Below are 56,863 nucleotides of genomic sequence, written 5' to 3' on the forward strand. Positions count from 1 at the left end.
TGGTCGTCTTTCTGGCTGGCATGATTTCAACGATAACTGGCGCGTCGGCGGTTCGGCGGAGCGTCTTTCGCGTAATACGCCCCTACGCGCATTGCGTAGCGGCGTGTACGCCAACGGTGGAGATATGTTTGTCCGCTGGTATCAAAACGAACGACGAGAGTATCAGTTGTCGTTTGCCGCATCACATTTCTCGGATGGTAACGATCGCATCGAGTACGGGCTGAGTGGAAAAGAGCGCCTGTGGACGACGCCGCGCTTTACGCTGGACTTCACGCCGGGCATCGGCGGCAGTACCAACACCAAAGAAAATGTGCCGTATTACAACCCCAAAAGCGATTTCTCTGTGGTACCCGGCTTGAGCGCGGAGCAGGTCCTTTACCGACACTATGACACGGTCTGGACCCAGCAAGGCGTGGGCGGTGTGGGTAACTACTGGCAGCAAGGCGAAGATGGCGGTGCGATAGTTCAGTTAGGTTACGGACAGCGGCTTAAATGGAATAACGTCGTGGATGGCGGGGTGATGCTGATGTGGGATAAACGCCCCTACGACGGTAAACGTGAGCGGAATATCTCCCTCGCTTTCGATTTGAATGTTAGGTTTTAAGGATAGAACATGCTGAAAAGATGCCTGTGGCTTGGCGCACTCATCGCTGGCTGGTTGATGATCACCGCGTGTAGTAGCGCGCACAATACGACACCTCGCTATGTTCCTCCAGGAGAGAGAACCGAGCTGACGGCGGACCATCCGTGGCCAAAAAATAGTTTCCTGGTGTTGGGTTATCACGATGTTGAGGATGGCGCAGCGGATCAACGCTATCTTTCTGTACGTACCAGTGCGCTGAGCGATCAGATCGGCTGGCTGCGTGACAACGGCTATAACCCGATCAGCGTGCAGCAAATTCTCGATGCCCATGACGGCAAAATCGTGCTGCCTGAAAAAGCCGTCTTACTTACCTTTGATGACGGCTATAGCAGCTTTTATACCCGCGTCTGGCCGCTGCTAAAAGCCTACAACTGGCCTGCGCTATGGGCGCCGGTGGGAAGCTGGGTGGATGCCCCTGCCAACAAAAAAGTGGATTTTGGTGGCCTGATGACGGCCCGAGACAAGTTCGCTACCTGGAAAATGGTTGAGGAAATGGGCAAATCGCCGCTGGTGGAAGTCGGTGCGCATACCTGGAACTCACACTTCGGCGCAGAGGCGAACCCGCAGGGCAGTAAAGAACCGGCGGTGGCGAACCGTCTGTATGACAAGAAAACCGGTACGTATGAAACGGATGAGCAGTACACTCGCCGCATTAATACCGATATCTCGTTGATCACCAACAAAATTAAGTCTGTAACCGGGAAATCGCCTCGCGCGTGGGTGTGGCCGTACGGCGCTGCTAACGGTACGACGTTGAATTTGGCCAAAGAGCACGGCTATAAAATGGCGTTTACGCTCAACGAAGGGTTGGCGAATGCGGCGTTCCTTGATGATATTCCGCGTGTACTGATCTCAGATAACCCTTCTCTTAAGCGTTTTGCCAGTCAGGTCGCTCAGGTACGTGAACCGCAGACCATGCGCGTGATGCATGTCGATCTGGATTACGTGTATGACAAGGATCCTGCCCAGCAGAAGAGAAACATCGATAAGTTGATCCAGCGTGTTTACGACATGCGCATTTCACATGTCTTCCTGCAGGCGTATGCCGACCCCAAAGGCGACGGGAATATTCGCGAACTCTATTTCCCTAACCGTTGGCTGCCGATGCGTGCCGATCTCTTTAACTACATCTCCTGGCAATTACAAACGCGTGCTGGCGTGACGGTTTATGCCTGGATGCCGGTGCTGGCGTTCGATCTCGATGCGTCTATTCCGCGTGTCACCGCATGGGATCCGAAAACCGGACGCAGTGCGATTAACCACGAACAGTATGTGCGTCTGTCTCCCTGGAGTAGCGAAGCGCGTCAGCGCATTACCGAGATCTATGAAGACCTGGCGAAGCACGCCAGCTTCAAAGGCATATTGTTCCATGATGATGCATTCCTGACGGACTTCGAAGATGCCTCGCCGGATGCGTTAGCCGCCTACCGCGCTGCGGGCCTTCCGGACAGCATTGAGAAAATCCGTAACGATCCGCAGGCGTTTGAGCGCTGGACTCGCCTGAAAAGTAAGATGCTGATCGACTTTACCCAGCAACTGACACGTTCGGTGCGTAATATTCGCGGCCCGCAGGTACAAACGGCGCGCAATATTTACGCCATGCCGGTACTGGAGCCAGAAAGTGAAGCCTGGTTTGCACAAAACCTGAATGACTTCCTCAATACCTATGACTGGACTGCACCGATGGCGATGCCATTGATGGAGAATATTCCAGCCAATGATGCCAATGCCTGGCTCGACAGATTGGTGAATGCCGTTGCGCAGACCCCAGGCGCGCTGGATAAGACCGTGTTTGAGCTGCAGGCACGCGACTGGCGTAAATCCGGCGAACAGGCCGAAATCAGCGGTAAACAGATAGCCGAATGGATGCGCCAGCTTAAATTAAGCGGTGCAGGTAACTACGGTTATTACCCGGATGATTTCATCAGCGACAAACCCGAGATGTCAGAGATTCGCTCGACGTTCTCATCATATTGGTACCCGCAAAAATGACCGATCGCATTATTGCTTTCCTGATACTTTGCCTGATGTTCAGCCTGCCGTTTGGCGTGGCTGTCATCTTTACGGGTGAAGTGATGCTGAACTTTGTCTTCTTCTGGCCCTTGTTCATGTCTGCTTTGTGGATAAGCGGTGGGGTGTACTTCTGGTTTTACCGTGAGCGCCACTGGAAATGGGGAGACGATACACCGCCACCGACGCTGGAAGGAAATCCGCTGGTTTCGATTTTGATCCCCTGCTTTAACGAAGGGATCAACGCCCGCGAAACCATCAGTGCCGCGATGGCTCAGCGCTATAAGAACATTGAAGTTATTGCCATTAACGACGGTTCAACGGACGACACGCACGACGTGCTGGAACAGTTGGCAATTGAGTACCCGAGCCTGCGGGTGATTCATTTAGCTGAAAACCAGGGTAAAGCGCTGGCGCTCAAGACCGGTGCAGCCGCTGCGCGTAGCGATTATCTGGTGTGCATCGACGGTGATGCGCTACTGGATCGCGATGCGGTGGCCTATATTGTGGCCCCGCTGATCCAGTTCCCGCGTGTGGGGGCGGTAACCGGGAACCCGCGTATCCGTACCCGTTCCACGTTGATCGGCCGCGTGCAGGTCGGCGAGTTTTCGTCAATCATTGGTCTTATCAAGCGTACCCAGCGAGTCTATGGGCAGATCTTTACCGTCTCCGGCGTAATTGCGGCGTTTCGCCGTCGTGCGCTGGCTGAGGTGGGATACTGGAGCCCCGACATGATCACCGAAGATATCGACATCAGTTGGAAGCTGCAGTTGCGCCACTGGTCGGTATTCTTTGAACCGCGGGCGCTGTGCTGGATCCTGATGCCTGAAACCTTAAAAGGGTTGTGGAAACAGCGTCTGCGCTGGGCGCAGGGTGGGGCTGAGGTGTTTATTGTTAACATGCGCCGCCTGTGGTCGTGGGAATTCCGCCGCATGTGGCCGCTGTTCCTCGAGTTCTGTTTTTCGACCGCCTGGTCGTTTGCCTATGCGGTCAGCATCCTGTTGTTCGTGTTAGGGCTGATCATGCCGATGCCTGACTCGTTATATGTGCAGCATCTGTTCCCGCCAGCCTTTACCGGACTCATCCTCGGCGTGGTCTGTTTACTGCAGTTTGCCGTGAGCCTGATGATCGAACGACGCTATGAAAAAGGAATTGGCGCCTCGTTGTTCTGGATTATCTGGTTCCCGGTGGTGTACTGGATGCTGAGCCTGTTTACCACGCTGGTGGCGTTCCCCAAAGTGATGCTCAAACGCAAACGCGGGCGCGCGCGCTGGGTGAGCCCTGACCGTGGAATAGGGAGGATCGAACCATGAACCAGCCACTGATCTTTACCGAGCGGCGTCTCCTGCCACGCATAATTGACGTGCTGTTGACGCTGATTGCCTGGGTTGGGTTTCTGTACCTGATTTATAAAGGGCTGATTACCGCGCTGGCGCACTCACCATATATGGGCGTGCGGCCGTTTTTCACCACCCTGGATACGGTGACTTTTTACATGCTGGTCGCCTTAATCAACGGACTGGTGCTGATTGGCTGGGCGAAGTACAACCAGTACCGTTTTCGGGTGGAACGACGCAACCGCAGACCTGGGCTTGAACATCATGAGCTGGCAGAAAGCATGCGTATTACCCCGGAACTGGTAACAGAGCTCAACAAAGCCAGGGTGCTGACGGTGCATCACCATGAGAATGGTGAAATCAGTCACGTCGATGTGGACAAGCACATTGCCGATAACCGGTTGCCACCGCCCACGCCGGCCATGCTGACGATGCTGCCGGAAAGAACGCTCGAGTCTGAAGACGCAAAATAATGACCCTCAGGCGGCATGAGACAATTTGTGCCGCCTGTTACATCCTTCAACCCTGCATCGGACTATGATTAGACTCGGTACAATAAAAATAACTGAGGCAATGTCATGGATAAGGAACTACTGGATGCAGGCTACCGGGCCTATACCGGTGAGAAGATCGACGTCTATTTCAATACGACAATGTGCCAGCACTCGGGGAACTGTGTGCGCGGCAGCGCGAAGCTGTTCAACCTCAAGCGTAAACCGTGGATTATTCCTGATGAAGTTGATGTTGCCACGGTTATCAGGGTTATCGATACCTGCCCAAGCGGTGCGCTGAAATACCGTCAGAAATAAGTGAGGAAACCATGGAAATTCTTGCAGGCCATAACAAATTTTATGTGAATGATGCGCAGGGCAACCAGGTCGCTGAAATCGTCTTTGTGCCGACTGGCGAGCATCTGAGCATTATTGAACATACTGATGTCGACCCGAGTCTGAAAGGTCAGGGCGTGGGTAAACTGCTGGTGGCAAAGGTGGTGGAGAAAATGCGCGCCGAAAACCGCAAGGTTATTCCACTGTGTCCATTTGCCAAACATGAGTTTGATAAAACCCGCGAGTATGACGATATCCGCGCCTGATATGCGCAGTTGTAGGCCGGATCGGCGCCGCCGTCATCCGGCATCTCATTCCCGATGCAGCAGATCCTGATAAATCCCCGTCAGAACCCCGTGTGGGCCAAACTCCTTTTTAATCCACTGAGTGACCCGGCCGGTTGCCGAGTGCTGGGTTGCCAGCAGCATGCGTGAATCCTGACGCGGGTTATGGATCTGACGCGTCACCAGCAGCGACTTCTCCATTGCCTCACGCACCATGTAGTCCGGCAAAAAGCCAATACCTTCGCCGAGGATCTGGCACTGACATTTAGTATTAAAATCGGGGACCAGAATGGACTCCTGCCCGTGCAGCAGCCAGCCGACCTTCTTGTTAATGGTATGCGCGGTGTCTTCGACCATGATGTTTGGGTACAACCGTAGCTGACTTTCTGAAATAGGTTCAGGCATAAACGCCAGCGGGTGATCCGGGGCAATGGCAAACGACCAACGGATCGCCCCTATCTCGGTGTAATCAATTCCGCCGCCGTCCAGTAATGTGTCCGGCGCGCCAATGGCGATGTTGGCCTGGTTATTAATTATGGAATCCCAGACGCCGTTATACACTTCGGTGGTCACGGTTATCTGGCAGGTTGGAAACTGCTTTTTGAGGGCCTGCAACAGCCGCGCGGTATGCTGCGGGGTGTAGAGCAACTGGTTAATGCAGATGCGCACCCGCGCCTCAATACCCTGAGCGATGGTATCAATACTGCGCTTGATGGCGTGGAAGTCGTTTAGCAGGTCGGTCGCCTTGCGGAAGAAATAACGCCCGGACTCGGTTAGTTCAATGCTGCGGGTATTGCGGGTAAACAGCACCACGTCGAGCCCCGTTTCCATTCGCTTGATGGTGTAGCTGATGGCGGAGGTGGTTAAACCCAGCTCTTCGGCGGCCTTGCTAAAACTGCTGTAGCGCGCAGCCATGGTGAACGCCAGCAGGTTCTCCTCGGTAAAAATTGAATTCATCCTCTCTCTCCCCTCGGGCTCGTCTACCCCCTGCCATACGATGATTGTTGAATGTATTTGTAATCCTTATGCAGAGCAACCAGTTTTGAACGGAATTTAACACTAGGTTCACATTTGATTTGAAGGCAATCACACTTCTGTCTTTTAGTTGCAGGCCGCTATCCGTGCAGCATCCCGCTTTATTTCCCGGATGACTGAATAATGTCTAAAAGAGCAGCGGTCATAAGAGAAAGATTGCACTACAGCACGTTTTTGCTCTCATTATTAAATACTATTCAATAATCGACTCACTAACGATGAATGAAATTTAAGCGGATGTTATTCCCCTCTCTCTGTTGCTATTCTCAGGTTATCGGAATTTTAAAAAGCCTTAAAAACTGCAGGAGAATGATTATGTCAGAGAAAGAACTTATTACTGAATTTCTGCTGGCGGCAGAGCAGGGTAATGCGCAGGGATTAACATCCTGTCTGGCAAAAAGTGTGGATATTAATGCGACCAATCGCCAGGGACGTACCGCCATCATTATTGCCAGCCTGAATAAACATTATGACTGCGTGTCTTTATTGATTGAGGCCGGCGCCGATATTAATAAACAAGATCAAACCTGTTTTAATCCCTTCCTGATTAGCTGCCTGACCAATGATTTAACGCTGCTGCGTTTGGTGTTACCGGTTAACCCTGATCTCAATGTTCTCAGCCGTTTTGGCGGCGTTGGCATTACGCCTGCCAGCGAAAAAGGCCACGTGGAGATCGTGCGTGAGTTGCTGCTGCGTACCGACATCAACGTTAACCACACCAACTTTGTCGGCTGGACGCCGCTGCTGGAAGCCATCGTACTCAACGACGGCGGCGCAAAGCAGCAGGAAATCGTCAAGCTGCTGCTCGACAATGGTGCGAATCCGCACATGACGGACAAGTACGGCAAAACCCCGCTGGAACTGGCGCGGGATAAAGGGTATCACCAAATTGCCGAGCTGCTGATTGCTGCCGGAGCTTGACCGAGGAGCGCCACTATCGCCACGCCATCACGGCGATGCGTAACGGCGCTAACCGCCGACGACGCGTTTCTTGAATTTCGGGGAACGGGGCGTGTAGAACAGGTTTTTTCCCGCGCGGTAAACCTGTTCATACCCGAGCTGCAGCGATTGTTCACCTTACTGAGCGAGAGCGGCGATAACGCGCCTAACAGCTGTCGGCTGGCGCTGACGCATTGTAAAGATCTGTTTCATCCCGGCGAGCCGGTGAGTTTTACCGAGACGGGGATAGCCGTTGGCACGGATAAATGGATAGCAACCTCCGGGTGTCAGACCTGGCAAATGCCGAGTTGGTCGCCAGATGCAGACCGCTTCGCAGCAATTTCCTGGCGTTGCTGGGCAGAGGTTATCCGCCAACAGCTGAATCACCGCGACACATTATTTTTGTACCAGGGTGATAACCCGTTTTATCAGGAAATCGCCCGTGAATTACAGAACCGCCGCCGGGCATTAATCGCCGCCCTGAATAATGGCGAAAATATTTCTTTCGCAGTTGGCCAGTTAATCGGTCTGGGAATTGGCTTAACGCCATCATCCGATGATTATTTAGTTGGTCTGAGTACGGTTTTATTTATTAACGGTCACCCGTTAAAAAAATATCAGCACGATTTTTTAGCAGCATTACGGATTGCCGGGAATAACACGACGCTGCTCAGTAAAATAACGCTGGAAGAGGCTTTTCATCAGCGTTATCGGGAAAGCGTTGCACGACTGGTAACCCATATTATTACGCGGCAACACCACGTTGCTACGCCATTTATTACTGACATTAAAAATATCGGCTCAAGTTCTGGCTGCGACATGCTGTATGGCATGGCGGACGCCTGCACCCTGAGCCATCGGTCCGGAGGGAATTATGTCGATCAGGATAGTTGTTAAAAAGAACACGTATTTTGATTCTGTGTCACTGATGTCTATCTCAACGCGCGCTAACAAGCTCGATGGCGTGGAGCAGGCGTTTGTGGCGATGGCAACGGAAATGAACAAAGGCGTGCTGAAGAATCTCGGCCTGCTGACGCCTGAACTGGAAGAGGCGAAGAGTGGCGATCTGATGATTGTCATCAAGGGTGCGAGCGAGGCGGCGAACGCGCAAACGCTGGTGGCTATCGATGAGCTGTTCACGCACAAGGAGCAGGGCGGCCAGCACGAAGCACGCTATGCCACGCTTGCCAGTGCGAAGAAGCATGTTCCCGACAGCAACCTGGCGGTGATTTCGGTCAACGGCCTGTTCGCGGTCCGTGAAGCGCGTCAGGCGCTGCAAAATAACCTCAACGTGATGTTGTTCTCTGACAACGTGTCCCTCGACGATGAGCTGGCGCTGAAACAGCTGGCGCACGAAAAAGGGCTGTTGATGATGGGGCCGGACTGCGGAACCGCCATTATTAACGGTGCGGCGCTGTGTTTTGGTAACGCAGTGCGTCGCGGCAATATCGGCATTGTCGGCGCATCCGGCACCGGTAGCCAGGAACTCAGCGTACGTATTCATGAATTTGGCGGCGGTATTTCCCAGCTGATTGGCACCGGTGGACGTGACCTGAGCGAAAAGATTGGCGGCCTGATGATGCTCGACGCGATTGCCATGCTGGAGGCCGATCCGCAAACCGAGATTATTGCGCTGATCTCCAAACCGCCTGCGCCTGCGGTGGCCCGAAAAGTGCTGGATCGCGCGCGCGCTTGTCACAAACCGGTGGTGGTGTGCTTCCTCGGACGTGACGCCGCGCTGGCGGATGAAGACGGATTGCAGTTCGCCCGAGGCACCAAAGATGCGGCGCTGCGCGCGGTCCTGCTCAGCGGCGTGAAAAAAGAGAGCCTGGATCTGCATCCGCTCAACTGGCCGCTGATTGAAGAAGTGCGCGCCCGTCTGACACCGCAGCAAAAATATATCCGTGGGCTGTTCTGTGGCGGCACGCTGTGCGATGAGGCGATGTTTGCCGCGATGGAAAAACATGCCGAGGTGTACAGCAACATTCACCCGGACCCGGCGTTCCGCCTGCCGGATATTAACCGCAGCGTGGCGCATACCTTCCTCGATTTTGGTGATGACGACTTCACCAACGGCAAGCCGCACCCGATGATCGACCCGACCAACCGCATCAGCCGTTTATTGCAGGAAGCGCGGGATCCTGAAGTCGGCGTGATCGTGATGGATTTCGTCCTCGGCTTTGGATCGCATGAAGATCCGGTGGGCGTGATGATCGAGGCGATCGCTGAGGCGAAAGCGATCGCTGCCGCAGACGGACGTCCTCTGGAGATCCTCGGTTATGTACTGGGAACCGACCAGGATACGCCATCACTGGAAAAACAGTGCCAGATGCTGACCGATGCCGGGGTTATCTGGGCGAGCAGCAGCACCAACACCGGATTGCTGGCGCGTGAATTTATCTGTAAAGGGGAGGAAGCCTGATGAGCCAGACGCTGTTTACCCAGCCGCTGAACGTGATTAACGTCGGCATCGCGATGTTCAGTGATGACCTGAAAAAGCAAAATGTACCGGTGACCCAGCTCGACTGGACGCCGCCGGGCCAGGGCAATATGCAGGTGGTTGCCGCGCTGGATGAGATTGCCGATTCGCCGCTGGCAGACAAAATTGCTGCCGCAAATCAGCAGGCGCTGGAACGTATTATCCAGTCGCACCCGGTGCTGATTGGTTTTGATCAGGCCATCAACGTGGTACCGGGCATGACCCGCAACACCATCCTGCACGCTGGGCCGCCGACCCGTTGGCAAAACATGTGCGGCGCGATGAAAGGGGCCGTGACCGGGGCGCTGGTGTTTGAAGGACTGGCGAAAGACCTCGATGCCGCCGCCGAGCTTGCCGCCTCCGGTGAAATCATCTTCTCGCCGTGCCACGAGCACGACTGCGTCGGATCGATGGCGGGCGTCACGTCGGCCTCAATGTTCATGCACATTGTGGAAAACAAAACCTACGGCAACCGCGCATATACCAATATGAGCGAGCAAATGGCGAAGATCCTGCGTATGGGGGCGAACGATCAGAGCGTTATCGATCGCCTGAACTGGATGCGCGACGTGCTGGGACCGATGCTGCGCGACGCCATGAAGTTGGCGGGGGAAATTGATCTGCGCTTGATGCTGGCGCAGGCGCTGCATATGGGCGATGAATGCCACAACCGCAATAATGCCGGGACGGCGCTGCTGATTCAGGCGCTGACCCCATGGATTATCCAGACCGGCTATCCGGTGGCGCAGCAGCGCGAGGTCTTTGAGTTTGTCCTTAGCAGCGACTATTTCTCCGGACCGACGTGGATGGCGATGTGCAAAGCCGCGATGGATGCTGCGCACGGTATTGAATACAGCACCGTGGTGACAACGATGGCGCGCAACGGCGTTGAGTTTGGTCTGCGCGTCAGTGGGTTACCAGGCCAGTGGTTTACCGGCCCGGCTCAGCAGGTGATTGGCCCGATGTTTGCGGGCTATAAGCCGGAAGATTCCGGGCGTGATATCGGCGACAGTGCGATTACCGAAACCTACGGCATTGGCGGTTTTGCCATGGCGACGGCGCCAGCCATTGTGGCGCTGGTCGGCGGTACGGTTGAGGAAGCGGTCGACTTCTCTCGCCAGATGCGTGAAATCACCCTTGGCGAAAACCCGAACGTCACTATTCCGCTGCTCGGTTTTATGGGCGTACCTACCGCTATCGACATTACGCGTGTCGGCAGCACCGGCATTCTGCCGGTCATCAACACCGCGATTGCCCACAAAGATGCGGGGATCGGCATGATCGGCGCGGGAATTGTCCATCCGCCGTTTGCTTGCTTTGAAAAGGCAATTCTCAGCTGGCGCGATCGCTACTGCCAATAACGATAACCAGGGGCTAATGCCGTTAGCCCCTGGTCATGAAGCGAATAACGTTGCTTACCTGCAGGGCTGGGCGATCCCCGCGATCGCAAACGATGCTTAACCTGTAAAGGATATTCCATGAACAGCACAAAACTAGAATGGAAACGGGGTGACTGGGCGGCTTACTTTGGGCTGATGACCAACAACCTGACTAACCTGCTGACAATGATGGGGTTGCTCATCTTTGTCGTCGGGATCCCTACCGAAATTGTCTACGGCCGTATTGCGCCTGCCTTTGGTCTGGCGGTGCTGGTGGCCAGCGTCTGCTACGCCTGGTTTGGCCTGCAGATGGCAAAACAGACCGGACGTAAAGACGTGACGGCGCTGCCTTCCGGGCCGAGCGCCCCGTCAATTTTCACCGTCACCTTCCTGGTGCTGATGCCGGTGTATCAGCAAACCAAAGATGCCAACTTTGCTATCCAAATCGCGCTGGTGTGGTGTTTTGTCGAAGCGTTGATCCTGGTTGGTGGCTCGTTCCTTGGTGAGACCATCCGCAAGATGATCCCACGCACGGTGCTGCTCTCTTGTTTATCCGGCCTGGGTCTGCTGCTGCTGGCGATGAACCCGATGCTGCAGGCGTTTGAAGCGCCAACCGTATCGTTCATCGTGCTGCTGCTGATCTTCATTAACTGGTTCGGTAAGAAGCCGATTTTTGCCCGTATCCCTACCGGCCTGCTGCTGCTGATCGCCGGTACGGCATTGGCGTGGATCTCCGGCCTACAAAGCCCGGAAGCGATCAAAGCGTCGATGTCTTCCTTTGGCTTCAACCCGCCGGAAATTCACGTCGACAGCTTCCTGCAAGGCTTGCCGCACGCGCTGCCGTATCTGGCTTCTGCGGTTCCTCTGGGACTGGCGAACTACATTTTTGACCTTGAGAACATTGAAAGTGCGCACGCCGCAGGCGATGAGTACAACACCCGTAAAGTCATGATGGCGAACGGCTTTGCATCAATGCTGGGCTGCATGTTGGGTAATCCGTTCCCGGTTACCGTGTATGTCGGACACGCGGGCTGGAAAGCGATGGGGGCCAGTATCGGCTATACCCTCGCGTCGGGGATCACCATGTTCCTGGTGCCGCTGTTCGGTCTGGGGGCGTTTATGCTCGCCATTATTCCGATGACCGCGATCGTGCCGATACTGGTGTTTATCGGCGTGGTAACCGCTAACCAGGTGGTGCGAGAAACGCCCAAAGTTGAGGTGCCCGTCATCTTCATCTGTCTGTTCCCGTGGATTGCCAACTGGGCGTTAACCATTGTGAACAGCGTGATGGGGGCGGCGGGAACGTCAGCGGCTAAACTCGGAACCGACCTGCTGCACAGTAAAGGTGTGTACTACGACGGGCTGGTGCACCTCGGTAGCGGCGCGCCGCTGGCCAGTATGCTGTGGGGCTGTATCGCCATCTTCGCCATTATCAACAAACCATTACGTGGGGCGATTGCCGCCGCCGGTGGGGCGCTGCTGTCGCTGTTTGGCGTGATCCACTCCCCGGCCGTTGGGTTTGCTGAAGGCAGTTCGCTGATGTTTGTCATGGCCTACCTGATGATGGGCGGGATGTTCGTGATAAAGCATGTGCTCGACAGCCGTGAAGCGGTGACTGCCCTTGAGCAGCAACCGACCAAAACCTCCTGAATCGCTTTGCTGTGGAAGATGACGCTATGAAAGAACTTGTGGTCGTTGCCATTGGCGGCAACAGCATTATCAAAGATAACGCCAGCCAGTCGATTGAGCACCAGGCTGAAGCCGTAAAAGCCGTTGCCGATACGGTGCTGGAGATGTTGGCATCGGACTACAACATTGTGCTGACGCACGGCAACGGGCCGCAGGTGGGACTCGATCTGCGGCGCGCAGAGATTGCCCACGAGCGTGAAGGCTTGCCGCTGACGCCGCTGGCAAACTGCGTCGCCGATACCCAGGGTGGCATTGGTTATCTGATCCAACAGGCGCTGAATAACCGTCTGGCGCGGCGTGGCGAACAGAAGGCGGTCACTGTGGTCACGCAGGTGGAGGTCGACAAAAACGATCCGGGATTTGCCAACCCCACCAAACCGATCGGCGCGTTTTTTAGCGACGCTCAGCGTGATGCGCTACAGCTGGCCAATCCGGGCTGGCGCTTTGTTGAGGATTCCGGGCGCGGCTACCGTCGGGTCGTCGCTTCGCCGGAGCCGAAGCGCATCGTCGAAGCCGAGGCGATTAAAGCACTGACCCAGCAAGGCTTTGTGGTGATTGGCGCGGGCGGCGGTGGGATCCCGGTGGTACGTAGCGATCAGGGGGATTACCAGAGCGTAGATGCGGTGATTGATAAAGATCTCTCCACCGCGCTGCTGGCGCAGGAGATCCGCGCCGACGTGCTGGTGATCACCACCGGCGTTGAGAAAGTGTGTATTCATTTTGGCAAGCCTGAGCAGCAGGCGCTGGACACCGTGGATATTGCAACAATGACCCGCTACATGCAGGAAGGGCATTTCCCGCCGGGCAGCATGTTACCCAAAATCGTTGCCAGCCTGACGTTTCTCGCCCGTGGCGGCAAACGGGTGATCATCACCACGCCGGAATGCCTGCCCGCCGCGCTGCGCGGTGAAACAGGCACCCATATTGTCCATTCCTGAAAGGAGATGCGAATGAAGGAAAGTAACAGCCGCCGTGAGTTTTTAAGCCAGAGCGGAAAAATGGTCACCGCTGCCGCGCTATTTGGCGCGGTCGCTCCGGTCGCGTATGCTGCGGATCCTGTCGGGACAACCCGTTGCGCGAAGAACACGATGACGATTAACGATAAACACTACTACCTGGATAACGTCCTGCTGGAAGCGGGATTTGATTACGAAAACGCCGTGGTGGTGCATACCCGTACCGCGCTGCAAACCGTAGAGATTAAGGACGGGAAAATTGTTGCGCTGCGTGAGAATAAGCAGCATCCGGATGTCACGCTGCCGCACTACGATGCAGGCGGAAAGCTGATGCTGCCCGCCATGCGCGACATGCACATCCATCTGGATAAAACCTTTTATGGCGGTCCATGGCGCTCACTCAACCGCCCGGCGGGCACCACTATTCAGGATATGATTCGCCTGGAGCAAAAGCTGCTGCCTGAACTGCAGCCGTATACGCAAGAGCGTGCGGAAAAGCTTATCGACCTGCTGCAATCAAAAGGTACCTCGATTGCCCGCAGCCACTGCAATATTGAGCCGGTTTCCGGGCTGAAAAATCTGGAGAATCTACAGGCGGTGCTGGCGCGTCGTCAGCCGGGTTTTGCCTGTGAGATCGTGGCATTTCCGCAGCATGGCCTGCTGTTATCGAAGTCTGAACCGCTGATGCGTGAAGCGATGCAGGCGGGGGCGCAGTACGTAGGTGGGCTGGACCCAACCAGCGTGGACGGGGCGATGGAGAAATCCCTCGATACCATGTTCCAGATTGCGCTCGATTACGATAAAGGCGTGGATATCCATCTGCATGAAACCAGCCCGGCAGGCGTGGCGGCGGTGAATTACATGGTGGAAACGGTAGAGAAAACCCCGCAGTTGAAGGGCAAGCTGACCATCAGCCATGCGTTTGCGCTGTCTACGCTGAACGAGCAGCAGGTGGATGAACTGGCGACCCGCCTGGTGGCGCAGCAAATTACCATTGCCTCGACGGTGCCGATTGGCACGATGCACATGCCGCTGAAACAGCTGCGCGACAAAGGCGTGGTGGTGATTACCGGCACCGACAGCGTGATCGACCACTGGTCGCCGTACGGGCTGGGGGACATGCTGGAAAAGGCGAATCTGTACGCGCAGCTTTATATTCGCCCTAACGAACTCAACCTGTCGCGGGCGCTGTTCCTTGCCACCGGCGATGTGCTGCCGCTCAACGATAAAGGCGAACGCGTATGGCCAAAAGCACAGGATGAGGCCAGCTTTGTGTTGGTGGATGCCTCCTGTTCTGCCGAGGCTGTCGCTCGAATTTCTCCCCGTACCGCAACCTTCCATAAAGGCCAACTGGTGTGGGGGAATGTGGCGAGCTAGTCAGGTTTCACGCGCAGCGGCAAAGGTCGCTGCGCGCTATTGTGACTCGTGTTACCCCACGATCCCCATATAACCGTGAATGCCCATATATACGCCGACCATAGCAATCAACACACTGGAAAAATAGGGGGCTTTGCGCGCCAGCGTGTTAAACCCGCTCCAGCGTTTGGCTGCCTGCTGCACGCTGATGGCCGCGCCTACACCCACCGTAACCAGCGTTATTGCCAGACCGACGCTAAAGCACAACACCATGGTGGCCCCCAGCGTAAAAGCTTTGAGCTGGATGCAAATCAGCAATACGGTGATGGCGGCAGGGCACGGGATCAGCCCGCCGGTCAGGCCAAACAACAAAATTTGCCCGTTGGTAACCTCTTTACCCGCAAAGCGGCGCTGGATATCCGTGGCATGCGCCCGTTCGTGGGCATCCTGATACTCTTTTGAACCTTCAGCAAAGCCTGCCAGCGCGGCATGATCGTGTTCGTGGTGATGATCATGATGATGATGAGCGTCGTGGTGAGCATGATGATGGTGGTCATGGTCATGGTCATGGTGGTGATCATGGTGATGGTGATGATCGTGCCCGTGGTCGTGATGCGCGTCGGCCAGCCAGTTCTGCTCCCCGCGCCATGTGCGCCAGAACATCCACAATGCGGTACTCAGAATAATAATCGCCGAGACAAACTGTAACCAGGGTTCGACCGCCTGGGCGGTAAAGGCTTTGCTGATATACATCCCACCCAGCGCAATCAACCACACCACGGCGGTGTGCGACAGCGTCGCCGCCAGTCCCAGCATGACCGCCTGTTTGATGGTGCCTTTAATGGCGATGATAAAGGCCGCCATCATGGTCTTGGAATGCCCCGGCTCCAGGCCGTGTAGCACGCCCAATAAAATCGCACTGGGAATAAAGAACCAGGCGTTGCCCTGCTGAAGAAGCGTCGAAAATTCACCCATGAGAATGATTCTTAGTTGGTTTGTTTCGTCAGATTCTACTCCCCCCCAGTACCGAATACTACCCCCCAGTAGATCGGCACGGTATAGTACGTCATGATTTATGCAACGGGGACAGGACGATGTCACATACGATCCGCGACAAACAAAAGCTCAAAGCCCGCGCGAGTAAGATTCAGGGGCAGGTAGCTGCGCTGAAAACTATGCTTGATGAACCGCATGAATGCGCCGCCGTTTTACAGCAGATTGCGGCAATTCGCGGCGCGGTAAACGGATTAATGCGTGAAGTGATTAAAGGTCATCTGACCGAGCATATCGTGCATCAGGGTGATGAAATCAAGCGTGAAGAGGATCTGGACGTCGTGCTGAAGGTGCTGGACTCCTACATCAAATAATTCAGTTTAACGGCTCATCCACATAGTGGAATGAGCCGTTAAACAACACGTTCTAGCCAAAAAACATCACAGATACGCACAGCAGACCGACAATCAGGGTGATCAGATTGCCCACCGAGCGGTACGGCTTCAGGGCCGGGATCAGATAGGTAGACAATGTCGGCATGATGAACAAAATCATGGCGATCAGCGGCCCGCTAATCGCGTAAATCATTGAAATTGCATTTGGATTAATGCAGCAAATGATAAACGTGATGGTGGAGACCAGCATAATAGACAGGGCGCGGTTAAAGGCCCGGCTTTTCTTCACACCAACCTGGTGCAGCGACGTTTTGACCAACTCTGTCGCCCCTTCAATCACGCCAAAGTAGGTGCCGAGGAACGATTTTGACATCGCCACTACGGCGACGATGATCCCGGAAATCGACAGCCATGCGGGCGCGTTGGGCATCATCGACAGCGCGGACAGAATGGTCACGCCCTCGTGCTTCGCATCTTCAATGTAATTTACCGGAATCGACATCAGACAGCTGAAGACGAAAAACAGCACGCTCAGGCAGATGATAACGTAGGCGACTTTCATGATTTTTTTGCATTTACCCATGGCCTGCTCGCCGTATTTCTCACGTCTGTCGATAGCAAACGTGGAGATAATCGGCGTATGGCTAAAAGCGAAAACCATCACGGGAATCGATATCCAGACCTGATGCAGCGTGTGCTGATCAAACGACATCTGGCCGGTGAGTAACGTTGGCTGCCAGCTTCCGGTCAGGTAGAGCGACAGAAACAAAAAGTAAGCGATCAGCGGGAATACCAGAAAACCCATCACCCGAATGGTGGCCTGGCGACCCATCAGAAAAATCAAATTCAGCACCAGCACTACGCCGAGACTGACCAGCATACGTACGCGAAGATCGATCTCGATATGTTTTGCCAGCTGTTCGGTGAGTGAGTTGGTGATCGCCACGGCGTAGATCAGCACCACCACAAAGAAGGCCACAAAATAGAGGGTGGTAATCAGGCTGCCTATCTTTTTGCCGTAATAGTGGGTGACTGCGCCAGTGATCCCTTCACCCGCTGAGGTTTTGGATGACAGAATAAACTGGCACAGCGCTTTATGTGGCCAGTAGGTTAAAGGCCAGGCGACGAGTGCGGTGATAAACAGCACCACCGCGCCAGCAGAACCCAGCTGTATGGGGAGGAAAAGGGTTCCTGCGCCGACGGCAGTCCCGTATAACGCGAAGCTCCAGAGAGTCTCTTCTTTTGACCAAATTTTCGACATTATTTGAACGTATCAACTATAAAATAAACAAAAAGAAGCGCAATTTACCACAAATGAGCGGGGCTGGGGGAGGTGTGAGCATGTGGGCGGGAGAAGGGATGAATAGCCGGAATGGAGATAATTCCGACTATTCATTGGATTATCAGGCAGTAACGCGCTGCTGGCGACGTTTCATTACGCGCTCGCGTAATGTGTCATACGCCCAGTTATAAAACATGGTGTACGGCAGGAAGAACAGGAAGAAACCAATTTCCAGGGTGAATGCTTGCAGCAGGCTGACGTTCAGCACATACGCCATAATGCTCACCCCAATCACAATAAACCCACTTTCAAAACCTAACGCGTGAAATGCGCGGACCTTAGCCGTACGTTTTACCAGGTGAGTCGGCCATAAGCGGTCAAACAGGGCGTTATAAATGATATTCCAGATCATCGCCGTGGTCGCCAGAAGTATGGTCAATCCGCCCATTTCCAGCACTGAGCGCTGCATCAACCACGCGGCGGTTGGCGCGAGAACGGCGGTGGCAATACCCTCAAAACAGACGGCGTGAAAAATACGTTCCATTAACGAACGGCGTTGGACTGTATCGTGTTGCATAATCTGAAACCTTCTTTGATGCCCGGATAACGGAATAGTGGTAATTTTATCGTTTTATGTGATATCTAAAAGATAGGATCCATCGATAAAGTAGATAGTTTATGCGCTACTCTCCTGAAGCATTAACGGCATTTGTTGAGACCGTCTCCTGCGGCTCATTTTCTGCGGCGGCGCGGCGGTTACGCAAAAGTCAGTCCACCATCAGCACGGCGATAGCCAATCTGGAAGCCGATCTCGGCTTTGCGTTGTTTGACCGCTCTTCACGTCAACCCACGCTCACCGAGCAAGGTAAGCGGATTCTTGGCTATGTGCAGGCGATTCTGTCGGCCAGCGAGCGGCTGGATGAAGCGGCGATTTCGCTGTCGGGTGCAACGGAAGCACGTCTGACTTTTGTGCTTTCGGACACCCTGCATCCGGATGTGTTGGAAGATTTGATGGTGCAGTTTGACCGACTGTTTCCGCACACCGAGTTTGAATGTCTGATTGGCGAAGATGAGGACGTAATCGATCTGCTGCAAAAGGGACGTGCGCAGGTTGGTCTCCTTGAAGCGCGCGAGGATTACCCCACGGACATGGGCGTCACACGCCTGCCGATGCAAACCTTGATGGGATTGTACGTGGCGGTTTCGCACCCGCTGGCGGCGCAGGAAAAACTGCAGTGGGAGCAACTGCGTACCTGGCGCGAGCTGCGGCTAAATACCTATCTGGAAAGCGGCACTAACGTGGCGCGCGGTCCGGTGTGGTCAGCGCCTAACTATTTATTGTTGCTCAGTATGGCGGTGCAGGGATTTGGCTGGTGTGCGCTGCCTTGTGCGCTGGTGGAGGAGTTTGCTGCGGAAAAACAGCTGGTACAGCTGAAAGTGCCTGGCTGGCCAAAGGCTATTTCTATCGACCTGCTGTGGAACAAGAAATCGCCGCCTGGCGTGGCGGGAAGCTGGCTACGCGATCACTTACAACAGGGTGGCGTTTCGATGATAGATAAATGATACACATTTCCTTTGTGATAAAACTCACCATTTTTTAAACAACTAAGATAACTATTCTTAACAATCATCTACTATTGCGCTGTCATTTTGCGCTGAGGTAGTGATGAAAGAGGTTGTGATAGTGGGGGCGTTGAGGACACCGATTGGCTGTTTCCAGGGTACGCTGGCACGCCACTCTGCCGTTGAGTTAGGCAGTATGGTGGTCAGGGCGTTAATGGAACGCACCGGGGTGGATGTTCACTCTATTGATGAAGTGATCCTGGGTCAGGTCCTCACGGCGGGGGCAGGGCAAAATCCGGCACGCCAGTCTGCCATTAACGGAGGACTCCCCAACACCGTTTCCGCCATCACCATTAACGACGTTTGTGGCTCGGGCCTGAAGGCGTTGCATCTGGCGACGCAGGCTATCCAGTGCGGTGAAGCCGACATTGTGATTGCCGGTGGACAAGAGAATATGAGCCGCGCCCCACATGTCCTGACCGACAGTCGCACCGGGGCGCAACTCGGTAATAGTCAACTGGTCGATAGCCTGGTGCACGACGGCTTGTGGGATGCTTTCAACGATTATCACATGGGCGTTACCGCGGAAAACCTGGCGCGGGAATACGGTATCAGCCGTGAATTACAGGATGCCTACGCGCTTCACTCGCAACACAAAGCGCGTATGGCGATCGATGCTGGGCGGTTTAAAGATGAAATTGTGCCCGTGGTCACTCAGCGTAACGGGCAATCGATAGTGGTGGATACCGATGAACAGCCGAGAACCGATGCCAGCGCAGAAGGGCTGGCGCGTCTGGATCCTACCTTTGATCGTTTGGGGTCCGTTACGGCGGGTAACGCATCATCAATAAACGATGGTGCTGCTGCCGTGATGATGATGAGCGAAGCCAAGGCCCAGGAGCTGAACTTACCCGTGCTGGCGCGCATTCGTGCCTTTGCCAGCGTCGGGGTTGATCCTGCGTTGATGGGCATTGCGCCGGTGTACGCGACGCGACGTTGCCTGGAACGAGTTGGCTGGCAATTGGCGGATGTTGATCTTATCGAAGCCAACGAAGCGTTTGCCGCGCAGGCGCTTTCTGTCGGCAAAATGCTGGAGTGGGATGAACGCCGGGTGAATGTGAACGGTGGGGCCATTGCGCTCGGTCATCCGATTGGGGCGTCCGGCTGCCGTATTCTGGTTTCACTGGTCCATGAAATGGTGAAACGCCGGGCGCATAAAGGTCTGGCAACGCTGTGCATCGGCGGCGGTCAGGGTGTGGCGCTGGCCATCGAACGTGACTGATCCGCTCTAAATTAATCCTCTCAAATACGCCTTCCTGCCGCGCTGTCCATGCAAATGTGACAGCGCTCACCTGTTATATTTTGAAATAAGTAAAATCTATTCAGAAAAACTCTGAAGCAAAATCCCTCCTCTGATTTACCCTTTTCGCTTATAACTTAATTAATAATACAAAAGCGTATAATTATCACAGGTAATATAACTTGCGTTATTAACTGCGTGTTTTATTGTATCTCATTGTTTTTAATATAAATTGTTGTGATTAATACTTCTTCTATTCATTTTAAATAAAATGAACCGTGATCATGATCTTTGTTTTCGGGTTTTTAGATGATTTTTGTTTGATATTCATCACGCTGTTGTTGTCCATTTTTTTTGAAACAAATAATTACGATCATGATCACTAAAATAGTGGTGTTAAAAAAATAAAATGCAATTCCATAAAAAAGGAACATCATTTTAATTTGAGGGTAGCATATGTTTAAGAACACTCTGGTGCTTGCGTCTTTAATTGGTGCGTCATTTGCAGCGCAGGCTGTCACCGTTGACTTACGACATGAATATATTGATAGCGGGTCTAATGCTGATCGCGTGTCGGTGTCGCATCGTTTTGAAAATGGTTTAGGTTTTACCGTTGAAGCAAAATGGAAATCGGGCGGTGATAAAGCTGACCAGCCTTTTGCTGATGTAGTGGGTAACGGTCATGAAGACTCAATTAACTGGCGTTGGAAAGCAACCAGCAATATTGCGGTAACGCCAGGTCTGACACTTGAAAGTAATGACAGCCGCACCATCTACAAACCGAACCTGCACCTGCAGTACAGTTTTGAGAATGGTTTCTATGTAGCCACCCGCTATCGTTATGAATATACACGCTATCCTTCAAGCTCCAATAAAGAAGATGATAAGGTAAACCGTGGGGATGCGTGGGTTGGTTTTGTGCTGGGTGACTGGCGTACTGAGCTGAACTATGTTTACGCCAAAAGCACCGAAGGTGTCGCGCGTAATAATAATAAAACCTACTCCAATGAATATAATGCCAAGTTAGCCTATAAGTGGGATAAAAACTGGGCACCGTATGTTGAAGTCGGGAACGTGGGTGTGAAAACAACGGATGAGCGTCAAACTCGTTTCCGTATGGGCGTCGCCTATTCTTTCTAAATACCATCAATAGCTGGCGAAATACCCCGGAGATGTTGGCCGGGGTTTTCTGCTGCTTATTATTTATAGTGTTGAGCTTTTCTATTAATAAAAAAAGCCCTCCGCGAGGAGGGCAAGGCCAGTTACAGAAACATTAAATTAAAAACAGGGCACAATCATTTCGGGGACTACAGTTGAAACAGTTCCGGCTGCTCGGGCAGTTTGGCAATGTACAACGCCGGTTTGCCATCTTTGTCTGAGCTAAAAAGTACCGCGCGATCGTCTGGTGTAAACGACGGATGCGGGTGGGTGACCTGACGGCTGTTTGCCACGGTAGCCCAGGAAGTATCGTGGCGTGCGATGCGGAAACAGCTTTTCTTCGCTACATCAAATCCATACAGATAAGGGTCGTTATCGATGGTGTAACCGCCAGTATCCTTCACGTCTACCGGTGTACCTGAACCATCGCCGACCAGCAACGTGCCATCAAAATTGCTCATTAAATGCGAGCAGGCAGGCATTAACATTACGGCTTCATTAACGCCGGTATCAGGATTGTAGCTGGAGATGGTGCGTCCTTGCTGACCTTTCAGGTACGAGACATAGACCAGTGCCGAGCCGTTCGGGACCCAAAATTCATGGGTGCAACTTTCACCCTGCGCATGATCTTTAACTTTACGCACGTTACTGCCGTCTTCATTGACCAGCCACATTCGCGCATCGACCAGATCGTGCGGACCTTCATGGCAGAAAGCGACGGTGTTATCGTCGAACGGACGGTAAATCGGATGACCCAGCCAGTTTTTCTCTTCGTGAATCACCGCGCTGTCGCCGGTACGTAAATCGACGCGCAGCAGTCGGCAGTGCGGGCCTTTATGGAAGAAGTCATGGAACAGCTGCCAGCTGTTTAACGGTGTCCAGTCGCTTTTAGCAATTTCGATACCGACCAGTTTTGTACAGTCGCTGTTGGCAACCCAGGTACCGTAGCCCACCCAGTCATCAGACACGCGGTACACTTCGCGTTCTGCCAACGTCTTGAGATTCACTTCCAGCAGGGTGCGGTCGTTTTTGACATAGTAGAGGGCGCTGTCGTCCGGCGATAAAAAACCGCCGAAGGTATTATCACCTGCGCCTTCGGTCAACTGAACGGCTTCGGCTTTGGCAAGATCCAGTAAATAGTAGTTCCAGTGACCATCAAACTCACCGGCGAACAGCAGGTGACTGCCATCATTAAAGAAGCATTTCTGATAGAAATAGTTTCGATGACAGGTTACTTCCGGTGGGGTCAGTCGGGTGACTTCCACGCCTGTATCCGGATCGCGGCTGATTTCATAGTTCAGCTTGACCCGCATGCCTTTAGCCATAATGCACTCCTTTTACCGTACGCAGGATTTCAGCAATCTGCGTCAGCACCCAGATTTATGATGAATTTAAAAACCAAGTGATAATTTATCAAAACAGCGTTTCATCATGTGTGACTGATGACGCAATTTGTAACAAAAAGCATAAGAAAGCATTTCTGCGGCGAGAGGTTGTTGAATGCTTTATCTCTACCTCCATGGAGTTATCATTTCTTATTATTTTACATCTATTTGTTTTATATGGTTTTTAAATCCAGTTGTTTTTTGTTATCTGCCGATTTTCCGTCGCTAGCGTGATCGCAACTACACTTTTGATAATAAGATGCAGAAAAAGTGAAACATCGTTTTAGTTGTAATTGAAAACGCGTTCCGAGAGAGATATCATTAACGCATTAGGAAAAACGGAACGACGTTTCGCTATCCGATAACGTATTCACGGTCAATTTATCACTGGAGGTAAATGTGGACGTAAGACAAAGTATCCACAGTGCGCATGCTAAAACCCTGGACACCCAGGCGCTGCGTAACGAATTTTTGGTAGAACAGGTATTTGTCGCAGACGAATACACCATGGTTTACAGCCACATCGACCGTATTATTGTCGGCGGGATTATGCCGGTGGCCAAAACTGTTTCCGTTGGTGGTGAAGTTGGCAAACAGCTGGGCGTAACGTATTTCCTCGAACGCCGTGAGCTGGGCGTGATCAACATCGGTGGTCCGGGCACGATTACCGTCGATGGTCAATGCTATGAAATCGGTCACCGCGATGCGCTGTATGTCGGTAAAGGTGCCAAAGAAGTGGTGTTTGCCAGCCTTGATGCGGCAACTCCTGCGAAGTTTTACTACAACTGTGCACCGGCACACACCGCGTACCCAACCAAAAAAGTCACGCCAGCAGACGTTGCGCCGGTGACGCTGGGCGATGATCTCACCAGTAACCGCCGTACCATCAACAAATACTTTGTGCCGGATGTTCTGGAAACATGCCAGTTGAGCATGGGTCTGACTGAACTGGCGCCGGGTAACCTGTGGAATACCATGCCGTGCCATACCCATGAACGCCGCATGGAAGTCTATTTCTACTTCAATATGGAAGAAGACACCTGTGTATTCCACATGATGGGGCAGCCTCAGGAAACGCGCCATATTGTGATGCACAACGAGCAGGCTGTTATTTCTCCAAGCTGGTCTATCCACTCTGGCGTGGGCACAAAAGCCTATACGTTTATTTGGGGTATGGTCGGCGAAAACCAGGTCTTTGATGACATGGATCACGTTGCAGTAAAAGATCTGCGCTAGTCGCGGGCGGCCACTCAGCCTGTCGGTGATGGGCACTATAAAAAATAAGGATTAACAATGATTTTGAATGCATTCTCTCTTGAAGGTAAAGTCGCCGTTGTGACAGGTTGTGACACCGGTCTGGGCCAGGGTATGGCGCTGGGTCTGGCGGAAGCGGGCTGCGATATCGTGGGTATCAACATTGTTGAGCCGACAGAAACTATCGAACGTGTTACTGCCCTGGGCCGTCGCTTTTTAAGCCTGACTGCCGACCTGCGTCAGATTGACGGTATTCCGGCACTGCTGGAGCGCGCGGTGGCAGAATTCGGCCATATCGATATTCTGGTGAACAATGCGGGTCTTATTCGTCGTGATGATGCGATCGATTTCAGCGAAAAAGACTGGGACGACGTCATGAACCTGAACATTAAGAGCGTATTCTTTATGTCCCAGGCGGCGGCGAAGCACTTCATCGCGCAGGGCAACGGCGGGAAAATTATTAACATCGCCTCTATGCTCTCCTTCCAGGGTGGCATCCGCGTGCCGTCTTACACCGCATCAAAAAGCGGCGTGATGGGCGTAACCCGCCTGATGGCGAACGAGTGGGCAAAACACAACATCAACGTCAATGCGATTGCACCGGGCTACATGGCGACCAACAACACGCAACAGCTGCGTGCTGATGAGCAGCGTAGCGCAGAAATCCTCGATCGTATCCCGGCAGGCCGTTGGGGTCTGCCTGACGATCTGAAGGGGCCAATCGTATTCCTGGCCTCCAGCGCATCTGACTACATCAATGGTTATACCGTTGCAGTAGACGGCGGCTGGCTGGCGCGTTAATTCCCTCTCCAGTATTAAAAAACCTGCCAACGGCAGGTTTTTTTGGTTTTAAGTTATTTTAATCCATATTATGGTTATAAATTAATCCATAAATAATTTCATATGTATGAAACGGTAATATTTAATACTCTTTAATATCAGTGTATTAAATTTTATTGAGTAATTATCTATAAATTTTAAAATTGTAATGTCCATCACATAACGGTATGGGCTAGCTATTTTATCCATAACTATGCCGTTTCCAGCCTGACGCCCCTGGCAAGGGATCCCTTATTTTCAGTTTTATGTCTTACTCTGTTTCTGGCAGGAAAAAATGGTCTCAATTAATCATGATGCTGCATTAGCACCGCGCGCAATGCGCGACACGCGACGTATGAATCTGTTTGTCTCAGTTTCCGCTGCTGTCGCAGGATTATTATTTGGTCTGGATATTGGGGTGATCGCGGGTTCGCTGCCGTTTATCACTGAACACTTTGCGCTAAGCAGTCGTTTGCAGGAGTGGGTAGTCAGCAGCATGATGCTGGGTGCGGCAATTGGCGCACTGTTCAACGGCTGGCTCTCTTTCCGCCTCGGGCGAAAATACAGTCTGATGGTCGGGGCAATCCTCTTTGTTCTCGGATCGTTGGGATCGGCATTCGCGACAAGCGTTGAGCTTCTGATCGCCGCCCGGGTAGTACTGGGTGTAGCCGTCGGGATTGCTTCCTATACCGCGCCGCTTTATCTCTCAGAAATGGCCAGTGAAAACGTGCGCGGAAAAATGATCAGTATGTACCAGCTGATGGTCACGCTGGGCATTGTGCTGGCCTTTTTATCCGATACGGCGTTCAGCTACACCGGCAACTGGCGGGCCATGCTCGGCGTGCTGGCCCTGCCTGCGGTGGTGCTGATTGTTCTGGTGGTGTTTTTACCGAACAGCCCGCGCTGGCTGGCACAAAAAGGGCGTCATATTGAAGCCGAAGAAGTGCTGCGTATGCTGCGAGATACCTCGGAAAAAGCCCGCGATGAACTGAATGACATCCGCGAAAGCCTGAAGCTAAAGCAGGGCGGATGGGCGCTGTTTAAGATTAACAGTAACGTGCGTCGTGCGGTTTTCCTCGGTATGTTGCTGCAGGCGATGCAGCAGTTCACCGGGATGAACATCATCATGTACTACGCGCCGCGGATTTTTAAGATGGCGGGCTTTACCACCACAGAACAGCAGATGATTGCCACCCTGGTGGTTGGCTTAACCTTTATGTTTGCTACGTTTATCGCCGTCTTTACCGTCGATAAAGCCGGGCGTAAACCGGCGCTGAAAATTGGTTTTACCGTGATGGCGCTGGGAACATTGGTGCTGGGCTACTGCCTGATGCAGTTTGATAACGGCACGGCATCCCGCGGGTTATCGTGGCTGTCCGTCGGCATGACCATGATGTGTATCGCCGGCTATGCGATGAGCGCCGCGCCGGTGGTGTGGATCCTGTGCTCGGAAATTCAGCCGCTGAAATGCCGTGACTTTGGTATCACTTGTTCCACCACCACCAACTGGGTGTCGAATATGATCATCGGGGCAACGTTCCTGACGCTGCTCGACAGTATTGGCGCGGCCGGTACATTCTGGCTTTATACCGCGCTGAATGTCGTATTCATTGGTATTACGTTCTGGCTTATTCCTGAAACCAAAAATGTCACCCTGGAACATATCGAACGCAAACTGATGGCGGGAGAGAAGTTGCGGAACATCGGCGTGTAATGTTAATGCCCGGTGGCGGATTTCGCTTACCGGGCCGACAGGTTCGCATTGGCCGGGTAGGGCGAAGCCGCCACCCGGCTTTTTATTTAGCGCATCGCGCGTTTCAGGATACGTTCAGCCTGACGCTGGAAGTCTGCGGCAGCTTCTTCCACGGTTTTCTGACCGTAGTCGATGTACTGCAGTGACGTACCGAACTGCGCCACGATCTGCGGGTCATCAAAGTATGGCGACACGGTGAGTTTGGTTGGCAGCGACTGCGCCAGACGTAACCCAGCGACGGACGGATCGTTTTCTTTGATGGTGCCGTTTTGCGTCAGGATTTCAACGGCTGCTTTACTCAGCGGCACGCCGCGCTCCAGACCCAGCGTTTCGACACCTTCTTTGCTGTTCAGTAGGAAGTTAATCACTTTCGCGGCGGCTTCCGGATTTTTCGTGGATTTGCCAATAGACAGCATCTGCGCAGGTTTAAAGAACAGCCCTGCGTCCGTGGCACCTTCCATCATCGGGTAGCTACCCAGATCCAGCTTCGCCGGTGGCTTCAGGTTATCTGAATACTTGTTAATGGTGGAGTTCCACATGTAGGTGCCACCCCATTCGCCCTGGATCCACGGCTTCATTTCATACATGTTGCTCTTACCAAACGACGCATAGTATTTGGTGTCTGGCATTACGTGGCTATCAACCAGCTTTTTATAGGTCTGGAAGAACTCAACCCACTGCTCTTTGGAGTAGGAGAATTTCTTGGTCTTTTCATCTACGGCTGGAATGTTGTACTTCTGGATCATGTACGAGTTCAGCAGCGCCAGCGTGTCCTGATGCTCCAGTACCACCGGGTAGTACTGTTTGCCGAGCTTGCTTTCGAACGTTTTGCCCGCAGCCATCAACTCATCCCAGGTTTTCGGGTATTCAACGCCCGCTTTTTTCCAGGTTTCATCGTTAAAGTAGAACACGCGCGCGGTGACGGAAATGGGGATCCCGTTCAGCTTGCCGTTAACGGTAGTGGACTGCAGTTCTTTTGGATCGAACTGGCTTAAGTCGATCACGTCCTTCATTTTGTTCAAGTCGTAAAAACCGTCGCCATTTTTCGAGAAAATCGGCAGCCAGTTCCAGTTGGTTTGCATCACATCCGGCTCGGTACCGCCCGCAATCTGCGTGGTCAGGCGGGATAAGTGACCATCCCAGCCGGTATATTCGGCTTTGACGGTGATATCCGGGTTCAGCTTGTGAAACTCTTCTAACGCTTTCAGCGTGACCTGGTGGCGGCCATTGCCCCCCCACCAGGACATACGTAAATCAACATCCTTTGCCATAGAAGGCAGCGCGGTCAGGCCCAGAGTGGCGGAGATAGCGGCGCTTAAAAGCACTTTTTTCATTTTTATAACTCCATTAGAGAGAGATGTTCTTTTCAGTTTTTGCGTCAAAGAGATGACATTTATTTATATCGAACTTGAAATGCACCTTGCGGTTAAGACCTTTATCAATCATTGGCTTAGCTTTATCTGAAGGGATGCGAGCAGTCAGTTCGTAATCTGCCACTTTCAGGTAAACAAAGAATTCATGGCCCATGTTTTCCACGCGTACCATTTCGCCACTGCAGTTGCCTTCGGCAAAAGGCTCTTCGGCGACGTCGACGAATTCCGGACGGATGCCGTAGAAGACATCCTGACCGACATAAGAAGAGACTTTCTCCTGCTTTTCGTCGTTCAACGGCATGGTTTCATTGCCGATGGCAATGTGCAGGCGTCCCTCTTGTTCCACCAACTTGCAGGGGCGAATGTTCATCTCCGGTGCGCCGATAAAGCCAGCCACGAACATATTTTTCGGCTTGTGGTACAGGTTATCCGGGGTATCAACCTGCATGATGTGTCCCAGTTTCATCACGCAGATGCGGTCACCCATGGTCATCGCTTCGGTCTGATCGTGGGTCACGTACACGGTGGTGGCCGGCTTGCCGGATTTCTTCAACTGCTTGTGCAGGTCGGAAATACGGATACGCATTGAGGCACGCAGTTTGGCATCAAGGTTGGACAGCGGTTCGTCGAACAGGAACACGTCCGGTTTCTTCACAATCGCACGGCCAACGGCCACACGCTGTGCCTGACCACCGGAGAGCTGGCGAGGCAGGCGCTCCAGCAGTTCTTCCAGTTCGAGGATCTTCGCTGCTTCGTTTACCTGGGCATCAATCTGTGCCTTCGGCATTTTGCTTAGCTTCAGGCCGAACGCCAGGTTCTCACGCACCGTCATGTGCGGGTACAGCGCATAGTTCTGGAACACCATTGCAATCCCGCGCTCCTTCGGTGCCAGATTGTTCACAATCTTCTCGCCGATACGCACTTCGCCGCCGCTGATGGTTTCCAGACCGGCCAGCATACGCAGGGTGGTGGACTTGGCGCAGCCGGATGGCCCGACAATCACCATGAATTCCCCTTCTGCAATTTTCAGGTCGATACCATGTACCGCTTTGAAGCCGTTGGAGTACACTTTTTCCAGTTTATTAAAAATCACTTCAGCCATGATATTTCCCTCTTAACCTTTAATTCCGCTGCTGGTAACGCCCTGTACGAAGTAGCGTTGTGCCAGGAAGAACACAATGATGGATGGCAGAATGGAGATACTCGCCATTGCCAGAATTTCGTTCCACGGCGCACCTTCGGTAACGTCGATGGACATTTTCAGCGCCAGTGCAATCGGGTATTTATCCACGCTGTAGACATAAATCAGCGGCCCGATAAAGTCGTTCATTGACCACATGAACTGGAACAGAGCGACAGAGATGATGGCCGGTTTCAGAATCGGCACCACCACGTACCACAGCACCTGGAAGGAGTTACAGCCGTCAATCTGCGCCGCTTCTTCCATGTCACGCGGTACGCCGCGCAGGAACTGAATCAGCATGAAGACAAAGAACCCTTGCGTGGCGAAGGCCAGCGGCAGGTACAGCGGCATATAGCTGTTCAGCATGCCCATTTCACGGAACATCAGGTACTGCGGGATCAGCAAGACGGTGCTTGGTAGCAGCATGGTGGTGATGAGCGTGGCGAACCAGAATTTCTTCCATGGGATCTCGAAGCGGGCAAAGCCGTATGCCACGATGGTGGAAGAGATAATGGTCAGGATGACTTTCGGAATCACATACTTAAAGGTGTTCAGCATGTAATGGCCGAAGGTGTATTCGGTACCGGTTTTCCAGCCGTTGACGAAGCCATCCCAGGTGGCGTTTGCAGGCCACAGGCTCAGGGTGGTGAAGATCTCGTGGTTCGGTTTGAACGAGGCCGAGAACATCCACACCAGCGGGTACAGCATCAGCAGCCCTACCAACAGCAGGATCACGTAGCGGATGGCCGCGTTAATTTTTTCCCGACGCAGGGTGCGGGCAACTTCACGCTCAGCGATGCTCTGAGCTTCAGAGATTTGTTGGATATCAGCCATTTTTGCCTCCCTTATCGGCGGAATAGAACACCCAGTATTTCGAAGACTTGAAGGCAATGGCCGCAAAGACCGCAACAACCAGGAACAATACCCAGGCCAGCGCCGCGCCGTAGCCCATGTCAAAGTACTTGAAGGCCGTGTCGTAGATGTACAGGGAGAACAGGTAGGTGGAGTAGGTTGGTCCGCCGCCGGTTATCACGTACGGGCCAGTAAACTCCTGGAATGCCTGTGTGGTCTGCATGATGAAGTTGAAGAAGATAACCGGCGTAATCAACGGCACGGTGACTTTCATAAACATCTGCCATTTGGATGCGCCATCGATCATTGCCGCTTCGTACTGAGACTGCGGTACGTTTTGCAACGCCGCGAGGAAGATAACCATCGCGGAGCCAAACTGCCAGACGCGCAGCAGGGTCACGGACATCAGTGCCAGCGAGGGTTCACCCAGCCAGTTAACCGGGTCAAAGCCTAATACACCGATAAAGCTGTTCAGCAGACCGTCGATGGCAAACAGCGCACGCCACAGCACGGCGATAGCCACGGAGCTACCGAGGATGGACGGAATATAGTAAGCCGTACGGAAGAAGCCGATACCGCGTAATTTAAAGTTAAGAACAAACGCAATCCCTAATGCAAATGCCAGTTTCAATGGGATTGTCAAAAATACGTAGGCGAACGTCACGCCCATGGATTTCCAGAAGAGAGCATCTTCTGTCAGCATGTAGCGATAGTTCTCGATGCCGTTAAACACCGGCGGACTCATCAAGTCATACTCAGTAAAACTGAGGAAGAAAGATGAAACGAATGGGAAGGCGGTAAAGATTATCAACCCTATGATATAGGGTGATATCCACGCCAATCCCAGCATTCTGTTTTCATTCATACATACCTACCTGGCGAGTAATGGTTTAATACGGATTCGGTTGTAACGAACCGGACATACTCTCTGGATGCCCGGTGTGTCGGCGTTTTGTGTCTGTTTGCGATACCAATACTCCCTGTTAATGATTGATATACAATGCTTTTAATGTTGTCATTAACCGGTTGTCATCCTAACGATCAACATGAATGAACCGCCGTTCTTGATTTGTAAAACATCGTTTTAATTTATTTTATTGCGATTTGTTTCTACGTCATTCACATAATGATGGAAATGTGATCAAAGTCGAAACGGCGTTTCAAATAGGTGAGGTGCGCGTCATATTTTAAAAATTCCTGCTGGATTTCTATGGGTTATGACGACATGTATGGCAGCTTTTTGGGCGGGTTAAAGTAATGAAAGTTATATTATTAACATGCTAACAATGCTATTGCGGGCATAAAAAAGCCTTCCACTAAGGAAGGCTTGAAATAAAGGGGGACATTATTTTTTCAGGAAGTCTTCACGTACCGGTGTGAAGGTATCCAGTAATGTTCCCGGCTTTAAACACACGCAGCCGTGCATAATATTGGGCTGTTTATATAACGTGTCACCGGCGCGCACGACATGCTTTTCTTCGCCAATGGTAAATTCAAATTCACCTGACAGCACGTAGGTTAGCTGCTCGTGCGGGTGGCAGTGCATTGGGCCAACTGCGCCTTGTTCAAAGTTGACTTCAACGGCCATCATTTTGCCATCGTTAGCCAGAATGCGGCGGCTCACGCCATTGCCCAAATCTTCAAGGGTGGTTTCTTTATGAAAAATAAACATCCTGCCGTCCTGTATTAAGTTGAAACAATGTTTCATTAAATTTATATCAGAAACCCTCAAAAAGAAAACGATAGCGGCAGATGTGGAAAGTTGATCACATCTTTGGTTCACTGGAGAGATAACAACGTACAGGGGAAAAATGATGAAAACGATTGGTCTGTTGGGTGGGATGAGCTGGGAATCGACTATTCCGTACTATCGCCTGATAAATGAGGGCGTAAAGCAGCGCCTTGGCGGGCTGCATTCGGCGCAGATTTTGCTCCATAGCGTCGATTTTCATGAGATTGAAGCCTGCCAGTCGCGCGGGGACTGGCAGCAGGCGGGAGAAATTCTGGCGCGTGCGGCGGTCGGGTTACAGCAGGCGGGTGCTGAAGGCATCGTGCTGTGTACTAACACCATGCACAAGGTCGCCGAAGCGATTGAAACGGCGTGTGACGTACCGTTCCTGCATATTGCCGATGCGACGGGGCGTGCCATCAGTCAACTGAATATGAACAACGTGGCGCTGCTGGGTACGCGCTATACCATGGAGCAGGATTTTTACCGTGGACGCCTACAGGATGAATTTGGTATTAGCACCTTGATTCCCGAACAAGACGTACGCCTGAAAATTAACCGGATAATTTTTGAAGAGCTATGCCTTGGCGAGTTCAGCGATGCGTCGCGTGATTATTACCTGAGTGTGATAGGTGAACTGGCGAGCCAGGGAGCGCAAGGGGTGATTTTTGGTTGTACCGAGATTGGTCTGCTGGTGCCAGCAGAATTAAGCCCACTACCGGTGTTTGATACGGCGGCGATTCATGCGGCTGATGCGGTGGAGTTTATGCTGTCTTGATGCTGGGGGGATGGTGCGTGATTAGCCTAATGTTAGATGCTTTTCAGGCATGAGCCAAGCCAACTTAAGAAAGAGGTGTAAAGATGCCAAGGGGTTACCGAAAATATAAACAACCGGGGAAATGTTCCCCGGTTTAGCTAGTGGCAGGATTATAGATAATCGATATTGAAGGTCATATTGCCGTCGACATTTTCTTGATCGGTAATTGAACCTAATCCACTAGAAATAAAGGCCGCGATGCGATACCGAAATTCGGCTGCCTGGCTTGCCATTGGTTCCAGGGTTCCGGGTTCTGCCATTGCCTGATACATTCGGTTGTTAGTAAAACCTAATGCATTATTTATCGGTGTTAAGGTCACTCCCTGGGTGGATGATACCCATGGAGAACCGTCTTCAGGGAGTCGTGTAATAGAGTCCTTCTTCGTTCCACTCTCATAATAATATTCCACGAAAAGCTCATATCCACCAATATTGGTGGTTCCATCGCTGGCTTTACCTAGGCCGAACACTCGGCCTTCGTGGTTTTCACTTGTCTCTGATGCTGGAATAGCAGAGTCGGCGCGGTTATCCGTCAAGGAAATTTCATACTTGAGCGGGCTTGTGCAGTTTACCAGTAAAGAGAATCTTTTAGCTGAAGAGTATGTTATTGCGGTGTAACTACCTGTTGCAGGCAGTTTGTCGGTACTGATGGTTCCCAGGTCAATATTTGGTGTGTCTAATGTTGCTGTACAGGTCCCGGTAGAAACCTGACCTTTTACCAGCAGGGTAGTGGATGGATTTGCCGCCATCGTCAACCCGGAAAATGCCATTGTGGCCGCCAGCAGCGAGTATTTAAACATTCCTGTTTTCATTGTTTCTTCCCTTACATGTAATCGATGTTGATGGTGGTGTTACCGTCAAACTCGGCGGTGCTGGTGATGGCCTTCATATCGCTGCTGACAGACGGTGTCACCTGCAGGGTGAAGGTGTAGTTCTTCTTGGCAACCGGAGCAGTATTACCCGCATCGGTATAGGTGATGTACTGCGGGGTGGTACCGTTATTGATAAAGGTATCGGAAGAAAGCGCGCTCCAGGTATCGGTCATGGCTTTGCCAGTGCTGGAAAGCAGACTACCTGCAGTAGACTCCGCGGTCACCTGGCTGATTTTGATGCCGTAAGAGCCGATATTTTTACTATCCGCAGTGCCGAGGCCGAAAGCGGTGTTGGCATCGGTGCCTTCATCGGAGTGGGTAGCGACAGAATCTTTGCGGTTATCGACAAAGCTTATCGCCACGGCCTGCTCGGTATCCTGGCAATCAACGACGGTATCAATGGTCTTTGGGGTCATGGTATAGGTGCCGCTGGATGGCAGGGCATCAACGTGAACCGGGCCGAAATCCAGCGTGCCGCCACCGGTCAGGGCAATCGAGCAGGCTGATGGGGTGACGATACCGCTAATGGTCATGGTGGCGCTGGTACCAGCTGCGTGTGCGGTAAATGCCGTTGCCAGCAAAGAGCCAAAAACTCCTGCGGCAAGTGACAGTTTTTTGAATTGCATAATAAACTCCATTTTAAGTGATCACGCTTGTTGATTAACGGTCCGTATTATTCACCGTGGTAACATTTCGAATTCCTGAAATTGTTATTCCGGCTGTTCAATACGAACCGTTAAATTTCCTTCCAGTGTTGTATCGTTCGCTAAATCGCTGTAAGTGCTTTTTGCCACCCACGGTTCGATATTGAGCGTTGCCGTAAAATTTTGCGTCGATACGGTATTACCGCTGGCATCGACAGGTTTTACTTTATCCCCCATATAAATTCGCAGTGAGGATACGGATTCGGTGCTGATATCTTTTCCTGAAACCCTTTTTACAAATAATGTCCCTTCGTCAGAGGCGATATTACTTATCGTTAATACGACTTTTCCGGTATCGGAGAACGTTAGATCGCCGTTGCTGGTCATATTCCCCAAAAATGAAACATCGAAGGTTTCTTTCTGCGGGCAGATAACTGACAACTGTGCCTGTCGTTTATTTAACGCCGCAGCTTGCCCTTTATCTGTTGCAGTGAAATTCAATTCATCTTTATGAATTCTTCCGTAATTTTGGCTGGCTGGCGAAATTTGTACGTTACAGTCGCTATAGTCCGCCAGTGCATAACCGCTGGCGCTTAATCCGAATACCAGCAGTGCGGCAGGTAGTTTATTCATCATTAACTCCATTATTGCGGTTGGCACGTTGCATCAGCTTTCTGGTAAAAACTCTGTTCACTGTCCTGGTCATCCAGCGTGAACTGTACGCGGCATTGATGGCCCTGCTTATCGACACTGGCGTAAATATCCGGTGTGGCATCGACATCGCTGATAAAGACCAGACCGTCCTCTACTGCGGTGGTGACATACTGATTTTTAGCATCAACCAGCGTTTCGCCTTTCGGGATCGGTTTACCGTCTGGCAGGTGCAGAGTCAGCATGGCGCGTCGTACTTTAATCACCCCAAAATTGACCAGGGTAACTGAACCGTGTCCCGGCGTCAGTTTCTTAATCCCGTTATTGATGTCGATGTTTTTCGGCAGCGTTTCGGTGTTAATTTGCAGGGTATTCAGTTTGTAAACCGTGGCTGAGGCAGATACCGCTTGCCCCCAGAAATCAGTCCATACCGGCCCCTGCGGTGTTGAAACCTCCACACCGGAGACGTCGTCATTCAGCGAAATAACGCTGAAGGTGTCTTCTACCGCGTAAGGTGAGAAGGTCACGCCGTGACGATGCGCGACAATGCCGCCGGAAATATTGGCGGAGTAATTTTTAAAGTCGTCGCCGGTTTTTGAGGCGTTCAGGTTCAGCGACGTGTAGTGCATGTTCGAACTGAGACCTGCCGCAACGTATTTATCGTTGTCGTCGTCGCCTTTTTCCGCTGTGACGCTGTAGTTTGAATTCTGACTCAGCGGGCCGTTGGCCTGCAGCCCGAAGCGGGTTTTCTCACCATCATCACGCATATAACTCTGCAGGTTGTGGCGACCAAACGGAATGTTAATGCTGACGTAAAAGGTGTCGTCATCACGGTAATTCTCGTTATCGTCAGTGTCGGGCGTGCTTAAGGCATGCTGCCAGCTGGCGTTTACCGTGGCATATCTGAAGGTTTTCCCCCACGTCAGCATAGACTGACGGGAATCACCGTCGTTATCAAACCCCTGAGACTGTGACAGGGAAAATGACAACGAGCCGACATTAAGCATTCGACCAGCTTAATGACGCGCTATAGCTATTTTTTATGCCCGTGACGTCATCTTCATCCTGGAGGGTATCGAGCAACGTGCGGAACCCGGCGGTATTGTGGGTGCCTGACAGGTTGACGGAGAGATCCCAGGGCAGACGGTAGTTCATTCCCAGTTGAAACTGGCTCCCGGAATGGTCGTTGCGCTGATCCCACGCGCCAAGCGTCGTGCCATAGAATGACAGCGATTTTGACGGCACAATGTTAGTACTGGCGGCGAGAGACTGATATTTTTCCGCCGTCATAACCCCAGCGCTAAGATTGATTTCCTGTGCAACCTGCCAGCCGTTGGACGCCGTTAATATCCACGGTTTGTCATACTTTGTATCGATGTCACGCAGCGTACCGCCAGCGAATGCCCATCCCTGCGGTGCACGCAGACGTGCACCGGCTAAATTTGCAGCAGGCACGGTGAACTGGCTGGATGAACCGTTGGTCTCCTTAACCTCAACCAATAAATCTGTATTGTTGTTGGCGATAGGGACATCGTTAAGTGAAAAGGGGCCGGCCGGAACCAGCGTGGACATCACCAATACGCCGTTCTGACGAATTTCTACGCGGGCCTGATCGCTGCGGGCAATGCCGGAAACAGTGATACCGCTGCCAGACTCGCCGTTTAACGCGGTTTCTGGCGTAAGCTGTACACCGTTAATCCCGGATAAGCTAAACGGCGTGCTCTGGATGTTAATCGCCCCTGCCTGCAGCGTTTTTTCAATCCCGGTAAAGGTCCGCTGGACGTAGCCATACAGTACGCTGCTGTCTCCTTCACCATTGGAGTCAGTAACAATCACCTGGCTACGGGCCAGCCAGTCAGCAACGTTGAAACCGGCCTCAAACGTTCCCTGGTTGTAGTCTGAGTTTCCACCGCTGTAATGGCTTTGGCTGGTGAACACGTTGTAGTTCAGCAGTGCAGCAGTACCACCCGTTTGATAGTTTTTCGGTTTATTACGGTTATCCAGCGCTTCACCGGGCACGACGAGAGCGACTTTTTCCTGACCTGGATCCAGCTTAATGACCGAACCCGGCCACGCCGCAGCATAGTCATAGCAGACACGAGTGTCGGATTTATCGTCATTATCAGCCACTTTATCTGGCGCTTTTAATCCGACGAACTCATTAAACTCTTTGTCAAAGCACGGCTCACCTGATTCATTGAAGTACAGCGAGATATCCCCTATTTCATCGCCATTCAGCGTCAGACTGACTTTTTGCATACCAGGCGCAAAACGTGCTCCATGGGCGAAATACTCCGCGACTTCAGGGGAAATACCACGATTTTTCAACGTGGTAATATCGAAGCTGGCGAGATCCATATTTGATGAACTGGCTCTGTCTGATAATGATGCAGGGAGTTCCCCAGCCAGTGCGCAGGAAGAGAAGACAACAAGCGGGCACATGTATGCGCCCGAATAAAATCTGTTTTTCATAAAGCACAATTCCATTTGAGCAGAGCAGAAACGGTAAAGCATGCTCTGAAATAACAGAGGATTAATTATTGCGTAATAGTGGCAACGTAATCCTGTACCATAATACCGAACCGGGAGGCTGGAGATATTTTGACCTGACTGTCAGTAACACCTTTATCCATTTTTATCGTTTCGGTTTCACCAGGCAGTAACCAAGTGTTGCGTAACATTCCTTTACTGCTGGAAGGAACGGTAGATATTTGTTGCGACAGACGAACGACATAAGGGCTAGGGTTATTAACACTGAGTGTATTCCCTGCCTTTTTCCAGACTAATTTATCCCATGGGGTGGTGTAGTCAGGTACGTTCTTTGGGCGGATAATTACCGGGATAGTCTGGCGAATAGTGGCTGTAATTAACTTAGCACCCGCTGGTTTTGACTGCTGAATACCCTCAAACGAAACGCGTTTATATTGTTCAACGGTAAAAGGTGTCTGGGTATCCATCACAAAGCGTACGCGCTGAGTTTCTCCCGCTTCAACACGAACAATGGGTTGCGTTGCAATAAGTTTTGTGTTTTTATTCTGAAGCCCGGCAATATCAGTTATCGTGGTATAAAGCAGTGCGGCTTTATCGTCAGTATTCTTTACGTTCATACTGGCGCCATTATCTTCGGCATTAATCAATAATACGGAAAATTCCGGAGTCATTCCGGTTGCATGTGCTGTTGGAGAGTTGACTACGCTCAAAGCAATCAATAAAGGAAGGGCAAGTGTGTATTTCATATTCAGGGTTTCCATCATCCGTAATGGGTCTTCGAGAATAATATTTTCGATTTATGATTAAATAAATTTATTTTTTGTTAATATTGCATTAAGTTTATCTTTATTTATTGGCTGCATGAATATATTTTGGTTAAGGTATGTGATTTTATAATGTGAAAGTGTTCTGTGATCCTTCTAATGGGTTAAATGTAATGTGCTAATTTTTAAAGTTTATTCGTGGCCGTTTGTGGTTGTGTTTTGATGAAAATAATCATGAATTACAGGCACAGCTAATGCCCTTTAATATCGGTATGTTGACCATAGATGAATGTTATCAATAACAATTACCACTTCAACTATTTGTGCTACATGTTTTTTTTGGGATTTTATGAATGTAGCCAGCATTTATAAGATTCAATGATATTAGGTGTTTGATGTATTAAATGACTGCTAAAAGCATCAACCAGCGCTGATGAAGGGCGATGTAAAGGATGCACTAGACTTACGGTAAACGGCACCGAAACGCTAAATCGGCGGATAACGATCCCACTGCTGGCATAGTCCATCGCCGTCAGCGGATTCACAACAGAGATCCCCACGCCTGCGCGTACCATCGCGCAAATAGAGGCGGCGCTATGGGTTTCAATCACCATCCGGCGTTTGACCTGATGCTCGTTAAACAGGGTATCCAGCAGTTGGCGGTAGCTGTCGGTGCGGGACAGACTAATATAGTTTTCGCCCTGAAAATCTTGCGGTGTTAAGACCGTTTTTTCAGCCAGCGGATGCCCTTGCGGCAATACGCAAACTTCATCAAGCGAGAGTAACTCCGTGCGTTGGGTTCCGGCGGGAGTATGCAGCGTCTCCGTTATGCCTAAATCGTGACGCTGTGCCGACAGCCACTCCTCCAGCAGTGGAGACTCCTGCGGCACAATCTGAATATTCACCTGCGGATAGCGCGCCAGAAACGGTTGCAGCAGCGAGGGCAAAAAGGATTGTGAAAAGACCGGCAGACAGACAATCGATAACTCCCCCTGGCGGAACTCGCGCAGGCTTTCAGCGGCGCTCACAATCCGATCCAGTCCGTACCAGGAACGCTGTACTTCTTCGAATAATCGAAGTCCTTGCACCGTTGGGTGTAGCCGTCCACGGCTGCGCTCAAACAGCTTCAATCCCAGTACCTGCTCGAATCGCGCCAGCTCGCGGCTGACGGTCGGCTGCGAGGTATTCAGCATCCGTGCGGCTTCCGTCAGGTTGCCTGCCGTCATGATGGCGTGAAAGATTTCGATATGGCGCAGGTTAACGGCAGGCATGAGCATTCCTCGAATCAACTAGTCCATATCATTTTTGCATAGACTCACGATAAAACGATATTTTTTATTGTCTTCAGGCTGTGGCGTAATCATAAAAAACAGATACCGGAGTTCGCTATGCCACGTCCACTCAACAATACCGATACTGACCTGACCGCTGATAACCTGCTGCGCCTGCCCGCCGAATTTGGCTGTCCGGTGTGGGTTTATGATGCGCAAATCATCCGCGCGCAGATTGCTAAACTCGGCCAGTTTGACGTGGTGCGATTTGCCCAGAAGGCGTGCTCAAATATTCATATCCTGCGCCTGATGCGCGAGCAGGGCGTGAAGGTGGATTCCGTCTCATTAGGTGAGATTGAACGTGCGCTGGCGGCGGGGTTCGTGCCGGGTAACGATGAGATTGTCTTTACCGCAGATATGATTGATGGTGCGACGCTGGCGCGGGTGCACGAGCTGCAGATCCCGGTGAATGCCGGTTCGGTGGATATGCTTGAGCAACTGGGCCAGCTGTCGCCGGGCCACCGCGTGTGGCTGCGTGTTAACCCTGGTTTTGGTCATGGGCACAGCCAGAAAACCAATACCGGCGGTGAAAATAGCAAGCACGGGATTTGGTATAGCGATCTTCCGGCGGCACTGGAAGTGATCCAGCGCTATCAGTTGAAGCTGGTCGGCATTCATATGCATATTGGTTCTGGCGTGGATTACGGTCATCTGGAGCAAGTGTGCGGTGCAATGGTGCGTCAAGTGGTGGAGTTTGGTCAGGATCTTGACGCGATCTCGGCGGGTGGTGGCTTATCGATCCCGTATCGTGAAGGGGAAGAGGCGATCAATACCGATCACTACTTTGGCCTGTGGAACGCCGCGCGTGAGCAAATTGCTAAATATCTGGGGCATCCGGTGAAACTTGAGATCGAGCCTGGGCGTTTTCTGGTGGCCGAAGCGGGTGTGCTGGTGGCGCAAGTACGCAGCGTTAAAGAGATGGGTAGCCGTCACTTTGTATTGATCGACGCCGGTTTTAACGATCTGATGCGCCCGGCGATGTACGGTAGTTATCACCACATCTCAGCGCTGGCGGGTGATGGTCGTTCGTTAGAGCAGGCCGCGCAGATTGACACAGTGGTTGCCGGGCCGCTATGTGAATCCGGTGATGTATTTACCCAGCAGGAGGGCGGCAAAGTCGAAACGCGTCTGCTGCCAGCGGTTGTACCGGGCGATTATCTGGTGCTACACGATACCGGGGCGTACGGCGCGTCGATGTCGTCGAATTACAACAGCCGACCGCTGCTACCGGAAGTGCTGTTTGATAACGGCGTGGCGCGACTGATTCGTCGTCGACAGACGATTGAAGAGCTGTTGGCGCTGGAGCTTATTTGATAGATGGGATTCCCGGCGGCGCTGCGCTTGGCCGGGTGTAGGCCGGATAAGGCGGTAGCCGCCATCCGGCAATGTGCGCGGTGATGCCTGATGGCGCTACGCTTATCAGGCCTACAAATATGCACGAATGTATCCCGGCACTATTCGTAAAACGGCCTGGTTGTGACCGAATCACGCAATATCAACGTGCCGGTAAACGGCGGGATAGGTTCAACGTTCTCACCGTTCGCCAGGCGGACGGCCTGGTCGATGGCCGTGGTGATCATGCTATCAATCGGCAGATAGACGGTCGACAGCCCCGGCTCCAGCCATTTGGCGCTGGGGGCATCATCAAAACCAAACAGCGATACATCCTGCGGGATCTTCAGCCCGGCCTGATGTAATGCTTTTGAGGCACCTAATGCCATATCATCGTTACAGGCAAAGAGGGCGCTGAAAATCACCCCTTCCTCCAGCAATTCACGGCAGGCCTCGAAGCCTTTCATCATCGTAGAATCACCGTATTTAACTTTCGCGGGATCCCAGGGAATACCGTGCTTTTCCAGCGCCTTACGATAACCCATCAGGCGTGACTTACCGGTCGGGGTATGGTGCGGGACGGTGATACAGGCGATATCGCTATGGCCTTGTGAAATCAGGTAACTTACCGCTTGATACGCCGCATTTTCTTGTTCAAAGAAAATTGCCCGGTCGCGGGCCTGGCTGACATCGCGGTTAATGACCAGCAGCGGCATATCAATGCTATGCATCAGCGACATAATCGCTTTTTCGCTCATATAGCGGGTATAAAGAATAATGGCGTCGCACTGGCGGTCGGCCAGCATTTGTACCGCTTCCTGTTCGCGCTCCGGCGTATCGTGGCCGTCGGTCACGATCAGCTGTTTGCCGTGGGATTCGGTTTGGCGCGAAGCCTGTTGCAGCAGACGGCCAAAGTAGAAGCCATCGAATGTGGAAACCACCAGGCCAATGCTGTTACTGGTGCGATTCGCCAGCGAACGCGCCAAAAAATTAGGGCGGTAGTCTAAGGCCTGCATGGCATTAAAGACTTTCTGGCGCGTGCTTTCTTTGACTTGGCCCGTTCCGTTCAGCACACGCGAAACGGTCGCTTTTGATACGCCAGCATGACGAGAAACATCCAACATCGTTGTCATGACGCTATCCTGATTAATCCTTTGACGAAGAATTCCCTGATTCTGTCAGCGTCGAAACGGAATGTCGACGGACCAGCGTAGGGTTGAATACATGCGTTATTTCCGGTGCCGGAAGGTTGTCGGCCAACGCCAGCGCCAGTTCGGCGGCCTGGGTTGCCATCGTTACTATTGGGTAGCGTACCGTCGTCAGCCGTGGACGCACGTAGCGGGAAACCAGCACATCATCAAAACCGATCAGTGATATTTCGCCCGGTACATCGATGCCATTATCATTTAATACACCCATAGCACCTGCCGCCATTGAGTCGTTATAGCAGGCGACAGCGGTGAAGTTCTTGCCACGTCCCAGCAGTTCCGTCATCGCCTGTTCGCCGCCGCTTTCGTCCGGTTCACCGAAGGTCACCAGCCGATCGTTGATCGGGATGTTGCTTTCTGCCAGCGCATCGTAATAGCCCTGCAGACGATCTTCTGCATCAGAAATACTGTGGTTAGAGCACAGGTAGCCGATGCGTGTATGGCCCTGCTGGATGAGGTGGCGGGTTGCCAGCCATGCGCCGTAACGGTCATCAAGCGCAACGCAGCGCTGTTCGAAGCCAGGCAGGATGCGATTGATAAGCACCATGCCGGGGATTTGTTTCATTAATGACGCCAGCTCCGCGTCCGGGATAATTTTTGCGTGAACCACCAGAGCCGCGCAGCGGTGGCGAATAAGTTGCTCAATCGCCTGACGTTCTTTCTGCTCGTTATGGTAGCCGTTACCAATCAGTAAAAAATTACCCGTGTTATAGGCCACCTGCTCGACAGCTTTAACCATTGCCCCGAAGAATGGATCGGACACATCACCCACCACCAGACCGACGGTCTCGGTGGATTGCTGTGCCAGCGCACGCGCATTGGCATTAGGGTGGTAGTTGAGTGATTCCATTGCACTCATCACAGCCAAGCGGGAGGCTTCGCTGGCTTTAGGGGAATGATTGATCACGCGAGAAACGGTGGCGACTGATACACCAGCGAGTTGGGCTACGTCCTTTATAGTCGCCATGATAGTACCTGTTGTGGGTAAACGCTTACATTCCGTCAGTGTTACGGAAAATGGCTGGTTGTTCAAGCAGATTGCCCATCAGGACTGCGCAAATGTGAGCGCACACGAGCGAAGTAAGACAGAAAGAGAGAATGAAAATCTTTGCTTACACTTTGCGATGACCTGTTGCGATTGTTCGCTGGCGAGGAGAAAGACAGGATTGCTAGAGTTGGGATCCCAGAGGTATTGATAGGTGAAATCAGCTTTCGGGTTGATCACAAGATTTACACCAACCTGCGCAGATGCGCAGGTTTTTTTTTGCCTTTACGCGCATCTGTAACAGTAAGCGATAATTTACACAACTGGTTGCACTTGGGTTCATTCCTTTGCGTTTTCGGACTGGCGTATCGGCCCGGTGGCGACCACAATCAAGATCCCAGAGGTATTGATTGGTGAGATTATTCGGTACGCATTTCGTACCTGTCTCTTGCACCAACCTGCGCGGATGCGCAGGTTTTTTTTCGCCTCTTTTTTCGGACTCTATTTACCTGTCGCGCCTCCCCCACAACTCGTATAATCTGCCACCATTCATCTTTAGATAATTGATGGTACAGGGAGTTGAAATGCTATTAGGGTTTTTTCGCAATGTGTTTCGCGTGCTTTTCCGCGTTCGCCTTACGGGCGATGTCAGTGCACTACGGGGAGAGCGCGTCTTAATCACTCCCAATCATGTCTCTTTTATCGACGGTATGCTGCTGGCGCTGTTTTTGCCGATTCGCCCGGTCTTTGCGGTTTATACCTCGATCAGCCAGCAATGGTACATGCGCTGGCTCACCCCGCTGATTGATTTCGTGCCGCTAGACCCCACTAAACCGATGTCAATTAAGCATCTGGTTCGCCTGGTTGAGCAGGGACGTCCGGTGGTTATTTTCCCGGAAGGCCGTATTTCGACCACCGGCTCATTGATGAAAATCTATGACGGTGCCGGATTTGTCGCGGCGAAATCGGGCGCGACGGTGGTGCCAGTGCGCATTGAGGGCGCTGAGCTGAGCTACTTTAGCCGCCTGAAAGGTTTAGTTAAACGACGTTTCTTCCCGCGCATTCAGCTACATATCCTGCCGCCTACGCAGTTACCGATGCCAGAAGCGCCGCGCGCCCGCGATCGCCGCAAGATGGCCGGTGAAATGCTGCACCAGATTATGATGGAAGCGCGCATGGCCGTACGACCGCGTGAAACGTTGTATGAGTCTCTGCTGGCGGCGAAGTACCGCTTTGGCGCAGGAAAAAACTGCATTGAAGACGTTAACTTTACCCCGGACAGCTATCGCAAACTGCTGACCAAAACGCTGTTTGTTGCCCGTATTCTGGAAAAATACAGCGTAGAAGGTGAGAAGATTGGTCTGATGCTCCCCAATGCGGGGATTAGCGCGGCTGTGATTTTTGGCGCTATTGCCCGTCGACGTATTCCGGCCATGATGAACTACACGGCGGGCGTAAAAGGGCTGACCAGCGCTATTACCGCCTCCGAAATCAAAACGATTTTTACCTCCCGCCAGTTTCTCGACAAAGGCAAACTCTGGCATCTGCCGGAACAGCTTACCCAGGTGCGCTGGGTGTACCTGGAAGATTTAAAAGCCGATGTTACCTTTAACGATAAAGTGTGGATTTTCTCTCATCTGCTGATGCCGCACCTGGCTCAGGTGAAGCAGCAGCCTGAAGAAGCTGCGGTGATCCTCTTTACCTCCGGCTCTGAGGGCCATCCGAAAGGTGTGGTGCACAGCCACAAAAGCATTCTGGCGAACGTCGAGCAAATTAAAACCATTGCCGACTTCACCGCCGACGATCGCTTTATGTCGGCGCTGCCGTTGTTCCACTCTTTTGGCCTGACGGTGGGGCTGTTTACGCCGCTCCTGACCGGTGCCGAAGTCTTTCTCTATCCCAGCCCGCTGCATTATCGCATTGTGCCGGAGCTGGTGTATGACCGAAACTGCACCGTGTTGTTTGGCACCTCGACGTTCCTCGGCAACTACGCGCGCTTTGCCCATCCTTATGATTTCCACCGCCTGCGCTACGTGGTAGCGGGAGCTGAAAAGCTGCAGGACACCACAAAGCAACTGTGGCAGGAGAAGTTTGGGTTGCGTGTGCTTGAAGGTTATGGCGTGACGGAATGTGCGCCGGTGGTGTCGATTAACGTGCCGATGGCGGCAAAATCAGGCACGGTAGGGCGTATTCTGCCCGGTATGGATGCCCGACTGCTGGCGGTTCCAGGCATTGAAGACGGCGGACGTTTGCAGTTGAAAGGTCCGAACATTATGAGCGGCTATTTGCGCGTTGAAAACCCGGGTGTACTGGAAGTGCCGACGGCAGAAAATGCACAGGGCGAGGTTGAGCGCGGCTGGTATGACACCGGTGACATTGTGCGTTTTGACGAGAACGGCTTCGTGCAGATTCAGGGGCGCGCCAAGCGCTTTGCGAAAATTGCTGGTGAGATGGTATCGCTGGAAATGGTGGAGCAGCTGGCGCTGGCGGTCTCTGCTGACAAAATGCACGCCACGGCTATCAAGAGTGATGCCAGCAAAGGTGAGGCGCTGGTGTTGTTCACCACTGACAGCGAGCTGACGCGTGAAAAACTGCTGCAGCATGCGCGGGCCCACGGCATCCCTGAGCTCGCCGTGCCGCGTGATATTCGCCATCTGAAGCAACTCCCTCTCCTCGGCAGCGGTAAGCCGGACTTTGTAACGCTGAAAAGCTGGGTTGATGAACCGGAACAACAACATGCGTGAGTCAGTACACACTAACACTTCAATCTGGTCCAAAGGGATGATGTCCGTTATCGCCGCGCAGTTTCTGTCGGCGTTTGGCGATAACGCACTGCTGTTTGCCACCCTGGCGTTGCTGAAAGAGCAATTCTATCCGGACTGGAGCCAGCCGATCCTGCAAATGGTGTTTGTGGGTGCTTACATTCTTTTCGCCCCTTTTGTCGGGCAGGTGGCGGACAGCTTTGCCAAAGGCAGAGTGATGATGTTCGCCAACGGTCTCAAACTGCTGGGGGCGGCAAGTATTTGCTTCGGTGTTAACCCTTTTCTGGGGTACACGCTAGTGGGCGTTGGCGCGGCGGCGTATTCACCGGCCAAGTATGGCATTCTCGGGGAACTGACCACCGGCGATAAACTGGTGAAAGCTAACGGTCTGATGGAAGCCTCAACCATCGCTGCTATTCTGCTGGGCTCGGTGGCTGGCGGTGTGCTTGCCGACTGGCATGTGATAGCCGCGCTCTCGGTTTGCGCACTGGCCTATGCGGGTGCGGTGGTGGCTAACCTGTCAATCCCGAAGCTTGCTGCCGCGCGTCCTGGTCAGTCGTGGCATCTGGGGAAAATGACGCGCAGCTTCTTCTGCGCGGCGTCTTCGCTGTGGCGCAACGGTGAAACGCGTTTCTCGTTGGTGGGAACCAGCCTGTTTTGGGGCGCGGGGGTGACGCTGCGTTTTCTGCTGGTACTGTGGGTGCCGGTAGCGTTGGGGATTACCGATAACGCCACACCGACCTATCTCAACGCGATGGTGGCAATTGGGATTGTTGTTGGCGCGGGTGCTGCGGCGAAGCTGGTCACGCTGGAGACAGTGTCTCGCTGCATGCCCGCGGGGATCCTGATTGGCGTCGGCGTACTGTTCTTATCTCTGCAGCATGCGCTGTTGCCGTCCTATGGGCTGCTAATGCTTATCGGTGTGCTGGGCGGTTTCTTTGTTGTGCCGCTGAATGCGTTGTTGCAGGAACGAGGCAAAAAAAGCGTCGGCGCGGGTAATGCCATCGCGGTGCAAAATCTGGGTGAAAACAGCGCCATGCTGCTGATGCTCGGTATTTACTCGCTGGCGGTGCTGGTGGGCATTCCGGCAGTTGCTATCGGAATTGGCTTTGGCGGGCTGTTCGCGCTGGCGATTACGGCGCTGTGGATCTGGCAACGTCGCCATTAGCCTGTTACGTGCTGTTGCCGGATGGCGGCGTTGCCTTATCCGGCCTACAGTACGGCTTGTTTTTGTAGGCCTGATAAGCGTAGCGCCATCAGGCACTACACGTTACGGTGCAGGATAGGTATAAACCTGATGCACCGCTTCAATCTCTGCCAGTACCTCTTCGCTTAACGTCAGATGCAAACTTTCGACATTGGTTTTTAGCTGCTCCATAGTTGTCGCCCCCAGCAGGGTACTGGCGACAAACGGCTGGCGACGCACAAAGGCCAGTGCCATCTGCGCCGGGTCCAGATTATGGCGTTTGGCGATATCTACGTAGGCGGCGACGGCTTTTTGCGTCTGTTCGCCGCTGTAGCGCGTGAAGCGACTAAACAGCGTATGGCGTGCGCCGGCAGGCTGCGCGCCGTTCAGGTACTTACCGGTTAATGTGCCAAAGCCCAGGCACGAGTAGGCCAGCAGTTCAATGCCTTCGTACTGGCTGACTTCCGCTAATCCCACTTCAAAGCTACGGTTCAGCAGGCTGTAGGGGTTCTGGATAGTGACAATGCGCGGCAGGTCGTGTTTGTCCGCCAGGTGTAAATAGCGCATGACGCCAAATGCGGTTTCGTTGGACACGCCGATATAGCGAATTTTCCCGGCGCGCTGAAATTCAGTTAGCGCTTCCAACGTTTCCAGCAGGGTGACTACCGGAGCGGAGTCTGTCCAGCTGTAGCCCAGCTTGCCAAAGCAGTTGGTTGGGCGCTGTGGCCAGTGAACCTGATACAGGTCCAGATAATCGGTTTGCAGGCGTTTGAGGCTGTCGTTCAGCGCCTGACGAATGTTTTTACGATCCAGCGCCTGATTCGGGCGAATACCGCTGTCATTATTACGCGACGGCCCGCTGACCTTCGAGGCGACGATCAGTTTTTCACGGCTGCCGTGTTTAGCGAGCCAGTTGCCGACGTAGGTTTCCGTGAGGCCCTGGGTTTCCGGGCGTGGCGGGACCGGATACATCTCGGCAACGTCGATTAAATTGATGCCTTGTGCTACGGCATAGTCAAGCTGTGCATGTGCGTCGGCTTCGCTGTTTTGTTCACCAAACGTCATTGTGCCCAGCCCCAGTGTACTGACTTCCAGCGAGCTGTGGGGTATACGGTGATATTGCATAGCCGTTTCCTTTTTATAATCACAACATAAGGATTATAAAAATGGCTGAGGGAAGGGAAAAAGGGAAGCAAAATTGTTAAGGCCAGCAGCGAGGCTGACCTCAACCATCAACGCTCAATGATTTGAGATACGTCGTCGCGGTTAATCTGCATCGCATTGCCTTGCTGGTCGTGATAGCTCACCAGACCGGTATCATCATCAATTTCGGGTTTACCGTCGGTCAGGATCATCCGACCATCTTTGGTCGCCATCACATAATCACTGCTGCATCCAGAAACGGCGAAAGCCAATCCTACCGCGGAAATTAAAACTGCCCATTTTTTCATCTATTTATCCTCACGTGGCCTGCGTCTGACACTAGTTTAGTAATAACGCGAAGTTATGCCGGGCGAAAGCAGTAAAATCTTAATCTGTGAGAAGAAAAGGTGATGTGGGTCGTCGCTCCCCTTGCGGGGGAGCGACTGATGGGGTCAGAGCGGGTTCTTTTTATTGCGCAACAGGTTCAGGGTCTCTACACCGATAGAGAAGAACATGGCGAAATAAATGTACCCTTTCGGCACATGCACATCGAAACTTTCCAGAATCAGCGTGAAGCCGACCAGGATCAGGAAAGAGAGTGCCAGCATTTTTACCGAGGGATGGCGATCCACAAATTCACCAATCGGGCGTGCCGCAAACATCATCACGCCGACGGCAATAACTACCGCCGCCATCATGATAAACAGATGATCGGACAAGCCTACTGCGGTGATGACGGAGTCCAGGCTGAAGATAATGTCTAACAACATGATCTGCACAATCGCCCCGAGGAACGAGGATACGCGTGTTTTCAGCCCTTCTTCTTCACCTTCTATAGACTCATGAATCTCCTTACTGGCTTTCCAGATCAGGAACAATCCACCAAGCAGAAGGATCAGGTCACGCGCTGAGATCGCCTCGCCAAACACCTCAAACAGCGGGTTGGTCAGACGCGTGACCCAGGCGATAGACGCCAGTAGTGCCAGACGCATGATCATCGCTGCCGCCAGCCCGATACGTCGGGCATGACTGCGTTGTGCGGTTGGGAGTTTAGCTACGACCAAAGAAAGGAAAATAATATTGTCGATCCCCAGAACGATCTCCAGCAGCGTCAGCGTACCGAGCGCCAGCCAGGCGTTAGGATCGGTTATCCATGCAAATAACATCGAACAAAGTCCTGCCAAAAAAAAGAAGCGCTAATTATAGGCGCGTAACGCGGCGGGTGAAAGGCCAGGCTGTGCCTATTACGTCTGGAATAAAAAATGACGCTCCAGCAGCGCGCGCGTGAAGTTCTTTTTTAGATAAAAACCGCGTGGCAGGGTCAGAATTGGCTCACCATTCGCGCCAATGGCTTCGGTTAGCGCTTTCGCATTGGCGGCTTTTGGGCGTAGCTGTAACACTTCCCCATGGCGGGCGGTGATGCGTTCGACGTGGCCCAGCACAATCATGTCCATCAATTCTTCCCAGTCCAGGCGTAATTGCCGGTCTTCTTCTTCATTCGGACTCCATAACAGCGGAGATCCTACGCGACGTTGGGCTAACGGGATGCTGCGCTCCCCTTCCACCGGCACCCACAGCACACGTTTAAGCTTATGGCGGACATGGCTGGTTTCCCATGTTACGCCGGTATTGCCGGTTAATGGTGCTACGCAAACGAAGGTGGTTTCCAGCGGTCTGCCAAGACTGTCCACAGGGATCGTTTTCAGCTCTACGCCTAGCGCCGCAAAATCCTGCTCCGGCTTGCTGCCCGCGCTGGCGCCGAGCCAGATCTCCAGCAGTACGCCGATCCAGCCTTTGTCCCGTTTCAAATCGTTGGGGGTTACAATCCCCGCCATTGCCGCCAGCTCCCCTAACGTGTAGCCCGAAAGCCGCCGTGCCTGGGCAAGCAGCAGGGCTTCGGATTCAGGGGGAGAAAGCAGTGGCTGGAGTTCTGACATTGAGTTAACCCTTAGGCGAAAAAATGAGCAATGATTTTATACCGAGTGGACAGAGTTTATCTTTTTCCACAAGCTTTACTCAATTATCTGATTTATATTGATTTTTAAATTTCATAATCAAGAGTTGCGCAACAACCGATGAGGTTTTCCAATTCTGGTCACTGACAATGAACAGGATCTTACACCATGTTATCCACAGAAAGATGGGATAACTGTGAAAAACCCTCACTACTGTTTCAATTTACAGCCTTGACGTGCGACGAAAATCGAATTTTCACACAAATTGTGCCTAACTTATTGGCACAATCTGTGGATAAAACCAACGCTGGTTGATCTTTCATCAGCTCGAGGATCGTATGCGTGATGTACATCACATTTCTGTGTGTTAGGTGACAATGTTTGCTTTTAACTCAATGAATATAGAAGACTAATTTTTATGTGTGACAAAGGTCATATTCAGACTGTTCCGGGTTTTCCCATAGTAATTCCGTACTTCTTCACAACTATATCCACAGAAAAGGTGAATAAAATCGCCTAACTCAGCCTACCTCTGTTTATAACTCAGTCCTTTGCTGTGAGTTATTCAATTGTTATTAGAGTCTCGTGTGCTTAACACAGTGGTTTACCGCCTCTCAGGAGTGTGAAACAATCGTTTATATATAAGGTTTATGTTGAGGTAGTCCGGTGATTGATGACGATGGCTACCGCCCGAATGTAGGAATAGTAATTTGTAACCGCCAGGGGCAGGTCATGTGGGCCCGGCGATTTGGTCAGCACTCCTGGCAATTCCCGCAAGGTGGGATAAACGCGGGAGAGACAGCAGAGCAGGCGATGTACCGGGAACTGTTTGAAGAAGTGGGCCTCAGTCGTAAAGATGTGCGGATCCTGGCTTCTACTCGTAACTGGTTGCGTTACAAGTTACCGAAACGTTTGGTGCGTTGGGACACGAAGCCGGTTTGTATCGGCCAGAAACAAAAATGGTTCCTTCTGCAATTGGTAAGCAGCGATGCTGAGATCAATATGCAAACCAGCAGCACGCCCGAGTTCGATGGCTGGCGTTGGGTGAGTTACTGGTATCCGGTTCGACAGGTAGTGTCATTTAAACGCGATGTCTATCGCAGGGTGATGAAAGAATTCGCAAGTGTTGTGATGGCGCTTCAGGAGAGTACCCCAAAGCCGCAAAGCGCACCTGCGTACAGACGTAAAAGAGGTTAAGCTACGCAAATTATGCTCACCCGCCTGCGCGAAATAGTCGAAAAGGTGGCCAGTGCTCCGCGTCTTAATGAGGCGCTGAATATTCTGGTTACCGACATCTGTCTTGCGATGGATACAGAGGTCTGTTCGGTTTATCTGGCCGATCACGACCGACGTTGTTATTACCTGATGGCGACCCGGGGACTCAAAAAACCACGCGGTCGCACCGTTGCGCTTGCGTTTGATGAAGGTATCGTTGGCCTGGTTGGCAGGCTGGCGGAACCAATTAACCTCGCCGATGCGCAAAAACACCCCAGCTTCAAATACATCCCTTCAGTAAAAGAAGAGCGATTCCGCGCCTTCTTAGGCGTGCCGATCATTCAGCGCCGCCAGCTATTGGGTGTGCTGGTGGTCCAGCAGCGTGAACTGCGCCAGTACGATGAAAGCGAAGAGTCATTCCTGGTGACGCTCGCCACGCAAATGGCCGCCATTCTTTCTCAGTCGCAGCTCACCGCGTTGTTTGGTCAATACCGGCAAACGCGCATTCGTGCGTTGCCTGCCGCACCCGGCGTGGCGATTGCCGAAGGCTGGCAGGATGCCACGCTGCCGCTGATGGAGCAGGTGTATCAGGCGTCAACGCTGGATCCGGTACTAGAACGCGAACGACTGACTGAGGCGCTGGAAGAAGCCGCCAATGAATTCCGCCGCTACAGTAAGCGCTTTACGGCGGGAGCACAAAAAGAGACGGCGGCGATCTTCGATCTTTACTCGCACCTGCTTTCCGATACCCGTCTGCGCCGCGAGCTGTTTGCAGAAGTGGACAACGGTTCGGTGGCGGAGTGGGCGGTTAAAACGATTATCGAGAAGTTCGCTGAACAGTTTGCCGCCCTCAGTGATAACTATCTCAAAGAGCGGGCCGGGGATTTACGTGCGCTCGGCCAGCGTCTGCTGTTCCATCTTGACGATTCGATTCAGGGGCCAAATGCCTGGCCGGAACGTTTCGTGTTGGTGGCAGATGAGCTTTCCGCGACCACGCTGGCAGAGCTTCCGCAGGACCGACTAGTTGGTGTGGTGGTCAGAGACGGCGCTGCCAACTCCCATGCGGCAATTATGGTGCGCGCGCTGGGTATTCCGACTGTGATGGGGGCCGACATCCAGCCGTCGGTACTCCACCGCCGTACGCTGGTGGTGGACGGTTATCGCGGCGAGCTGCTGGTTGATCCTGAACCGGTTTTGATTCAGGAATATCAGCGACTTATCAGTGAAGAGATTGAACTCAGTCGCCTGGCAGAAGATGACGTTAACCAGCCAGCCCAGTTGAAAAGCGGCGAGCGCGTTAAGGTGATGCTCAACGCCGGGCTGAGTCCGGAACACGAGCAAAAACTGGGAAGCCGGATCGACGGCATCGGGCTGTATCGCACCGAAATTCCGTTCATGCTACAAAGCGGGTTTCCGTCAGAAGAAGAACAGGTTGCCCAGTATCAGGGCATGCTGCAAATGTTTAACGACAAGCCGGTGACTCTGCGTACGCTGGACGTCGGGGCTGATAAGCAACTGCCTTACATGCCCATCAGTGAAGAGAATCCGTGCCTTGGCTGGCGCGGGATCCGCATTACGCTCGATCAGCCGGAGATCTTTTTGATCCAGGTCCGCGCAATGCTGCGTGCCAACGCGGCAACCGGCAACCTGAGTATTTTGCTGCCGATGGTCACCAGTATTGATGAAGTTGACGAAGCGCGGCGCTTGATTGAGCGCGCCGGGCGCGAAGTGGAAGAGATGATCGGCTACGCGATCCCGAAACCGCGTATCGGCATCATGCTGGAAGTCCCGTCGATGGTCTTTATGCTGCCGCATCTGGCGAACAGGGTCGATTTTATCTCGGTGGGTACCAACGATCTGACCCAATATATTCTGGCAGTCGATCGTAACAATACGCGGGTCGCCAGCATTTATGACAGCCTGCATCCTGGGATGTTACGTGCGTTGGCGATGATTGCCCAGGAAGCCGAGAGAAGCGGCATCGATTTACGCCTGTGCGGCGAAATGGCGGGTGACCCAATGTGTGTGACCATTTTAATCGGTCTGGGTTTTCGCCACTTATCAATGAACGGTCGTTCTGTGGCACGAGTGAAATATCTGCTGCGCCACATCGATTTTGATGAAGCGCAAACGCTGGCACAGCGCAGCCTGGAAGCGCAACTGGCGACGGAAGTGCGCCATCAGGTGGCGGCATTTATGGAACGCCGCGGTATGGGCGGTTTGATTCGCGGGGGGTTGTAAGTCTGAATTGTCGGCCTGATCATCACTGTTTCATCTGGCATCCCTGTTGGTGTCTGGCTTACTTATACAGATCTTTTACATCTTCCCGGCATGCGTGGTGATCCCCTTGTGCTATCATTCGCACCTTCGGAGCGCCTGTATCATACAGGCGCGCTTATCAATTGCTGTCTGAATTCAGCGAAATAACAAGAACTTGTGGTGACAGATGATCAGTAGCTATCTGCATTTTCCGGAATTCGATCCGGTCATTTTCTCAATTGGACCCGTCGCACTTCACTGGTACGGCATGATGTATTTGGTGGGGTTTATTTTCGCGATGTGGCTGGCGACGCGCCGCGCTAATCGCCCAGGAAGTGGCTGGACCAAAAACGAAGTTGAAAACTTACTCTATGCAGGCTTCCTCGGGGTGTTCCTCGGTGGGCGTATCGGTTACGTACTGTTCTACAACTTCCCGCTGTTCCTTGATAATCCGCTGTATCTGTTCCGCGTCTGGGATGGCGGAATGTCATTCCACGGTGGTCTCATCGGTGTGATCCTGGTGATGATTATCTTCGCCAAACGCACCAAGCGTTCGTTCTTCCAGGTCTCTGACTTCATTGCTCCTTTGATTCCGTTTGGTCTGGGTGCGGGACGACTGGGCAACTTTATCAACGGCGAACTGTGGGGACGCGTTGACCCGAACTTCTCATATAGCATGTTGTTCCCGGGCTCGCGTACCGAAGACATCTTACTGCTGCAAACCAACCCGCAGTGGCAATCTATTTTCGATACCTACGGTTCGCTGCCTCGTCACGCGTCTCAGCTTTATGAGATGGCGTTGGAAGGCGTGGTGCTGTTTATCATTCTTAACCTGTTCATTCGTAAACCGCGTCCGATGGGCTCGGTCTCCGGTCTGTTCCTGATTGGCTACGGCGCGTTTCGTATCATCGTTGAATTTTTCCGCCAGCCGGATCAGCAGTTTACCGGCGAATGGGTACAGTACATCAGCATGGGGCAGATCCTGTCCATCCCGATGATTGTCGCCGGTATCATTATGATGGTTTGTGCGTACCGCCGCAGCCCACAGCAACACGCTTCCTGAGGAATCATGAAACAGTATTTAGAACTGATGCAAAAAGTGCTGGATGAAGGCACACAGAAAAACGACCGTACCGGAACCGGAACGCTTTCCATTTTTGGTCATCAGATGCGTTTTAATCTGCAGGAAGGATTCCCGCTGGTTACCACTAAACGCTGCCATTTGCGCTCTATCATTCATGAACTGCTGTGGTTTTTGCAGGGCGACACTAACGTGGCCTACCTGCACGAAAACAACGTTTCTATCTGGGATGAGTGGGCAGATGAAAACGGCGATCTGGGCCCGGTCTATGGTAAACAGTGGCGCGCGTGGCCAACGCCAGATGGCCGCCATATTGATCAGATCACCACGGTGCTTAACCAGTTGAAGAATGATCCGGACTCTCGCCGTATTATCGTTTCTGCGTGGAACGTAGGCGAACTGGATAAGATGGCGCTGGCGCCGTGCCATGCGTTCTTCCAGTTCTATGTGGCAGACGGCAAGCTCTCCTGTCAGCTGTATCAGCGTTCGTGCGATGTGTTCCTCGGCCTGCCGTTTAACATTGCCAGCTATGCTTTGCTGGTCCATATGATGGCGCAGCAGTGCAATCTGGAAGTCGGTGATTTTGTCTGGACCGGCGGCGATACGCACCTGTACAGCAACCACATGGAGCAAACGCACCTGCAGCTCAGCCGCGAACCGCGTGCTTTGCCGAAGCTGGTCATCAAGCGTAAGCCTGACTCTATCTTCGACTATCGTTTCGATGATTTCGAGATTGAAGGTTACGATCCGCACCCTGGTATTAAAGCGCCGGTTGCTATCTAATCGACCGCTACCCTGCCACGACCGACGCCCTCGCGCGTCGGTTTTTTTTGCCCTGATTTCAGTTTTTCGACGCTGATTCCTGAAATTTTGCAATGCGCTGAAACGAAGAAAATATTCCCCGAAGCTCGCCGAATAACCCGAATTCCCCACTCGTGATTATTTTCCTTATCGCCATACTGACGGCATGAAAAAACAACAGGGCTATACGCTAATTGAAACGCTGGTGGCAATGCTCATCATCGTCACGCTAAGCGCGTCAGGGCTATATGGCTGGCAACGCTGGCAGCAACAGCAACGATTGTGGCAAACCGTCGTTCAGGTGCAGGACTACCTGCTGCAACTGCGCGAGGATGCCAACTGGCATAACCGTGACCATGTCATCGGCGTTATCAGAGAGGGAACGTCATGGTGTCTGGTCAGCTCTGCTGCGGCTCAAAATACCTGTAAGCCCGCTTCTGCGTTGGTGTTAATCCCGCGATGGGATGATGTTGAGATGGCAGACATCACGCCATCGCTGGCCTTTTTTGGCCTGCGCAACACCGCATGGGCTGGACATATTGGCCTAAAAAATGCCGCGGGTGAACGGTGGGTGGTGATATCGAGCTGGGGGCGAATTCGGCTTTGTGAGCGTGATGAGGCAGATGTATGTCGGTAAACGAACGCGGTTTTTCATTGCTGGAGGTGCTGATCGCAATGGCTATCAGCAGCGTTTTGCTACTGGGGGCTGCGCGCTTTTTACCGACGCTTCAGCACGATATATTGCTCAACACGCGCCAGTTAGCCCTTGAAGATGAACTCTGGCAGCGAGCCTATACGGTGGCTAAACATCTCCAGCGGGCAGGGTACTGTCACGGAAACTGTAGCGGTGAAGGGCTGGTGATATCGGGACACGGTGATTGCGTAATTGCGCGTTGGGACGCTAACGGTAACGGCATTTGGGAGACAACCCCAGCTAAAGACGCGGACCAGATAGGTTTTCGTTTACAAGACCAGGTGCTGGAAACCTTGCGTGGTGCGACATCCTGCGATGGAAAGGGCTGGGATAAAATGACCGATCCTGGCACTGTTCTGATTGAGACATTTCAGGTTGAACGCCAGAACATCAGCGGATTTGCGCCCATCCTGACCTTGCGTCTGCGCGGAGCCAGCAAAAGTGCGCCACAAAAGGTTATTGAAGCGCGCTATAGCGTGATGGGGTTTAACCTGTGAACCGGGAACGCGGCGTATCGTCCCTGGCGATGGTGCTTTTGCTTCTGCTGCTCGGCGGTCTGCTGCTCCAGGGGCTTAGCCAACAGGAAGCCAGTTTTGCTTCGCGCGTTGCCACGGAAAGCCAGGCTTTGCAGCACCAGGCTGTGGTGCAATCCACCATGGAATGGGGACGTATGCAGTCCTGGCAACGGCAACCGGCCGTG

54 protein-coding genes (2 of these 54 running past the window's edge) are annotated in these 56,863 nt (G+C 52.6%); 31 read left to right on the forward strand and 23 right to left on the reverse strand.

Annotated elements, in window-relative coordinates; genetic code table 11:
* From pgaA to AC3ITF_RS03940, 6 genes are all read left to right on the forward strand, one after another.
* Positions 1 to 604, forward strand: the 3' portion of a protein-coding gene (gene pgaA / locus AC3ITF_RS03915) for a poly-beta-1,6 N-acetyl-D-glucosamine export porin PgaA (RefSeq protein ID WP_117343806.1). Its footprint begins 1,859 nt before the window's first position; the window shows 604 of its 2,463 coding nt (coding positions 1,860-2,463); its start codon lies off the left edge, out of view; the stop codon is at positions 602 to 604.
* A gap of 9 nt (positions 605 to 613) precedes the next feature.
* Positions 614 to 2,635 carry a poly-beta-1,6-N-acetyl-D-glucosamine N-deacetylase PgaB gene (gene pgaB, locus AC3ITF_RS03920; protein ID WP_117343807.1) on the forward strand — a complete coding sequence of 674 codons (2,022 nt, stop codon included), beginning with the start codon at positions 614 to 616 and terminating at the stop codon, positions 2,633 to 2,635.
* Positions 2,632 to 3,966, forward strand: a complete 1,335-nt coding sequence (gene pgaC, locus AC3ITF_RS03925; protein ID WP_016246533.1) for a poly-beta-1,6-N-acetyl-D-glucosamine synthase — start codon at positions 2,632 to 2,634, stop codon at positions 3,964 to 3,966. The genes pgaB and pgaC overlap by 4 nt, the downstream gene beginning before the upstream one ends.
* The gene (gene pgaD / locus AC3ITF_RS03930) at positions 3,963 to 4,463 is read left to right on the forward strand and encodes a poly-beta-1,6-N-acetyl-D-glucosamine biosynthesis protein PgaD (protein WP_115257548.1); all 501 of its coding nucleotides are present in this window, start codon (positions 3,963 to 3,965) and stop codon (positions 4,461 to 4,463) included. Before pgaC ends, pgaD begins: the two co-directional genes overlap by 4 nt.
* Positions 4,464 to 4,568: 105 nt before the next feature.
* A complete protein-coding gene (yjdI, locus tag AC3ITF_RS03935) occupies positions 4,569 to 4,799 on the forward strand; it encodes a 4Fe-4S mono-cluster protein YjdI (protein ID WP_115257549.1) in 231 nt (76 codons plus the stop codon).
* Positions 4,800 to 4,810: 11 nt separating this feature from the next.
* Positions 4,811 to 5,083: a GNAT family N-acetyltransferase gene (locus tag AC3ITF_RS03940; RefSeq protein ID WP_096755814.1), complete on the forward strand. Its 273-nt coding sequence runs from the start codon at positions 4,811 to 4,813 to the stop codon at positions 5,081 to 5,083.
* A 45-nt stretch (positions 5,084 to 5,128) separates the two neighbouring features.
* On the opposite strand, the gene AC3ITF_RS03945 is transcribed toward AC3ITF_RS03940, so the two are convergent.
* Complete coding sequence (locus AC3ITF_RS03945; protein ID WP_096755815.1) at positions 5,129 to 6,058, reverse strand: LysR substrate-binding domain-containing protein; 930 nt, start codon at positions 6,056 to 6,058, stop codon at positions 5,129 to 5,131.
* A gap of 393 nt (positions 6,059 to 6,451) precedes the next feature.
* Between AC3ITF_RS03945 and AC3ITF_RS03950 the strand changes: the two genes are divergently transcribed.
* The 7 genes from AC3ITF_RS03950 (at position 6,452) to AC3ITF_RS03980 (ending at position 14,955) form a co-directional block, all read left to right on the forward strand.
* Positions 6,452 to 7,057 (forward strand): ankyrin repeat domain-containing protein, encoded by a 606-nt coding sequence (locus AC3ITF_RS03950; RefSeq protein ID WP_489176148.1) that lies wholly within the window; start codon positions 6,452 to 6,454, stop codon positions 7,055 to 7,057.
* A gap of 15 nt (positions 7,058 to 7,072) precedes the next feature.
* A complete protein-coding gene (locus AC3ITF_RS03955; protein WP_489176427.1) occupies positions 7,073 to 7,972 on the forward strand; it encodes an oxamate carbamoyltransferase subunit AllH family protein in 900 nt (299 codons plus the stop codon).
* Entirely contained in the window at positions 7,950 to 9,497 is a 1,548-nt protein-coding gene (gene fdrA, locus AC3ITF_RS03960; RefSeq protein WP_489176149.1) for an acyl-CoA synthetase FdrA, read from the forward strand. The genes AC3ITF_RS03955 and fdrA overlap by 23 nt, the downstream gene beginning before the upstream one ends.
* Positions 9,497 to 10,915: a YlbE family protein gene (locus AC3ITF_RS03965; protein WP_096755819.1), complete on the forward strand. Its 1,419-nt coding sequence runs from the start codon at positions 9,497 to 9,499 to the stop codon at positions 10,913 to 10,915. Before fdrA ends, AC3ITF_RS03965 begins: the two co-directional genes overlap by 1 nt.
* 117 nt (positions 10,916 to 11,032) lie before the next feature.
* The gene (locus AC3ITF_RS03970) at positions 11,033 to 12,583 is read left to right on the forward strand and encodes a xanthine permease (protein WP_096755820.1); all 1,551 of its coding nucleotides are present in this window, start codon (positions 11,033 to 11,035) and stop codon (positions 12,581 to 12,583) included.
* A 26-nt stretch (positions 12,584 to 12,609) separates the two neighbouring features.
* Positions 12,610 to 13,560, forward strand: coding sequence for a carbamate kinase family protein (locus AC3ITF_RS03975; RefSeq protein WP_115257552.1), 951 nt, complete (start codon positions 12,610 to 12,612; stop codon positions 13,558 to 13,560).
* Positions 13,561 to 13,572: 12 nt separating this feature from the next.
* Positions 13,573 to 14,955: an amidohydrolase family protein gene (locus AC3ITF_RS03980; protein WP_135911455.1), complete on the forward strand. Its 1,383-nt coding sequence runs from the start codon at positions 13,573 to 13,575 to the stop codon at positions 14,953 to 14,955.
* Between the two features lie 51 nt (positions 14,956 to 15,006).
* On the opposite strand, the gene AC3ITF_RS03985 is transcribed toward AC3ITF_RS03980, so the two are convergent.
* Entirely contained in the window at positions 15,007 to 15,909 is a 903-nt protein-coding gene (locus tag AC3ITF_RS03985; RefSeq protein ID WP_489176150.1) for a nickel/cobalt efflux protein RcnA, read from the reverse strand.
* A 119-nt stretch (positions 15,910 to 16,028) separates the two neighbouring features.
* Between AC3ITF_RS03985 and rcnR the strand changes: the two genes are divergently transcribed.
* A complete protein-coding gene (gene rcnR / locus AC3ITF_RS03990) occupies positions 16,029 to 16,301 on the forward strand; it encodes a Ni(II)/Co(II)-binding transcriptional repressor RcnR (RefSeq protein WP_016154292.1) in 273 nt (90 codons plus the stop codon).
* A gap of 52 nt (positions 16,302 to 16,353) precedes the next feature.
* On the opposite strand, the gene AC3ITF_RS03995 is transcribed toward rcnR, so the two are convergent.
* Both AC3ITF_RS03995 and AC3ITF_RS04000 read right to left on the reverse strand, forming a co-directional pair.
* Positions 16,354 to 17,583 carry an amino acid permease gene (locus AC3ITF_RS03995; protein WP_135911457.1) on the reverse strand — a complete coding sequence of 410 codons (1,230 nt, stop codon included), beginning with the start codon at positions 17,581 to 17,583 and terminating at the stop codon, positions 16,354 to 16,356.
* A 142-nt stretch (positions 17,584 to 17,725) separates the two neighbouring features.
* Positions 17,726 to 18,181 carry a multidrug/biocide efflux PACE transporter gene (locus tag AC3ITF_RS04000; protein WP_115257555.1) on the reverse strand — a complete coding sequence of 152 codons (456 nt, stop codon included), beginning with the start codon at positions 18,179 to 18,181 and terminating at the stop codon, positions 17,726 to 17,728.
* Positions 18,182 to 18,282: 101 nt separating this feature from the next.
* On the opposite strand from AC3ITF_RS04000, the gene AC3ITF_RS04005 reads away from it, so the two are divergent.
* The 3 genes from AC3ITF_RS04005 to AC3ITF_RS04015 all read left to right on the forward strand — a co-directional run bounded on the left by AC3ITF_RS04005 (position 18,283) and on the right by AC3ITF_RS04015 (position 21,607).
* Entirely contained in the window at positions 18,283 to 19,167 is an 885-nt protein-coding gene (locus tag AC3ITF_RS04005) for a LysR family transcriptional regulator (RefSeq protein ID WP_117343813.1), read from the forward strand.
* 103 nt (positions 19,168 to 19,270) lie between these two features.
* On the forward strand, positions 19,271 to 20,449 hold the full coding sequence (locus tag AC3ITF_RS04010; RefSeq protein ID WP_096755827.1) for an acetyl-CoA C-acetyltransferase: 1,179 nt from the start codon (positions 19,271 to 19,273) through the stop codon (positions 20,447 to 20,449).
* 474 nt (positions 20,450 to 20,923) lie between these two features.
* Entirely contained in the window at positions 20,924 to 21,607 is a 684-nt protein-coding gene (locus AC3ITF_RS04015; RefSeq protein WP_096755828.1) for an oligogalacturonate-specific porin KdgM family protein, read from the forward strand.
* Between the two features lie 167 nt (positions 21,608 to 21,774).
* On the opposite strand, the gene AC3ITF_RS04020 is transcribed toward AC3ITF_RS04015, so the two are convergent.
* Entirely contained in the window at positions 21,775 to 22,950 is a 1,176-nt protein-coding gene (locus AC3ITF_RS04020) for an oligogalacturonate lyase family protein (protein ID WP_096755829.1), read from the reverse strand.
* 459 nt (positions 22,951 to 23,409) lie between these two features.
* Here AC3ITF_RS04020 and kduI point away from each other — a divergent pair, with 459 nt between their 5' ends.
* From kduI to araE, 3 genes are all read left to right on the forward strand, one after another.
* The gene (gene kduI / locus AC3ITF_RS04025; RefSeq protein ID WP_096755830.1) at positions 23,410 to 24,246 is read left to right on the forward strand and encodes a 5-dehydro-4-deoxy-D-glucuronate isomerase; all 837 of its coding nucleotides are present in this window, start codon (positions 23,410 to 23,412) and stop codon (positions 24,244 to 24,246) included.
* Between the two features lie 57 nt (positions 24,247 to 24,303).
* A complete protein-coding gene (gene kduD / locus AC3ITF_RS04030; protein WP_096755831.1) occupies positions 24,304 to 25,065 on the forward strand; it encodes a 2-dehydro-3-deoxy-D-gluconate 5-dehydrogenase KduD in 762 nt (253 codons plus the stop codon).
* 313 nt (positions 25,066 to 25,378) lie between these two features.
* Entirely contained in the window at positions 25,379 to 26,797 is a 1,419-nt protein-coding gene (gene araE, locus AC3ITF_RS04035; protein ID WP_115257557.1) for an arabinose-proton symporter AraE, read from the forward strand.
* A gap of 86 nt (positions 26,798 to 26,883) precedes the next feature.
* Here the strand turns inward: araE and AC3ITF_RS04040 are convergent, their stop codons facing one another.
* The 5 genes from AC3ITF_RS04040 to AC3ITF_RS04060 all read right to left on the reverse strand — a co-directional run bounded on the left by AC3ITF_RS04040 (position 26,884) and on the right by AC3ITF_RS04060 (position 31,916).
* Positions 26,884 to 28,170 carry an ABC transporter substrate-binding protein gene (locus AC3ITF_RS04040; protein ID WP_096755833.1) on the reverse strand — a complete coding sequence of 429 codons (1,287 nt, stop codon included), beginning with the start codon at positions 28,168 to 28,170 and terminating at the stop codon, positions 26,884 to 26,886.
* Between the two features lie 13 nt (positions 28,171 to 28,183).
* Positions 28,184 to 29,311, reverse strand: coding sequence for an ABC transporter ATP-binding protein (locus tag AC3ITF_RS04045; protein ID WP_096755834.1), 1,128 nt, complete (start codon positions 29,309 to 29,311; stop codon positions 28,184 to 28,186).
* Positions 29,312 to 29,323: 12 nt separating this feature from the next.
* Positions 29,324 to 30,226, reverse strand: coding sequence for a carbohydrate ABC transporter permease (locus AC3ITF_RS04050; protein ID WP_096755835.1), 903 nt, complete (start codon positions 30,224 to 30,226; stop codon positions 29,324 to 29,326).
* Complete coding sequence (locus AC3ITF_RS04055; RefSeq protein WP_096755836.1) at positions 30,219 to 31,109, reverse strand: carbohydrate ABC transporter permease; 891 nt, start codon at positions 31,107 to 31,109, stop codon at positions 30,219 to 30,221. Before AC3ITF_RS04055 ends, AC3ITF_RS04050 begins: the two co-directional genes overlap by 8 nt.
* 480 nt (positions 31,110 to 31,589) lie before the next feature.
* The gene (locus AC3ITF_RS04060; RefSeq protein WP_489176151.1) at positions 31,590 to 31,916 is read right to left on the reverse strand and encodes a cupin domain-containing protein; all 327 of its coding nucleotides are present in this window, start codon (positions 31,914 to 31,916) and stop codon (positions 31,590 to 31,592) included.
* Positions 31,917 to 32,058: 142 nt separating this feature from the next.
* Between AC3ITF_RS04060 and AC3ITF_RS04065 the strand changes: the two genes are divergently transcribed.
* Positions 32,059 to 32,751, forward strand: a complete 693-nt coding sequence (locus AC3ITF_RS04065) for an aspartate/glutamate racemase (protein ID WP_489176428.1) — start codon at positions 32,059 to 32,061, stop codon at positions 32,749 to 32,751.
* Positions 32,752 to 32,900: 149 nt separating this feature from the next.
* Here AC3ITF_RS04065 and AC3ITF_RS04070 read toward each other — a convergent pair whose 3' ends face one another.
* The 7 genes from AC3ITF_RS04070 to AC3ITF_RS04100 all read right to left on the reverse strand — a co-directional run bounded on the left by AC3ITF_RS04070 (position 32,901) and on the right by AC3ITF_RS04100 (position 39,482).
* A complete protein-coding gene (locus AC3ITF_RS04070; RefSeq protein WP_489176152.1) occupies positions 32,901 to 33,602 on the reverse strand; it encodes a DUF1120 domain-containing protein in 702 nt (233 codons plus the stop codon).
* Between the two features lie 11 nt (positions 33,603 to 33,613).
* Positions 33,614 to 34,288, reverse strand: coding sequence for a DUF1120 domain-containing protein (locus AC3ITF_RS04075; protein ID WP_249414682.1), 675 nt, complete (start codon positions 34,286 to 34,288; stop codon positions 33,614 to 33,616).
* An 84-nt stretch (positions 34,289 to 34,372) separates the two neighbouring features.
* Positions 34,373 to 34,942: a DUF1120 domain-containing protein gene (locus AC3ITF_RS04080; RefSeq protein WP_489176153.1), complete on the reverse strand. Its 570-nt coding sequence runs from the start codon at positions 34,940 to 34,942 to the stop codon at positions 34,373 to 34,375.
* Positions 34,943 to 34,950: 8 nt separating this feature from the next.
* On the reverse strand, positions 34,951 to 35,964 hold the full coding sequence (locus AC3ITF_RS04085; protein ID WP_489176154.1) for a fimbria/pilus outer membrane usher protein: 1,014 nt from the start codon (positions 35,962 to 35,964) through the stop codon (positions 34,951 to 34,953).
* A complete protein-coding gene (locus AC3ITF_RS04090) occupies positions 35,957 to 37,429 on the reverse strand; it encodes a fimbria/pilus outer membrane usher protein (protein WP_489176155.1) in 1,473 nt (490 codons plus the stop codon). The genes AC3ITF_RS04085 and AC3ITF_RS04090 overlap by 8 nt, the downstream gene beginning before the upstream one ends.
* Positions 37,430 to 37,494: 65 nt before the next feature.
* Entirely contained in the window at positions 37,495 to 38,193 is a 699-nt protein-coding gene (locus tag AC3ITF_RS04095) for a fimbria/pilus chaperone family protein (protein ID WP_489176156.1), read from the reverse strand.
* 365 nt (positions 38,194 to 38,558) lie between these two features.
* On the reverse strand, positions 38,559 to 39,482 hold the full coding sequence (locus AC3ITF_RS04100) for a LysR family transcriptional regulator (RefSeq protein ID WP_489176157.1): 924 nt from the start codon (positions 39,480 to 39,482) through the stop codon (positions 38,559 to 38,561).
* 117 nt (positions 39,483 to 39,599) lie between these two features.
* On the opposite strand from AC3ITF_RS04100, the gene lysA reads away from it, so the two are divergent.
* On the forward strand, positions 39,600 to 40,856 hold the full coding sequence (gene lysA, locus AC3ITF_RS04105) for a diaminopimelate decarboxylase (RefSeq protein ID WP_182295399.1): 1,257 nt from the start codon (positions 39,600 to 39,602) through the stop codon (positions 40,854 to 40,856).
* A gap of 140 nt (positions 40,857 to 40,996) precedes the next feature.
* On the opposite strand, the gene AC3ITF_RS04110 is transcribed toward lysA, so the two are convergent.
* Positions 40,997 to 42,007, reverse strand: a complete 1,011-nt coding sequence (locus tag AC3ITF_RS04110; RefSeq protein ID WP_181630286.1) for a LacI family DNA-binding transcriptional regulator — start codon at positions 42,005 to 42,007, stop codon at positions 40,997 to 40,999.
* A 13-nt stretch (positions 42,008 to 42,020) separates the two neighbouring features.
* Entirely contained in the window at positions 42,021 to 43,049 is a 1,029-nt protein-coding gene (gene galR, locus AC3ITF_RS04115) for an HTH-type transcriptional regulator GalR (protein WP_117343818.1), read from the reverse strand.
* Between the two features lie 602 nt (positions 43,050 to 43,651).
* Here galR and aas point away from each other — a divergent pair.
* Complete coding sequence (gene aas / locus AC3ITF_RS04120; protein WP_115257566.1) at positions 43,652 to 45,811, forward strand: bifunctional acyl-ACP--phospholipid O-acyltransferase/long-chain-fatty-acid--ACP ligase; 2,160 nt, start codon at positions 43,652 to 43,654, stop codon at positions 45,809 to 45,811.
* Positions 45,804 to 46,997, forward strand: a complete 1,194-nt coding sequence (lplT, locus tag AC3ITF_RS04125; protein WP_096755844.1) for a lysophospholipid transporter LplT — start codon at positions 45,804 to 45,806, stop codon at positions 46,995 to 46,997. Before aas ends, lplT begins: the two co-directional genes overlap by 8 nt.
* A gap of 102 nt (positions 46,998 to 47,099) precedes the next feature.
* Here lplT and AC3ITF_RS04130 read toward each other — a convergent pair whose 3' ends face one another.
* The 4 genes from AC3ITF_RS04130 to mutH form a co-directional block, all read right to left on the reverse strand.
* Positions 47,100 to 48,140: an NADP(H)-dependent aldo-keto reductase gene (locus tag AC3ITF_RS04130; protein ID WP_096755845.1), complete on the reverse strand. Its 1,041-nt coding sequence runs from the start codon at positions 48,138 to 48,140 to the stop codon at positions 47,100 to 47,102.
* A gap of 107 nt (positions 48,141 to 48,247) precedes the next feature.
* A complete protein-coding gene (gene ygdR, locus AC3ITF_RS04135; RefSeq protein WP_000758660.1) occupies positions 48,248 to 48,466 on the reverse strand; it encodes a lipoprotein YgdR in 219 nt (72 codons plus the stop codon).
* Between the two features lie 144 nt (positions 48,467 to 48,610).
* Complete coding sequence (locus AC3ITF_RS04140; protein WP_096755846.1) at positions 48,611 to 49,324, reverse strand: TerC family protein; 714 nt, start codon at positions 49,322 to 49,324, stop codon at positions 48,611 to 48,613.
* Positions 49,325 to 49,402: 78 nt separating this feature from the next.
* Positions 49,403 to 50,095, reverse strand: coding sequence for a DNA mismatch repair endonuclease MutH (mutH, locus tag AC3ITF_RS04145; protein WP_135911462.1), 693 nt, complete (start codon positions 50,093 to 50,095; stop codon positions 49,403 to 49,405).
* A 684-nt stretch (positions 50,096 to 50,779) separates the two neighbouring features.
* Here mutH and rppH point away from each other — a divergent pair.
* The 7 genes from rppH to AC3ITF_RS04180 form a co-directional block, all read left to right on the forward strand.
* Positions 50,780 to 51,310: an RNA pyrophosphohydrolase gene (gene rppH / locus AC3ITF_RS04150; protein WP_003825602.1), complete on the forward strand. Its 531-nt coding sequence runs from the start codon at positions 50,780 to 50,782 to the stop codon at positions 51,308 to 51,310.
* 12 nt (positions 51,311 to 51,322) lie between these two features.
* Complete coding sequence (ptsP, locus tag AC3ITF_RS04155; RefSeq protein ID WP_115257570.1) at positions 51,323 to 53,569, forward strand: phosphoenolpyruvate--protein phosphotransferase; 2,247 nt, start codon at positions 51,323 to 51,325, stop codon at positions 53,567 to 53,569.
* A gap of 205 nt (positions 53,570 to 53,774) precedes the next feature.
* On the forward strand, positions 53,775 to 54,650 hold the full coding sequence (lgt, locus tag AC3ITF_RS04160; RefSeq protein ID WP_489176158.1) for a prolipoprotein diacylglyceryl transferase: 876 nt from the start codon (positions 53,775 to 53,777) through the stop codon (positions 54,648 to 54,650).
* A gap of 6 nt (positions 54,651 to 54,656) precedes the next feature.
* Positions 54,657 to 55,451: a thymidylate synthase gene (thyA, locus tag AC3ITF_RS04165; protein WP_115257572.1), complete on the forward strand. Its 795-nt coding sequence runs from the start codon at positions 54,657 to 54,659 to the stop codon at positions 55,449 to 55,451.
* A 184-nt stretch (positions 55,452 to 55,635) separates the two neighbouring features.
* Complete coding sequence (locus AC3ITF_RS04170; protein WP_137399911.1) at positions 55,636 to 56,106, forward strand: prepilin peptidase-dependent protein; 471 nt, start codon at positions 55,636 to 55,638, stop codon at positions 56,104 to 56,106.
* Positions 56,097 to 56,660, forward strand: a complete 564-nt coding sequence (locus tag AC3ITF_RS04175) for a prepilin peptidase-dependent protein (protein ID WP_489176159.1) — start codon at positions 56,097 to 56,099, stop codon at positions 56,658 to 56,660. The genes AC3ITF_RS04170 and AC3ITF_RS04175 overlap by 10 nt, the downstream gene beginning before the upstream one ends.
* Positions 56,657 to 56,863: the 5' portion of a DUF2509 family protein gene (locus AC3ITF_RS04180; RefSeq protein WP_135911464.1), read on the forward strand. The gene runs 201 nt beyond the window's last position; 207 of the gene's 408 nt are visible here — the first part of the coding sequence; the start codon lies at positions 56,657 to 56,659; the stop codon falls past the right edge of the window. The genes AC3ITF_RS04175 and AC3ITF_RS04180 overlap by 4 nt, the downstream gene beginning before the upstream one ends.

Source organism: Citrobacter sp. KH_055_1, assembly GCF_057838705.1.

What these genes read in the sequence shown, in the direction of transcription:
- pgaB (WP_117343807.1), top strand. Translation starts at nt 614, where the DNA reads ATGCTGAAAAGATGCCTGTGGCTTGGCGCACTCATCGCTGGCTGGTTG.
- pgaC (WP_016246533.1), top strand. Translation starts at nt 2,632, where the DNA reads ATGACCGATCGCATTATTGCTTTCCTGATACTTTGCCTGATGTTCAGC.
- pgaD (WP_115257548.1), top strand. Translation starts at nt 3,963, where the DNA reads ATGAACCAGCCACTGATCTTTACCGAGCGGCGTCTCCTGCCACGCATA.
- yjdI (WP_115257549.1), top strand. Translation starts at nt 4,569, where the DNA reads ATGGATAAGGAACTACTGGATGCAGGCTACCGGGCCTATACCGGTGAG.
- AC3ITF_RS03940 (WP_096755814.1), top strand. Translation starts at nt 4,811, where the DNA reads ATGGAAATTCTTGCAGGCCATAACAAATTTTATGTGAATGATGCGCAG.
- AC3ITF_RS03945 (WP_096755815.1), bottom strand. Translation starts at nt 6,058, where the DNA reads ATGAATTCAATTTTTACCGAGGAGAACCTGCTGGCGTTCACCATGGCT.
- AC3ITF_RS03950 (WP_489176148.1), top strand. Translation starts at nt 6,452, where the DNA reads ATGTCAGAGAAAGAACTTATTACTGAATTTCTGCTGGCGGCAGAGCAG.
- fdrA (WP_489176149.1), top strand. Translation starts at nt 7,950, where the DNA reads ATGTCGATCAGGATAGTTGTTAAAAAGAACACGTATTTTGATTCTGTG.
- AC3ITF_RS03965 (WP_096755819.1), top strand. Translation starts at nt 9,497, where the DNA reads ATGAGCCAGACGCTGTTTACCCAGCCGCTGAACGTGATTAACGTCGGC.
- AC3ITF_RS03970 (WP_096755820.1), top strand. Translation starts at nt 11,033, where the DNA reads ATGAACAGCACAAAACTAGAATGGAAACGGGGTGACTGGGCGGCTTAC.
- AC3ITF_RS03975 (WP_115257552.1), top strand. Translation starts at nt 12,610, where the DNA reads ATGAAAGAACTTGTGGTCGTTGCCATTGGCGGCAACAGCATTATCAAA.
- AC3ITF_RS03980 (WP_135911455.1), top strand. Translation starts at nt 13,573, where the DNA reads ATGAAGGAAAGTAACAGCCGCCGTGAGTTTTTAAGCCAGAGCGGAAAA.
- AC3ITF_RS03985 (WP_489176150.1), bottom strand. Translation starts at nt 15,909, where the DNA reads ATGGGTGAATTTTCGACGCTTCTTCAGCAGGGCAACGCCTGGTTCTTT.
- rcnR (WP_016154292.1), top strand. Translation starts at nt 16,029, where the DNA reads ATGTCACATACGATCCGCGACAAACAAAAGCTCAAAGCCCGCGCGAGT.
- AC3ITF_RS03995 (WP_135911457.1), bottom strand. Translation starts at nt 17,583, where the DNA reads ATGTCGAAAATTTGGTCAAAAGAAGAGACTCTCTGGAGCTTCGCGTTA.
- AC3ITF_RS04000 (WP_115257555.1), bottom strand. Translation starts at nt 18,181, where the DNA reads ATGCAACACGATACAGTCCAACGCCGTTCGTTAATGGAACGTATTTTT.
- AC3ITF_RS04005 (WP_117343813.1), top strand. Translation starts at nt 18,283, where the DNA reads ATGCGCTACTCTCCTGAAGCATTAACGGCATTTGTTGAGACCGTCTCC.
- AC3ITF_RS04010 (WP_096755827.1), top strand. Translation starts at nt 19,271, where the DNA reads ATGAAAGAGGTTGTGATAGTGGGGGCGTTGAGGACACCGATTGGCTGT.
- AC3ITF_RS04015 (WP_096755828.1), top strand. Translation starts at nt 20,924, where the DNA reads ATGTTTAAGAACACTCTGGTGCTTGCGTCTTTAATTGGTGCGTCATTT.
- AC3ITF_RS04020 (WP_096755829.1), bottom strand. Translation starts at nt 22,950, where the DNA reads ATGGCTAAAGGCATGCGGGTCAAGCTGAACTATGAAATCAGCCGCGAT.
- kduD (WP_096755831.1), top strand. Translation starts at nt 24,304, where the DNA reads ATGATTTTGAATGCATTCTCTCTTGAAGGTAAAGTCGCCGTTGTGACA.
- araE (WP_115257557.1), top strand. Translation starts at nt 25,379, where the DNA reads ATGGTCTCAATTAATCATGATGCTGCATTAGCACCGCGCGCAATGCGC.
- AC3ITF_RS04040 (WP_096755833.1), bottom strand. Translation starts at nt 28,170, where the DNA reads ATGAAAAAAGTGCTTTTAAGCGCCGCTATCTCCGCCACTCTGGGCCTG.
- AC3ITF_RS04045 (WP_096755834.1), bottom strand. Translation starts at nt 29,311, where the DNA reads ATGGCTGAAGTGATTTTTAATAAACTGGAAAAAGTGTACTCCAACGGC.
- AC3ITF_RS04050 (WP_096755835.1), bottom strand. Translation starts at nt 30,226, where the DNA reads ATGGCTGATATCCAACAAATCTCTGAAGCTCAGAGCATCGCTGAGCGT.
- AC3ITF_RS04055 (WP_096755836.1), bottom strand. Translation starts at nt 31,109, where the DNA reads ATGAATGAAAACAGAATGCTGGGATTGGCGTGGATATCACCCTATATC.
- AC3ITF_RS04060 (WP_489176151.1), bottom strand. Translation starts at nt 31,916, where the DNA reads ATGTTTATTTTTCATAAAGAAACCACCCTTGAAGATTTGGGCAATGGC.
- AC3ITF_RS04065 (WP_489176428.1), top strand. Translation starts at nt 32,059, where the DNA reads ATGAAAACGATTGGTCTGTTGGGTGGGATGAGCTGGGAATCGACTATT.
- AC3ITF_RS04070 (WP_489176152.1), bottom strand. Translation starts at nt 33,602, where the DNA reads ATGAAAACAGGAATGTTTAAATACTCGCTGCTGGCGGCCACAATGGCA.
- AC3ITF_RS04075 (WP_249414682.1), bottom strand. Translation starts at nt 34,288, where the DNA reads ATGCAATTCAAAAAACTGTCACTTGCCGCAGGAGTTTTTGGCTCTTTG.
- AC3ITF_RS04080 (WP_489176153.1), bottom strand. Translation starts at nt 34,942, where the DNA reads ATGATGAATAAACTACCTGCCGCACTGCTGGTATTCGGATTAAGCGCC.
- AC3ITF_RS04085 (WP_489176154.1), bottom strand. Translation starts at nt 35,964, where the DNA reads ATGCTTAATGTCGGCTCGTTGTCATTTTCCCTGTCACAGTCTCAGGGG.
- AC3ITF_RS04090 (WP_489176155.1), bottom strand. Translation starts at nt 37,429, where the DNA reads ATGAAAAACAGATTTTATTCGGGCGCATACATGTGCCCGCTTGTTGTC.
- AC3ITF_RS04095 (WP_489176156.1), bottom strand. Translation starts at nt 38,193, where the DNA reads ATGAAATACACACTTGCCCTTCCTTTATTGATTGCTTTGAGCGTAGTC.
- AC3ITF_RS04100 (WP_489176157.1), bottom strand. Translation starts at nt 39,482, where the DNA reads ATGCCTGCCGTTAACCTGCGCCATATCGAAATCTTTCACGCCATCATG.
- lysA (WP_182295399.1), top strand. Translation starts at nt 39,600, where the DNA reads ATGCCACGTCCACTCAACAATACCGATACTGACCTGACCGCTGATAAC.
- AC3ITF_RS04110 (WP_181630286.1), bottom strand. Translation starts at nt 42,007, where the DNA reads ATGACAACGATGTTGGATGTTTCTCGTCATGCTGGCGTATCAAAAGCG.
- galR (WP_117343818.1), bottom strand. Translation starts at nt 43,049, where the DNA reads ATGGCGACTATAAAGGACGTAGCCCAACTCGCTGGTGTATCAGTCGCC.
- aas (WP_115257566.1), top strand. Translation starts at nt 43,652, where the DNA reads ATGCTATTAGGGTTTTTTCGCAATGTGTTTCGCGTGCTTTTCCGCGTT.
- lplT (WP_096755844.1), top strand. Translation starts at nt 45,804, where the DNA reads ATGCGTGAGTCAGTACACACTAACACTTCAATCTGGTCCAAAGGGATG.
- AC3ITF_RS04130 (WP_096755845.1), bottom strand. Translation starts at nt 48,140, where the DNA reads ATGCAATATCACCGTATACCCCACAGCTCGCTGGAAGTCAGTACACTG.
- ygdR (WP_000758660.1), bottom strand. Translation starts at nt 48,466, where the DNA reads ATGAAAAAATGGGCAGTTTTAATTTCCGCGGTAGGATTGGCTTTCGCC.
- AC3ITF_RS04140 (WP_096755846.1), bottom strand. Translation starts at nt 49,324, where the DNA reads ATGTTATTTGCATGGATAACCGATCCTAACGCCTGGCTGGCGCTCGGT.
- mutH (WP_135911462.1), bottom strand. Translation starts at nt 50,095, where the DNA reads ATGTCAGAACTCCAGCCACTGCTTTCTCCCCCTGAATCCGAAGCCCTG.
- ptsP (WP_115257570.1), top strand. Translation starts at nt 51,323, where the DNA reads ATGCTCACCCGCCTGCGCGAAATAGTCGAAAAGGTGGCCAGTGCTCCG.
- lgt (WP_489176158.1), top strand. Translation starts at nt 53,775, where the DNA reads ATGATCAGTAGCTATCTGCATTTTCCGGAATTCGATCCGGTCATTTTC.
- thyA (WP_115257572.1), top strand. Translation starts at nt 54,657, where the DNA reads ATGAAACAGTATTTAGAACTGATGCAAAAAGTGCTGGATGAAGGCACA.
- AC3ITF_RS04170 (WP_137399911.1), top strand. Translation starts at nt 55,636, where the DNA reads ATGAAAAAACAACAGGGCTATACGCTAATTGAAACGCTGGTGGCAATG.
- AC3ITF_RS04175 (WP_489176159.1), top strand. Translation starts at nt 56,097, where the DNA reads ATGTCGGTAAACGAACGCGGTTTTTCATTGCTGGAGGTGCTGATCGCA.